The sequence below is a fragment of the Nocardia sp. NPDC024068 genome (assembly GCF_040638875.1).
Taxonomy (GTDB): domain Bacteria; phylum Actinomycetota; class Actinomycetes; order Mycobacteriales; family Mycobacteriaceae; genus Nocardia.
The window spans coordinates 1-55,807 of the sequence record NZ_JBEZYU010000001.1 but is presented as its reverse complement, the minus strand read 5'-3'; the positions used below and the strand labels follow the sequence as shown (position 1 = coordinate 55,807).

The following is a 55,807-nucleotide window of genomic DNA, read 5'->3' as shown; positions in this document are numbered from 1 at the left end:
GCGAGTATGGACCGCTTCAAGGCCCTCGGACCCGTGGTCGACACGAGACCGGATATGGCGCTGCTGCGGGAGGCCGAGACCGGGGTGGAGAAGGTCATCCGTGGTCAGCTCCAGCGCGCTCGTCCCCGCGATGCGGCTCTCAGTGAGGGCGAGGGACTGGAGGGCACCGGGCCGCGCTGCTGGGTGGTCGACGCGATCGACGGGCTCGAGAACTTTGCGCGCGGGGTGCCGGTGTGGGCCACACAGCTCTCCCTGCTGGAGGCATCGGAGGATGGTTACCGGCCGGTCCTCGGCATCGTCTCCGCTCCCGCGCTCGGCCGTCGCTGGTGGGCCGCGACGGGTCACGGCGCCTTCACCGGCCGAAGTCTGTCCTCGGCCTCCCGTCTGCGCGTATCAGGGGTCTCGAAGCTACCCGACGCTTCTCTGGCCTACTCGACCCTCATCGGCTGGGAGGAACAGGGACGCCTGAACGGTTTCCTGGCGCTGTCCCGTGCGGTGTGGCGCACGCGTGGGTACGGCGATTTCTGGCCCTACATGATGGTGGCCGAGGGTGTGGTCGACCTCTGCGCCGACCCGGCGGTCTCTCCGGGTGATATGGCCGCCAACGCCGTGATCGTCACGGAGGCCGGTGGCGCGTTCACCGGTCTCGACGGTAACCCGGGCCCTCTCAGCGGGAACGCGGCCGCCTCGAACGGCCTGCTGCACGATGAGATGCTCGCGTACTTGAACGAGCGTTACTGACCACGCCGCCGGACACGCTCACTGCGGGAAGAGCGTCAGCACCTGCGACATCACCTGCCGGGCGACGTCGTCGGTGGCCGAGGTGACCTCGGCAACCGGGACGCGAGCGGTGAAAGCGGTACTGCCGGGAGGTAATTCGGGTCCGACGATGGTGGAGTAGATCGGGATACTGCTGTCGTAGAGCGAAGTAGAGCGGTGCACGGTGCGGCCGTCGATATTCTCCTCGGTGCTGCGCGCCGGAACCTGATCGGGAACGCGGTACTCGTAGACCACCGTGACGGTCTCGTCCCGGTACCGGAACAGGCACTGGTTCAGCCGGCGCTCATCGGTATCGGCGGTACCGGTCAGTTTCGCGCGGACCGCGCACGGGTCGGCGCCGAGCAGCACCGTATCGACGGTATCGGGTGATGTGCCCTGTGGGGGCGACTGCCGCCAGCGGTCGATCATCCCGGGCAGCAAACCGTCGGCGACCGCGCAGGAATCGCGATTCGGGACCGAGAGTCCGAGGTAGAACGCGGCGCCCGCCGGGAACCGGGCGGTCGCGCCGCAGGCGCGCGGATCGCCCTCACGGCCGGGAACCAGCAGCACGTTCACATCACCCAGCTGTTTGCTGATGCCACGGCTCGGGGTGAGTCCGGGCAGCAGAGTCGCCTGCCAGGTCAGGGTGGTGGTGTCGCTCGCCCCCTCGTCGCCCAGCACGGCCCGGCACGAATTGAGTCCGACCGTCACACTGCGGATATCGCCGAGATCCAGGTCATCGAGAGTATCGCGGGGGAGCAGTGCGCAGATGTCGACCTCGCGGGTCGCCTGGGCGACGGCCGCCTGCTGCTCCGGGGTGTCCGCGGGAGCGGACCAGAACTCCGGTGGCGGGCCGGGGGCCGCCGATGACGGTGCACCGTCGGTCCGGGGGCCGGTATCGTCATCGCAGCCCACCACGGCGAGCAACGCGGCTGCGACGAGCGTGAGCGTGCGATACATCGTCACCCTGACCTCCCGGTGCGAGCTGGGCCGGACGTCGCCCGGTATCGAGTCTGCGCGATCCGGCAACGACTCCGCAATTATCCCGATGGGCTCGGCAGGTCGGCCGGTTCACGGATATGACGTCACGGCCGGGGTCCGCGCCGTTCGCGGGCGGCGTTGCGAGCGGTGCCGCGGTGGGCGGGCACGGTGGTGGGATCCTCCGGCCAGGCGTGTTTGGGGTAGCGGCCGCGCAGGTCGGCGCGGACCCGGGGCCAGCCGGTCTGCCAGAAGGATGTGAGATCCGACGTGACCGCCACCGGGCGCTGCGCGGGCGAGAGCAGGTGCAGTACGACCGGGACGCGGCCGTCGGCCAGCCGCGGGGTATCCGTCCAGCCGAAGATTTCCTGCACCTTGACCGCGAGCACGGGCGGATCGGCGGCGTAGTCGAGGCGGGCCCGGCTCCCGGACGGGACCTCCAGCCGCTCGGGTGCCAGTTCGTCCAACCGGGCGGCATCCGGCCAGGGCAGCAGCCGGAGCAATGCCTGGCCGGTGTCGATGCGTCCGAGATCGGCGCGGCGGCGGGCAGTGGCGAGTTCGGGGCCGAGCCAGGTGTCGGCGGTGGCGAGCAGTGACTCGTCGTCCACCGCGGGCCAGGGTGCGCCGAGCGTCCGGTGCAGGAAGCCGAGGCGCCGGCGTAAGGCGATCGCCCCGGAATCCCACGACAGCAGCCCGAGGCCGGTCGAGTCGAGCCCCCGGCGCACCGCCGCGGCGAGCAACCGGCGATCGGGTTCGGGAATCGGTTTCTCCGACAGGGTGATCGCACCCAGCCGCTCGATTCGCCGGGCGACCACCTCGCCGTCGATCCACTCGATTTCGTCGGCGGTGGTCAGCAGGTTCGCCGCGGCCCGGCGGGCCAACTGTTCGTCGGCGGCCGCGGCCAGCCGGATGTATCCCTCGGCGCGGCCCGGGTCGCGGGTCGCGACGCCGACTGCCAGCCACTCCGGATCACCGGTTCCGGAACCGGGAGGCAGGGTGACCGCCGTGCCGCCGGCCATGAGATAGCTGGCCGAACCCGGACCGCGACGGCGGGCCAGCCGCTCCGGATGGGCCAGTGCGACAACGAAAGCCGGATCGTCGCCGCCGTCGGATCCCCGGGCCGACCCGGCCAGCCGCTCGACCTCGCGCCGCCAGCGAGCCGGCTGCTCGCGCCGCAGCGCCCGCAGGCCGGCCGTGAGATCGATACCGGAGAAATGGGTGTCGTCGTCGAGGACGGTGACCACTTCCGCGGCCGCCCGTGCGCCGACCACGGCCGCCCCGTCCAGCAAGGCGCGCGCCAGCCGGGGATGCAGCCCGATCCGGGCGATGCGCCGCCCGCGATCGGTCACCGCGCCGTCCGCGGTCACGGCGCCCAGCGTGCGCAGTACCTCCCGGCCTGCCGCCAGGCCACCGGGCGGCGGGGCGTCCCACCAGGCGAGGCCGTGTCCATCAGGGGTGCCCCAGCACGCCAGTTCCACTGCCAGCCGGGTCAGGTCCGCGGTCCGGATCTCCGGCTCCGGATAGGCGGGCAGCGTGCTGTGCTCGTACTCCGGCCAGCACCGCCACACCCGGCCCGGAGCCTCACGCCCGGCCCGCCCGGCCCGCTGCTCGGCCACGGCCGCCGAGACCCGGACCGTCGCGAGCCCGGACAACCCCCGGGCACGGTCGATATGCGGCACCCGGGCCAGGCCGGAATCCACCACCGCCCGCACCCCCGGCACCGTCAGGCTCGATTCCGCCACGGCGGTGGACAGCACCACTCGCCGCCGGGGGCCGGGTTCCAGGGCCGTGTTCTGCCGCGCCGCGGAGAGCCTGCCGTGCAGCGGGACCAGATCCACGCCGTCCAGCTCGGCGAGCGCCGCCGCCGTCCGCCGGATTTCGGCCGCGCCGGGGAGGAAGACGAGTATGTCGCCGTCGGTACCGGCGAGGGCGGCGCGGGTGGCCCGAGCGACCTGCGCCTCGATCCGCTCCCTCGGCAGCGGCGGGAGATAGGTCGTCGCCACCGGATGGGTGCGCGCCCGGACCTGTATCACCGGCGCCGGGTGACCGCCTCCCAGCAGTGCCGACAGCCGGTCCGCCGCCACGGTCGCCGAGGTGGCCAGCACCCGCAGATCCGGCCGGATTCCGGCCCGGGCGTCGAGCAGCAACGCCAGCAGCAGGTCCGCGTCGAGATGCCGCTCGTGACATTCGTCGAGCAGGACCACCTCGGTCCCCGCCAGTTCGGGGTCGTCCTGGAGCCGTCGTACCAGCAATCCCGACGTTACGACCTCGATCCGGGTCTGCGGACCTACCCGCCGATCCCCGCGGACCGAGTAGCCGACGGTTCCGCCCACCGCCTCGCCCAGCAGCGCGGCCATCCGGGCGGCGGCGGCCCGGGCCGCCAGCCGGCGGGGCTCGGCCACCAGCACCCGGCCCGGGACAGCGGCCGCCAGCGCCAGCGGCACCAGGGTCGTCTTTCCGGTCCCCGGCGGTGCGACCAGCACAGCGGTTCCGTGTTCGGCCAGGGTCGCGGCAACATGGCCGAGAACGGGACGGATCGGCAGGTCGGGAAGTTCGGGCAGTTTCATCACCGGCCAGTCTGAGGCCTCGGCCGCGGCTGCCGGAGTACGGCCCTCCTTGCCGCCCTCGGGGCGGGAGACTTCCCGCCCGGACCGGGCCGTCGCCGCCGAGTAGGCTGGTCGCACTGTGCTCCGCGGACCGAAGGAGTGCGAAATATGGAGTGGCTACTGATCGCCGTGATCGTCGTCCTCGCCGCGGCCTACGTGGTGTGGCGGTCCCGTAAGAACAGGGAGCGTGCCGCGGTCGAACTCGCCGACGCGCTGGCGGACGCCCGCCGGACCAACGAACGCCTGGGCGGCCAGATCTACAACTTGACCGGCACCGACGATGCCTCGCGACAGGCGCTCGCCGACGCGGCGGAGCGGTATACGGCCGCCGGTTCCCAGCTCGATCTGGCCCGCAGCGCCCGTCAGGCCGCGCTGGCCGGGCAGACCGCGGTCGAGGGTCTCTATTACATCCGCGCCGCCCGCACCGCGATGGGTATGGACCCCGGACCGCCCGTCCCGGAACTCGACGGGCGGGAGACCGCCGGCGCGGTGAGCGAAGAACGCGTGGTCGATTTCGAGAACCGGCGGATCACCGCCGCCCCGGGGCCCTCCCCGGCGACACCGAACTACTATCCCGGCGGGCGGGTCGCCGGCCGCCCCGTGCCCGCGGGCTGGTACTCCGAACCCTGGTGGAAACCGGCACTGGTCAGCGGCGCCTGGGGTGTGGGTTCGGTGTTGCTGTTCACCTCGCTGTTCTCGGGTATGGCCGGTGTCGGCTACGGCGCGCAGGGTTTCGAAACGGGGTACGGCGAGGGCTATCAGGACGGCCTGTCGGGCGGTGACGGTGGATCCGGCTTCGACCCCGGAGGCCAGGGCGATTCGGGCGGCGACTGGGGTGGGTTCGACGGCGGCGGGTTCGACGGCGGGGGTTTCTGAACCCGCCCGGGCGGTGCATCCGGCCCGTCGGCCACTCGGTGCCGGATGCTTTCGGCCCGGGGTCTTCGCCCTGTTCTCAGCCCAGCGCTTTCGCCTTGAGGGCCTCGAATTCGGTCCGGTCGATGGTGCCCGCGTCGAGCAGGGCTTTCGCATCGGCGATCTGATCGGCGGAGGACTTCCCGGCCACCTGCCGGATGTAGTCGTCGGTCGCCCGCTGGGCGGCGGCGTGTGCGGCCAGTTGGCGTTCCGCCATTCCGCGTCCCCGCACGATGACGTAGATGAAAGCGGCGACGTAGGGCACCACGATCAAAAAGATGATCCACAGGATTTTGGTTATTCCGGACATGCTCCGGTCGCGGAACAGATCCGCGATGACATGGAAAAGCACGATCAGATACGCGATGAACGCGAATACGACCAGGGTGTACCACAGTAATTCCCACACGGTATCCAACACGGGTGACCAGCTTTCGAATGTGGCGGTCCGATCCGGATCCGGACCGCGGAGATGTCGAATAGATCTGAAATCCCACGCGCAACACACTTGCTTCCGCCCGAGTCTAGATTCCCGCGCCGCGCTTTCCGTGATTTCGCGCGGGTATTTCGACCGTGGCTCGCCGACCGCTCCGGAAGCCGACCGGGCCGGATTCGAAATCATCGCCACCGGGTTGCGGGAATGCCTCGACGAGGACGGCGAAGCCGACCGCGAGTCGCTGACCCAGGAGGACCTGGACCAGCTCTTCCTCGCTCCGGCCTGACTTCCCCGGACGGGATTCCGAAATCCACGGGATCGCCTGCGGCGGCAATCATCCGAATGAGAAGCGGCGATCCGGCCGCGATTGCGGTACGACGGTTGGTCGCTGCCCTCGACTCTCGCCGCGGGCTTCGGTGATCCGATCCGGGACTGCGGACAGCGCCACCCCGAGCTGCGCGGCGCCATTCGGTGCGCTAAGGTTACTTAGCGGAAGCAACTAATCTACCGGTGTAGATGTTGACCACCGACGACGGAACACGGGAAAGCTGGGCGCGATGGAGGGCATATCCGCAGCCGATGAGCCCGGGACTCCCGCCGAGGTCGCGAACCTGTATCACCTACTCACCCGGATAAACCGGACGCTGCGCACCCGTGGTCAGAGCCGGAATCTCAGCGCGGGGCTCGCCTCGGCGCTGTGGACCATCATCAGCCACGCCCCGATCCGGCTGTCCACGCTGGCCGAGCGGGAATCGGTCTCCGCGCCGACGATGTCGCGGATCGTCGCGGCCCTCGAGGACCGCGGGTTCGTCGAGCGAACCCCCGACCCCGCCGACGGCCGCGCTCGCCTGCTGAATCCGACACCGGCCGGGACCGGCCTGATCGCCGATTCGCGGACCAGGCGCGCGCAACTGCTCGCCGAGGCCCTCGACGGCCTGGACCCGGACGATCGCGTGACGGTCGGCCGGGGCGTCACGCTCCTGGCCGACGCACTCGGGATGACCTAGCCCGGCGCGACGCACCGCCGCGTCTCGCGCTGTGGCTTCTGCCCGGACCACCTGTTCAGAGGAACTATTCATGACCACGCTCACGACCGGAGAACACCCCGCGGATTCGGCGGATCTCGGACCGCATTACAAGTGGATCGCGCTGTCCAACACCACTCTCGGCATGCTCATCGCCACGATCAACTCGTCCATCGTGCTGATCGCACTGCCCGATATCTTCAAGGGCATCGGCCTCAACCCGCTGGAGTCCGGGAACACCAGCTATCTGCTGTGGATGATGATGGGATTCCTGGTCGTCACCGCCGTGCTGGTGGTCAGTTTCGGTCGTCTGGGAGATATGTTCGGCCGCGCCCGGATGTACAACATGGGCTTCGCGATCTTCACCGTTTCTTCCGTTTTCCTGGCGATAACCTGGTTCGACGGCGCCGAAGCGGCGATATGGCTGATCGCCTGGCGGGTCGTGCAGGGTGTGGGCGGCGCCTTCCTCATGGCCAACAGCTCCGCCATTCTCACCGACGCGTTTCCCTCCCACCAGCGCGGACTCGCCATGGGGATCAACGGTGTCGCGGCCATCGCCGGCTCGTTCCTGGGCCTGCTCGTGGGCGGTGTCCTGGCACCGATCCAGTGGCACTACATCTTCCTGGTATCCGTGCCGTTCGGGGTGGTCGGCACCGTGTGGGCCTACCTGAAACTCCGTGATACCGGGGTTCGCAAGCGGGCGAAGATGGACTGGTGGGGCAATGTGACGTTCGCTGTCGGCCTCGTCGCGATCCTGGTCGGCATCACCTATGGCATCCAGCCCTACGGCAGCTCCGATATGGGCTGGTCCAACCCCTGGGTGCTGACCGCGATGATCGGTGGTCTGGCCGTATTGGGTGCTTTCGTCTACATCGAAACAAAGGTCGAGAGTCCACTGTTCGAGTTGTCGTTGTTCCGGAACCGCTCGTTCGCGTTCGGCAACGCGGCCAACCTGATGGGGTCGATCGGCCGCGGTGGCCTGCAGTTCATCCTGATCATCTGGTTACAGGGCATCTGGCTGCCGCAGCACGGCTACGACTACTCCCGGACCCCGCTGTGGGCGGGAATCTACATGCTGCCCATGACGGTCGGCTTCCTGCTGAGCGCCCCACTCTCGGGGGCGCTGTCGGACAGGCTCGGCGCCAAGAGGTTCACGACCAGCGGATTGTTCATCACCGCGGCGACCTTCGCCGCCCTGATCGCCCTGCCGGTCGACTTCGACTACTGGGTATTCGCGCTCATCCTGCTGGTCAACGGTATCGGTATGGGCCTGTTCTCCTCACCGAACCGCGCGCTGGTGATGAACTCGCTGCCGATCACCTCCCGCGGATCGGGTGCGGGCATGATGACGACCTTCCAGAACGCCGCGCAGGTGCTTTCGATCGGCCTGTTCTTCTCGCTGATGATCGCCGGGCTGAGCGCGCATCTTCCGTCGGCGATGTTCGACGGCCTGACCACGGGCGGGATGGCGGAGGGCTCAGCCCAGACCATGTCTCAGCTGCCCACGGTCGCCATTCTGTTCGCGGCGTTCCTCGGCTACAACCCGATCCAGCAGGTCGGCGGCGACGCGCTGCAGGGACTTTCGCAATCCAGTATCGATCACCTGACCGGGCTGGAGTTCTTCCCGCATCTGATCAGTGATCCGTTCTCCGACGGTCTCACCGCCGCCTTCACCTTCGCGTTGATCTGCTGCGTACTGGGTGCGATCTTCTCGCTCTTCACCGACAGCGGCCGGCCGGAGAAGGCGGCCGGGGACAGTGACCGCGAATCGGTCGGCGAAGAGCTGGCCGCGGTGGCCGCGTCCGCCTCGGGGGAGGCTCCGTCCGAACTGATCGACGAACCCGTACGACGCTGAGGGGCCGGCGGCGGACTCAGCTGTGCAGGGCCGGCCGGTAGACGAGCTCTTGGATATTGCCGTCCAATGTCCGGTGCTCGAGTAGTTCGAGGTCGAAATCGGCCGCGCCCCCGAAAATGGGCTCGAGACCGGTACGGCCGGTGATCACCGGGAACAGCGTCACCTGGACCCGGTCGACCAGGCCGGCGGCCATCAGCGCCCGGTTCATCGACAGGCTGCCGTGCGAGCGCAACGGCACATCGGACTCCCTTTTGAGCCGCGCGACGATATCGACGGCGTCGCCCTTCGCCACGGTCGCGTCCGGCCAGTCGAGGGGGCCGGACAGGGTGGTCGACACCACTGTCGCCGGCAGATTCCGCATCCGGGTGACCCACGGGTCGCGCACCTCGGAATCCGCGGTGCTCTCGGCCAGCATCTGCGCGAACGCCCGATACGTCGTGGCCCCGAAAACCATCCGCTGCTCGCCTTCGTACAGGGCGAAGCGGTGGTCCAGCAGTTCGGGGCCCTGCTTACCCCAGTAACCGGTCCAGTCACCGCCGGCGGCGCCGAAGCCGTCGAGACTGGAAAACACGTCGAAGGTGTAGGTGGCCGTCATGATGTCTCCTCGGGTACCGGGTGGTCGCGTCTGCCCATAGGGACCGGATCTGGCAGTGAAACTCATCGTCGCCCGGGCCGGAACGGCAGGGATCCGGTGCGGCGACCGCCTCCGGGCGTCCGACGCCTCCGGCCGGAAATCCCACTGTTCGACCAGGTCGGACTACACAATATGGCGATGCGAACCTTTGCCCGTGTGCTGCTGGCGGCCATTGCCGGAGTAGCCGTCGTCTTCGCTCCCACCGCCGCGGCCGCCCCGGTCTCGGGCATCTCGGCTCAGCTCCCCTTCCCACTGACCCTCCAGCCGGACGGAGTGCGGGCGCCGGCGGCCGCGCTGGCCGAGGCCAACACCGGGCTGATCGTCTGGTCCCGGCAGCCGGATACCCGACTCCCCATCGCCAGTATCGCCAAGGTCATGACGGCGGTGGTGGTACTCGAATCGGGCGATCTCGAGCGCCCGGTCACGGTCTCGCGGGGCGCCATCGATTCGTCGGCGGCCTACGGCGGAAGTACCGCCGGGCTGGCTCCGGGTGAAGTGCTCACCGCTCGCCAGCTGTTGTACGCGATGATGCTTCCGTCCGGCTGCGATGCCGCCTACGCCCTGGCCGACGCCTTCGGACCCGGCCGGGAGGCTTTCGTCGCCAAGATGAATGCCACCGCGCAGCGGCTGGGGATGCCGAACACCCATTTCACCGACCCCAGCGGCCTCCCCGTCCCCGATGATTACTCCACGTACTCCACGCCCGCGGAACTGGTGCGGCTCGGTCGCCACGCGATGGCGAACCCGGTGTTCCGGGAGATCGTCAGGGCGCCGGTCCATCATCAGCCCGCCGGACCCGCGAATCATCATCACGTCTGGGAGAACACCAACGGACTGCTCCGGGATTACGCCGGCACCACCGGAATCAAAACCGGGTCGACGGACGCCGCCGGTACCTGCCTGCTCTTCGAAGCCGCCCGGGGCGGGCAGCGGCTGATCGGCGTGGTCCTCAACAGCTCACCCCACGATCTCGACGCCGCGGCAGCCGATGCCGCCCGCATCATGGATTGGGGGTTCCTCCCGATCCTCGGTGCCGGACCGGCCGGTTGAGCAGCCTGGCACCGATGTCAGGCGGCCTGCTGATCGACCCGCCGGTCATCGACCGGAAAGTCACCGCTCCCTCCCATAGCGGCGGTCGAGTTCCTGCTGACGCACGAGGGCGTCAGCAGCCTCGTTGGCGCGTTGCACTGCCGGTGGTTCATGCCAGCGGCCTTCGGCAGCAACCCGAGCGATCTCCGGTGCAATCCCGCGGGCCTTCAGCTGGGCCTCGGCCTGCTCGACCTCCCGTTGCTGGGCGGACCGGTGGTCTTTTCCCTGGGACGCCTGGCGCACCGTGACCACCCCCTGGGCCGTGTCAGCGGGAACACCTCTCTCCACGAGAGCAGCGATCTGCGCATTCATCGCCTGCTCCCGTGCCAGCGCGTTCTCCCGGGTTCGCTGCTCGATCTCACGGACGAGGGCCCGCGGATCTTTGCCACGATCAGAGTCCTCGAGCGCCGGCGCGGGGATGACAATTGTCTCCCACCTTGCCTTCTCCGGGTCCATACCGCCCGCGATGAGCCGTTCCCGGTTCACCTCGATGGCCAGGTCCGCGAGTTCCGCGCGCCGCCGCCGGCCGGTCTCATGTTCGACGACTGCGCCGATCGCCCCGAGTTGTCGTGACACCGGCTGGTCTTTCTCCAGGCGGATGGCTTCCCTTTCGTGCAATTGCTCAACGACTTTTTCGGCCGGCTCGAGCGAGCGGGCGGCGGCGTCGCGTTCGGTCCGGCGTTCCAATTCCTGGTTCCTCCCCATGGCGTAGGCCAACCCGAGGAACTGCTCCCGAGCCTGTTCGAGGTTGATGCGGTTGCTGTCGAGCTGCGCCTGGAGTTCGCGGGCCGCCTGCTCAGTTCCGCGGTCGATCAGCTCGCGCTCACGCTCGGTCAGTACGAACGTGATCCGATCGACCGCGCTCTGCCGGTGATCGTCGCGCTGCCGCAGCTGAGCATCATGCGCCTTCTCCAAGTCCTGGGCGGCATGGAATCTCAGCCCGAGCCCTTTGCGGTCCTCTATCGCCAGGTCCCGTTCGACAACAGCTTGGGTGCGCGCCATCTCCCGAAGCTCTCGATCCATGAACCTCAGCTGCTCGATCCCCGCGGTCGGTGCCTCCCGAAAATACTCACGTGCAATCTCGGAAACAGTCAGGGCCCGAGCGTCACGCTCCGGAAGCCGTTCGAGATCGGCCTCCACCGCTTGGCGCCGCTCACGCTCCAGGGACCGCGCGCCGGCCTCCATGATCCGCTGGTACACCCGCTCATTCATCGGGCGATGCTTGAAGGTCTGCGGGAACTGAGCTTTCATCGCCGTGAGCAGGGCGCGCTTCCTTCGACATTTCCTTGTCGCGTTCACCACGGGTGAACAACCGCACGGTCTCGCCTTGCTGCAGCAGTTCCCGATAGCCGCGCAGCTGTTCGACGTCACGATCCCGGTTCAGTGCACCGGACTTCGCTTCGGCGTTCTCCTTGGCCAATGCCGCCGAGGTGGACTGGCCCTTGTGGAAATCGACCCGGATCTCTTTACCCGACACGGGGTCGACCACCCGCGGCACTTCGCGCTGCCACCCCGACTTGCTCAGCCCGAAGACGACATCCAGGCCCTTCTCAAAGGTCTTGCCCTGCACATACCGAGTCCGCCATGCCGTGGAAGCTTCCCGCCAACCCAGTGGGGTCCTCGGGATTTCCCCCGCCTTTACCTTGTCCTCTACATACTTCGGATACCGCTCCTGCTCACTGGGTGTGAGCGCATCGGGTCTGTCCCCCGGTCCCATGGTTACCGCCTATAACTCGTTTCCATCGGATTCCGCTACCAGTTCCTCCAGGTAGCGGCGCTCGTACTCCTCGGGCGTCGGGCGCCCGTATCCGACCCACCGCGTGTACTCGGTGAGCATGTTGTTGAGGACCCACACCAGCTGCGTCGGCTGCTGCGGGTCCGTGATGAAGGCGCCCGCGATCTGTTCGCGCGGGTCGAGCGCCCAGGTAGAGAACGGGCGCAGGATCTGCGGCCACACAGGGCCGCCCTCGCGCATGTGAGCGGCGTTGACCCACCAGCCCTCCGTCGCCCGGCGGTGCACTTCACCAATGAAGCGGGTGAACCGATCCACCAGCTGCGCGTTGCCCGGATCGTCGATCGCGTGGACGCTGCCGAACCGGTCCCGGATCACGTCTTCGCACGCGGCGAGCCCGTCCGTGGTGTAGGGGTCGGCCAGTGCGCCCAGGTCGGGTGCGTCCTCGGCGAGGAAGCGGCCGAGTTCGTCGTCCATGGCCTCTATCCAGGCCAGGTAGGCCGGATCCTGCTGTGCACGCTCGAATTTCTGGTTCATGGTGGATGTTCCTTTCTCTGTTGCCGATGGCCTGACGATTCGATCACCTCCCGACGCCGGCCGTCTCTTGTCCCGGTCGGCGTGGCCTGCTCCGAGCCGATCGGGTGTTGGGATGGAAAGCGTCACGCCGACCCCAGTTGCGGGGCCGGCGTGGGCTATTCGTCGTCTTCGGTTGGGGCATGTAGCACTCGCAGGGGTGGCCGTTTGTATCCGACGCCGCCCAGCACGAGCCGCGCTCCGGGGGGCGGCTCCGACCACACGGGGCTGGCCGGCCACCAGTCCCACCAACCCGGTGCAAGCAGTTCCAGACCGTCGAAGTAGGTCCGCAACTGGCTGCGGGTGCGGTACCAGCCCGACCCCGAACCCATTTCGACGTGGGCTTGTTCTGCACGACGGGCAAGGTCATGCAGTTCGGGATCCTCCTCGGCGGGGTCCCAGAACGCGGTGATCGCCACATACGAGCCGCCGGGAAGCCGGTTGATCTACTCCCGCATAACCTTCGCCGGTTCGAGGTCGTCATCGACATGCTGGAGCAGCCCGCAGAGCAAAACGCGGGCGATGCCGGCCCGGGTGGTGTCCACACCGACCGGGGTGCGGACCCCCGTGGGTGGTGTCGGTTCATGCATAGTTCATGCCGCCTCACCGTTGTGGTCGAGAGACCGCAGCGCCGCGGCCACCTCCTCGAGGACTTCGACCTCCGGAATGTCGTCGAACATCGACAGCGTGGGGTCGATGTCGACCGGTTTCCGGGGAGCTATCGCAGCCGCGTGGGAGCGGGCCGGCCGGGCCGGTCATTGGTCTCTCCCCAGGTCCGGGGACAGCTGTCCCGCGGCGACCAATGCCGCGTGCGCTGCCGCCTTTCGGGGGCAGTGCTCCAGCGAGCACGCTTTGTGTCCTTGCATCGCCTGGTGGGCCTCGGACACGCTGAGGGGCCGCTCCGGCTTCTCGTGGGGCCAGCCTTTGGCCCACATGCTGGGCCGAATTTCGGAGGCGATATCGGCGGGGATCTCTGTCATCGGAGACCTCTGTGGTTGTAGTTGTCGTGACGCGCAAAGAGGCGGTCCGGGGAAATCGGTAGATAAGGCCCTGCGGGGAGTCACCGCTGGCGGCAGGTTGGGTAATTCGATGTGCAGCAGTGCGACAGCTCCTGCGATGGCACGACTACGCGGTGGGCGGCCGGGCGCACTCGGTCGCTCATGCATGGCGGGTCCTCTCCCCATTGAGGTCTTGGCGAGCACCCGGCGCCGGGGATGTCGGGCCGCGGTATGCGACAACAGCTGGCTGGTTTATCGGCTCGGCGCCGGGGCTGATTCCAGGATTTCGTAGCGGTCTGCAATGTTGGAGTGCCGCAAGGGATACAGAGGGAATACGCTTCGGATAGCGGATACCTCTAGGCGACCCAAGGGGCTGGGATGATCGTCAGTAGATGGACGAGCGTGGAAGTCAAGGCGCTTCGTATCGCCGCGCTCCGCGAAACCCAGGAGGAGTTCGCCGAGCGCGCGGGATACGGGCTTCCGACCATCAAGAAATGGCACCAGGCGACACGGGACAAGCCCGTACGGGGCCGTTCGGCGGAAGCGCTCGACACAATGCTGCGCGACCTGGACAGTGAACAATGTGCCCGGTATCAGGCAGAGATCGCCTCGAACGGTCCTGTGCCCAGTGGCGCGGAGGTAGTGAGGCAGCCGGGCATGGCGCTCGGAATGTATGCGTGGGAAGTCGATAGTGACGTGAGACGTCGAGAATTCGGAAAACTGGCCACCGCCGTCACCGTATCCGCGGTGGGTTGGCCGTTCGGAGACCGAATCAGGCCGGCGGACGCGCAGCGGCTGATGGCCGCCGTCGACGAACTGGGTGAGCAAGACCAGAGAATCGGCGGAGGCGCCCTGGTCCAAGTCGCGCTCCGGCAACTCGCCCACGCCAAGCACACGCTCGACACCGCGAGCTACGACACCCGGACGGGCAACACGTTCGCCGCAGCCACAGGCCATCTCGCCGTGCTCGCCGGTTGGCTCGCCTACGATTCCGACCTACACCCGGTGGCCCGACGCTGCTACGCCGATGCGCTCGCGCTGGCCAGCGAGGCCGGCGACGACGACCTGATCGCCCACACCTGTGTGTACGCGGCGAATCAGTCCATCGCCCTGGCCCGTGCTGGCCGTGGAAGTCCGCACCATGCTTTGAAGCTGATCGACCGCGCGCGCACCTTGATGCGCGGCCGGCCCCCGAGCCGGATCCATGCGCTCATCGCTGCGCGGGAAGCGCAGGCGCAGGGGCTGCTCGGCGACCGGGTGGGTTTCGGCCGGGCAATCGCTACCGCGTGGCGAGAGATGGAGCAGGCCATCAGCTACGAACCGATCGAGCAATGCCCCCAGAAGCTGCGGTTCGTCACACCTGCGGAGATCCGCGGACACGAGGCGATCGGCTACGGCGCGGTCGGTGAGCTGAGAAAAAGCATCGAACTCCTCGACGCTTCCGCAGCAGAGGAGAGAGGAACCCGCAACGCGGTCAACGATCGCGCCCACGCGGCGGTGGCCCATGCCCAACTGGGTGACCTCTCGATGGCCCTGGAGGTGGGCGCCGGCGTGCTCGCCGAGCTCGAGAATGTCACCTCGGGCCGGACCCTGCGCGTGCTGGAACCGCTCCGGGCCACCGTCCACCCCGGAGCCGACGACTTCAACGACCGGTTCGCGGCACTGGAAGGTGCCACACGAAAGGAAATCGTATGACCGCCCCGGAAATGCGGCACCACACCGCCGCCCAGGCCCGCGAGATCCGAGCCGCCGTCGAAGACATCTATCGGCGCTCCTATATCGAAGCGATCGCCTCCGGCGACCCGTTCGATTCCCCCGAGGCGTTCATGCGCAGGTTCGACGCCTACACCGCCCCCGATCGACTGCCAGGGTTCGACCTCGTCGTGGCGTACCTCGACGGCGCGCCGGCCGGACAGACCTGGGGTTGGCCGCTACGGCCCGGCGCGGCCGGTTGGGACGGCGTGCAGCTCGACGACGCCGATGCGGCGCAGTTCACCGCGGAGGACGGGCACCGGACGTTCGCGCTGTCGGAGATCATGGTGTGCAGCGGGCACTCCGGCCGCGGCATCGCCCGCGCCTTGCACGACGAGCTGTTACGCGGGCGCCCAGAGCAGCGGGCCACGCTGCTGGTCGAGCCGGACAACGAACGCGCCTACGCGCGCTATCGGAAGTGGGGCTGGTACCGCGTCGGCTGGCTACGCCCTGGATGGGATGATGCGCCCATCTTCGATGCGCTGATCCTCGATCTACCTCTCTAGGTCGGCGTCGACTTCGCAGAGTCACGCTCTCCAGGCTTCCGCGCAGTCCTGCGATATGGCCCGTTCTTCGCCTGGGGGGGGGCTTACAGGCAGGGCCGGGCTTCAGAACGCGAAGCGGTTCAGTACGTCGTATCGTTTCGCCGGTGTCGCGCAGACGAGCCGGTACAGGAGTCCCAATGGTGTGGCCGGGATCCGGGGGGAACCGGCGAACCCGGGGGCGTCCTCGAGGAAGCGCAGGCGCGGGTTCCACTGCTGTAGCTCCCGTGCATCGGCGATTCCCCAGGTGACGATTCCCTTGGTGAAAAGCTTCGAAAAGCGGGGGCCTATCGGAGCCAGGGTGTCGAAGAGCATTTCACCGGCGGGGAACCGGTCGGTGAGGCGTTGCAGCAGTGCCCGGACCTCGGGTTCACGCAGGTATATGAGCAGGCCTTCGGCGACGATCAGCGCGGGCCGGTCGGCCGGAATCTCTTCGAGCCAGGAGCTGTCGGTCACCGAGGCGCCGAGCATCCGATAGTTGTCCCGGTCGTCGTAGAGTTTGCGCCGCAGTTCGATGACCTGGGGCCGGTCGATATCGAACCAGCGGACCTCTCCGGGCGGGTGCAGCCGGAAGGCCCGGGTGTCCATTCCGCACCCGAGGTGGAGTACCGAGGCATCCGGATGGCGTCGCAGGAAGTCGGCGGACCAGGCGTCGAACCGGGAGGCCCGTACGGCGACCAGCCACTGGTTGATTCCGGGCCGCAGTGAGCGGCGCATCCGGGCCCAGTCGTAATCGATCCGGTCCACCGCGTCGACCGCGGCCGTGTCACCGAGGATCGGCCGTGGGGAACGGCCGTCGCAGGCCCGCAGGTAGAGCGTGCACAGGTTGGTCCACTCCACCGAACCCCACCGGACCGCGCTGAAATCGATGGTGTCGGCCTGGTTCACGGCTGCCTCCATCGTCGTCCGGACGCCACGGTAATACATCTCACAGGAAATGATCGGGCCGTTGTTTCCGGCAATCTAGCGGCAGGTTTGCCAAGGCAATTTGCCAGTCGATAACTATATTCGATCTTGGTCGGATGCCGACTGTTGTTTCGGTAACAAAGGCGTAACTATATTGGGTGAGTCTATTGGCGGGTGCTCCGAGTTCCCGCGTGCCGGATGGTGGTGACGCATCTACTGATGAAAGTGCTGAAGATATGAATTTCAAGAAGGTGGCCGCAGTATCTGCACTGGTCATTGCGGCTATGGGTATCGGCGCCGGTACGTCCTACGCGCAGCCCGCGACGGTCGAGAATCCTGATATCCACTACACCGCCGAGGTGGTTGATGAATCTGTGATCCTCCGTACCGACGCTGGATCGCTGACCACCGAAGACAACATGCTCCAAGTTCGCGACAATCTGGATAATGTGGTTGCTGGATTTCCGCTGAGCTATCTTCGGGACGGTTTGAAATACCCGATCGCGGTGGTGCCCGCCGGTGCGAACGAGGTTGCTCTGACGCCGAGTGTGGACCCGGCGTCGGCCGAACCCGCTCCGATGCTGCACGACGTCGCCTCCCAGGAGACCGTGGACGACGCGGTGTCGAATGCCAGCACCCAGTTCGGTCTCGCCACCAGCATCGGAACGCTGATCGGAACGCTGATCGGTCTGGGCGGCGGTTGCGTCCTGGGCGCGATCGTCGGCACGCCTTTCCTGGCGATTCCCGGCTGGATCGGTGGCTGCCTCACCGGCGCGGCCGTCGGCGCCCCGCTGGGTGCCGCGGCGGGTCTGGTGACCGTGGGTGGCGTCGCCGGTATCGCCGTCGCCGTCGAGTACTTCAACCGGATCAACGCCCCCGCGCCCGCCGCCTGAGAGTCCCGGCGGCCTGCCCGATGGGCGCAGCGCATGCAGTCGGCCCGGATCGCGAGATGTGCGGTCCGGGCCGATCTGTGTTCTCAGCGCCGCAGTGGAATGACCCGGCCCGGTTCGGGTGTCCGCGTCCGGCCGAGTCCGCCGAGGACGAGCTGCTCCTCCGGGGATCCGGCGCGGGTGGGTGGCCCGTGCGGCCACCACTCGTCGAGTGGGGTCAGTCCCGGATCCAGGACCTCGAGCGAGCCGAAGAGCTCGCGGATCTGCTCCGGACTGCGGTACCGGGCCGGACCCAAACCCGCTTCGGCGTGGGCGTATTCGAGATTCCGGGCCAGCGCGTGCAGCTCCGGGTTCGCGGGGCCGGGATCGCAGTAATGGCTGATCGCCACAAAGGACCCGGCGGGCAGGAGATCGATGTAGCGGGATACGACCCCGGCCGGATCGTCGCTCTCGTCGAGGTGATGCAGAACGGCGCCGAATACCACGGCGATCGGCCGGCGCATATCGAGGTAGCGCCCGGTGTTCGCCAGGGTGGCCTCGGGGTCGGTGAGATCACCGGGGAGGTAACGGGTGTTCTCGTTGCGCTCCAGCATCGCTCGGCCGTGGGCGACGCACAGTGGATCTACGTCCACGTAGACGACTTTCACCTCGCTGCGCCCGCATTCCTGCGCGACGATATGCAGGGGATCGCGAGTCGGCATACCGGCGCCGAGGTCCAGGAACTGGCCGACCTCCGCGCTCTCGGCCAGCAGCCGGACGGCGCGGGAGAGCCAGCGCCGGTTCATGCGGTGCACATCGCCCTGGCGCGGCGCCGTTCGCCGGATCCGGTCGAAGGCATACCGGTCGACCGCGTAGTTGTCCTTGCCGCCGAGGCTGTAATCGTAGGCGCGGGGCACGCTCGGCCGGCCGGTATCGGCGCCGACGGGCCGGGAGCGGACCAATTGAGCGCGGACCGGTTCCGCGGTGTCGGTCGTCATCAACGCCTCCGTCACATACCGGGCGGTTGCCTTCTCGCGAAGGCCTATCGACGGTAACACGGCAACATAATCCATGGCTATGTTGCGAATTCGGGACGGGTGGAGACACGGCATCCGGCGGCGCCGCCGGGGGATGACCGGAAGAGGTTGCGAGACATGACCGGCTTCAGCGCTGTGATCCGGCCTGATTTGCGGGTATGCGCAACACGGGAACTCGATGGCCTCACTCGGAGGTCACGGATTCCCGTGGAACTCCAGGAGGTTCTCATGCTCGCCACTGCCGCCGCCGTCGTATTCGGCCTCGCTCTCATCCTCGATCTCGCCGATGCCACGCTGGGCGACTCGATCAACGGCGGCACTCTGATCATCGTCGGACTCTTGCTGATCGCCCTGCATCTCGCCGGGTTCGGAAACCGCACAGGGGCCGGGGGCCGCTCCTGGAATTGGCGGCGTGCCCGCCGCTGATCCGGCACCCGGCCGGCACCGTGCGCAGGGCCGGGGCCTCGGAAGGCGCGTGTCCCAGCGATTTCCGAGGCCCCGCGCGGTCAGCGGGCAGCGGTCCGGCGGAGCCGGGTGTTGACGAATTCGCCCATACCCCAGCGTCCCAGTTCCCGGCCGTAGCCGGATTGTTTGACACCGCCGAAAGGCAGGCCGGGCAGCGTCGTTCCGTGTTCGTTGATATAGGTCATCCCGACCTCGAGGCGATCGGCGACCTCGGCGGCGTGCCGGGGGTCGGTGCTCCAGACCGAGCCGCTCAACCCGAAATCGACATCGTTGGCGAGTCGTACCGCTTCGTCGGCGGAGGAGACGCGGTAGACCATCGCCGCCGGACCGAAGATCTCCTCGGAGTAGGCGTCCATCTCCGGGGTGATACCGGTGAGAACGGCGGGCCGGAGGAACGCCCCGGCGCCGTCCAGGGGCGAGCCGCCCGTATGCAGTGTCGCTCCCTGCCGCACGGCGGTTTCGATCTGCCGGGCGACGGTGTCACGCGCGGAAACCGACGACAGCGGCCCGACTTCGGTGGCGGGATCGGACGGATCCCCGACGACCGCGCGATCGAATTCGTCCACCAGGCCGCGGACGAAATCGTCGTAGAGTTCGTCGAGCACGATGAATCGTTTCGGTGAGTTACAGGCCTGGCCCGCATTCGACAATCGGGCCCGTGCCGCGGTCCGTACCGTTTCCGCCATATCGTCGGTATCGAGCAGGATGAACGGATCGGAACCACCGAGTTCGAGGACGGATTTCTTCACGTTCTTGGCGGCCTCGGTCGCGACCGAGGCGCCTGCCCGTTCGCTGCCTGTCAGCGATACACCGCGGATGGCCGGATGTGCCAGGAATGCGGCGATCTGAGCGGAACTCGCATACACGTTGATATAGGCGTTCTCGGGAACCGACGCGTCGTGCAACGCCTCGGCCATGAGTTTCGACGAGGCCGCGCAGATCGAGGCGTGCTTGAGTATTATCGTATTTCCCAGCAACAGATTCGGCGCCGCGAAACGGGCCACCTGGTAGTAGGGGTAGTTCCACGGCATCACGCCGACCAGCGGGCCGATCGGTAATTTCTCGACCACCGATTCGTCGGCGCCCTGGGGATCGAGTTGTTCGGGTTTCAGTAATTCGGGGCCGTGCTCGGCGTACCAGCGATAGATATCCGCGGCGAGCTGTACCTCGCCGGCTGCCTGCTCGGCCGGTTTACCCATTTCCCGGGTGATGGCCGCGGCCAGTTCGGCCGAGCGTTCCTCGTACAGATCCGCGGTCCGCGCGAGCGCGGCGGCCCGTTCGGCCGCGGATACCTGTCGCCATGTCTGGAAACCCTCGGCGGCCCATTCGGCGATTTCGGAAATCTTGTCGTCGGTCAGCCCGGGGAATTCGTGTTCAGTAGTACCTGTGGTCGGGTTCGTCGTCACATAAGTACTCATGTCCCAATGCTACGGACCGGTGCCTCGTGATTCGATCATCCCGATGGCGGGTATTCGCGCCGCGGACCGCCGAATCACGAGACGAGTCCGGAATCCCGGATCGCCTCGGCCAGCGGTTCCAGGACGGCCGGGTCGTGCGGGGTCGGGAGATAGATGATCGCGAGGTCCAGGCCCTCGGCGCCCAGTGTGGCCGCCCAGTCGACGATCGCCCCGTAGCCGAGGGCAGGGTCCATCCGGGTCTGGGCGGAGAGCGTGATCTCCTTCGGGTCGCGGCCGATATCGGCGCAGTGCGCCGCCAGCACGTCCCGCTTGCGGACGAATTCCGCGGGGGTCCCGTTGACGAAATTCCAGTGCTGGGCGTAGCGGGCGGTGATCCGGAGGGTGCGCTTCTCGCCGTTGCCGCCGATGCAGATCGGGGGGTGCGGGCGCTGCGGACCCTTGGGTTCGTTACGGGCCCCCTTCAGCTGATAGAACTTGCCGTCGAAATCCGTGGTCTCCCGGCTCAGCAGGCCGATCAGCACCTGGCAGGCCTCCTCGAAGCGGTCCATACGTTCGGTGACCGTGCCCAGCTCGATCCCGTAGGCTCCGGATTCCTCTTCGTTCCAGCCGGCGCCGATTCCGAGTTCGAGCCGGCCGCCGGAGATGATGTCGAGGGCGGCCGCCATATTGGCCAGTACCGCGGGATGGCGGTAGTGCACGCCGGTCACCATCGTGCCGAGCCGCAGGCGTTCGGTGGCCTGTGCGAGGGCGGTGAGGGTCGTCCAGCCTTCGAGGCAGGGGCCGGTGGAGTCGGAGAAGATCGGATAGAAGTGGTCGAACGTCCAGCCGGACTCGTAGATATCGATCTCGTCGGCGGCCCGCCAGACGGCGAGCATATCGGCCCAGGTGGTTTCCTGTGGTGAGGTCTTGAACGCGAATCGCATGATGTCAGGCTATGAGTTGGAGTGGGCTCCAGGTCAAGCCGGACCGCGGTGTGTCGAGGTCCGGGCCGCACCCGCCGCGCACCGGATATACGCGGTAGCGGGCGCCCGTGGCTTCGGTCACCGTGGGGTCCGGCGCCGTGCCGCCGCGGCGGGTGCGGGATAGACTCGCGCCGCACGGTTACCGCCGCCGAGAGGCGTTGTTCAGCAAGGGGAGTCCGAGCGGATGGATCGCCGGAATACGGGGATCAGCCGGCGAACCGTGCTGTATGCCGCGGGAGCCGGGGTCGCACTCACCGCGCTCGCGCAACCGATGGCGGCGGCGCCGATCACGCGCACTGCCTCCGCCGGTCCGCTGCCGTGCGGGAAAAGAGCGGACCTGGCGGAACAGGCGATCGTATCCCGGCACGTCCGGGCCCTGTGGGGGCTGCCGCGGATGCGGCTGGGCGCGCTCACATGGCCCCGATCGTTACCGGAACAGTCGTTCGCGCAATGGCACTACTGGTGGCAGGCCCATCTGCTCGACTGCGCGGTGGACGCCGCGCACCGGGCCCGCACCCCGGACCGCGTCGACCGTGTCACCGCTCTCGCCCGCGGTATCCGCACCCGCAATCTCACCGGCTGGACCAACCGGTACTACGACGATATGGCGTGGCTGGCGCTGGCGCTGGAACGGGCCGACCGGCTGCTCGGTGTCCGGTTCGGCGATGCGGTCGGCGACCTGCGGACCGCGCTGATGGGTGGCTGGAATCCGGACGTCGGCGCGATGCCCTGGCGACTCGGGGACGACTACTACAACACGCCGGCGAACGGCCCGGCCGGGATCGCGCTGGCGCGGCTGGGTGAACTGTCCCGGGCCCGTGGGCTCGCCGATTTCCTGCACACCCGGTTACGCGATACGGGCAGCGGACTGATTCTCGACGGTGTTCACGAGCCCGGTGGCCGCGTGGATCGGACGGTCCACACCTACTGCCAGGGCGTCGCCATCGGCCTGGACACCGAACTCGCCGTACGCACCGGCGAATCCGGGTACCACCGCCGCGTGCGCGCGCTCGTCGCCGCGACCGAGGCCCGCCTCACGGACGCGGGCGTGATCCGCGCGGCGGCCGACGACGACGCCGGCCTGTTCATGGGCATCCTCGCGCGCTATCTCGCGGTGGCGGCGCTGGCACTGGGCGACACCACAGCGGCGGATATCGTGCACGCTTCGGCGCGGGCGGCCTGGGACCATCGCGCGGAAGTGGATGGGCTGCCGTTGTTCGGTGCGGATTGGACCCGTGCGGTCACGGTGCCGGAGCAGCCGGGAACCCTTCCCCAGCTCGCGGACTCGTCCGCCGTGGTATCGGCGAACCTCAGCCGCGATCTGTCGGTACAGCTGAGCGGGTGGATGGTGCTCGAAGCGGATTATCGGCTCACCGCCGCGGGCCGCTGATCGTCCGGCCCGGCCGGGTGGGCCCGGGCGAAGCGGCGTATCGGTCACCGGGACTCGTCCCAGCGCGGCGTCGGGACCGGAAAATAACCTGAGGCTAAACTAACCTGCGGCCCTGTCCGCTACTTCGCAGCCACCGGCCGGAGTCCGGCGAATCGAGGATGAACAGCAGTGTCCACAGCGACCACGACCCTGCCGCGGCCGGCGCTGTCGCGGACCGTCGTACTGCTGGTTCTGGTGGCTGTTCTGGTCCTGCTCCTGGCCGGTGGCCTCTTCGTGGGCAGTGGCGACTTCTCGATGAGCGACGCCTGGCATGCACTGTTCAACGAGGGTGGCCCCACAACCCTCGGGGTCATCCGGGAGCAGCGAATACCCCGCACACTGCTGGCGGCGCTGGTCGGCGCGGCGCTCGGCGTGGCCGGCGCGGTGATGCAGGGCCTGACCCGTAACCCGTTGGCCGACCCCGGCATCCTCGGTGTGAACTCCGGCGCGTACTTCGCGATGGTGCTCGGCTCGGTTGTAGCGGGGGCGACCGGCACCGGGCTGGTCTGGTGGTCGCTGGGCGGGGCGTTCGCCGCGTCGGTGCTGGTCTATTTCGTCGGTTCGCGCGGGGTCGGCGGAGCGAGCCCGGCCAAACTCGTGCTGACCGGTGTCGCGATCGCCTCGATGCTCAGCGGGCTCGCGTTCGGACTCACCATGATTCATCCGAAAACCTTCGACGCCATCCGCGGGCTGCTGGTCGGCACCCTGGACGGCCGCGGCTGGCCGCAACTGTCGGCGACCTGGACGCTGGTGTTGCTCGGGCTGATCGGCGCGCTGGCGCTGGCGGGATATCTCAACGCGCTCGCCCTCGGCGACGATCGTGCCAATGCGCTCGGCGTACCGGTGCCGGCGGTACGCGCTGTCGGCTTCGTGGTGGTCACGGTCCTGTGCGGGGCCGCGACCGCGGCGGTCGGGCCCATCAGTTTCGTGGGGTTGATGGTGCCGCACGCGGTGCGGATGGCGGTCGGCCCGGATCACCGCTGGATGATCCCGCTGTGCCTGCTGGTCGGGCCGATCGTGCTGGTGGGCTCCGATCTCGTCGCCCGCGTCGCGACGGCGAGCGAACTGCCGGTGGGGATGGTGACCGCGTTCCTCGGGGCGCCGGTGCTGATCTGGCTGGCGCGCCGCGAGGCGGGTGTGCAATGGTGACCCGTACCGCGCCCGTCGTCGCTGCCCGCTGGCCCCGCCGGGTGCGGTTCCTGCGGGCGCCCCGGCTCGGGCTGAGTCTGCGGGTCGATATGGTCTCGGTGGCGATCACTATCGCGTTCATACTGTTGACTGCGGTGGTCGGCATCCTGTCCCTGGGCGCCAGCACCACCAGCACCCCGGGTCTGGGATTCGTCGAGGTCCTCCGGGTGCTCACCGGACAGGTCGGTGGTAGACCCGCCGATCATGTCGCCGACTGGCTGCCGGTGGTGGTGACAGCGATACTCGGCGGCGCCTCGCTGGCGCTGTCGGGGGCCATCTTCCAGACCCTCACCCGCAACCCGCTCGGCAGTCCGGACATCATCGGCTTCACCACCGGTGCCAATACCGGCGCCCTGGTCGCGATGCTGGTCCTCGGGCTCGGCGCGGGCGGTGCGACGGCCGGCGCACTGCTCGGCTGCCTGCTCACCGCGCTGGTCGTCTATTTCCTCGGTATGCGCGGCGGGACCGGCAACTACCGGTTCATCATCGTCGGCATCGGCGTTTCCGCGATGCTGCTGTCGTTCAACGGGTACCTGGTCGCCACCGCCGATGTGCAGAACGCCGGCGCGGCGGCCGCCTGGGGTATGGGCAATCTGCGTGATCTGACGATGGCCGATACGGTGCCGGTGTTCGTGACGCTGGCCGTGCTGGTCCCGGCGCTGATCGTGGTCGCGCCCCGGATGCGCATGTTCGAGCTGGGCACGGACTCGGCGGCGAGCAAGGGAGTCGATACCGAACGCACCCAGGTGGTGTTACTGGTGATCGGCGTCGGGTTCGCGGCGGCGACCACCGCGATCGCCGGGCCGATCGCCTTCGTCGCGCTCGTCGCGCCCCAGGTCGCGGCCCGGATCACCCCGAGCGCGGGGATTCCGCTGGTCACCTCCGCGGCCGTGGGCGCCACGCTGCTGGTGTCCAGCGAGGTGGTGGCGCGCACCGTGCTCGCGCCGCAGACCCAGCTGCCGGTCGGCGTGGTCACCACCTCCCTGGGCGGCGTGTATCTGCTGTTCCTCCTGCTCGCCCGGTCCCGAAAGGCCCGCCCGTGACCAGCAATCCACTGCCGAACGACGCCCCGGGGCGGCTCACCGGTACCGACCTGCGGGTCGGTTACGGCGAGCGCACTGTGATCGCCGGTCTCGATGTCGTGGTACCCGACGGTTCGTTCACCGTGATCGTCGGACCGAACGCGTGCGGAAAATCGACGCTGTTGCGGACGCTGTCGCGGCTGCTGCGGCCACAGCGCGGCGCGGTGCTGCTCGACGGGCGCGAGGTGACCTCCTATGGGGGTAAGGAGTTCGCGAGGGAGGTGGGGCTGCTGCCGCAGCAGTCGATCGCGCCGGACGCCATCACGATCATCGACCTGGTCTCGCGCGGCCGGTTCCCGTACCAGAAGATGTTCCGCCAATGGACCGACGAGGACCAGCGCGCGGTGGACTTCGCACTTCAGGTCACCCGGCTCACCGAGCTGTCGACGCGGCCGGTCGAGGCGCTGTCCGGAGGTCAGCGGCAGCGGGTGTGGATCGCGATGGCGCTCGCCCAGCAGACGCCGATCCTGCTGCTGGACGAGCCGACGACCTATCTCGACCTCGGCCATCAGATCGAGGTGCTGGAGCTGTGCGTGGACCTCAACCAGCGGGGGACGACGCTGGTCGCGGTATTGCACGATCTCAATCAGGCCGCCCGCTACGCCTCGCACATCATCGCCATGGCCGGTGGTGAGATCGTCGCCGCCGGCCCGCCCGCCGACATCATCACCACCGAATTGGTCGAGCAGGTGTTCGGCGTGTACTCGCAGGTCATCGACGATCCGCAGACCGGGACGCCGCTGGTGGTCCCGCTCGCGCAGGGAGCGGTGCGGATCGACAGTGCGTGAACCGTGCCCGCCGGGCACCCAACCGAGAAGGAGAACCATGTCGCGACGGCGGATCAGCGTGGCGGTGGCGGTACTGGCGAGTGTGGTCCTGGCGGCGACGGCCTGCGTCCGGTCCGACGACACCACCTACGAGGTGTTCGACGATCCCGGGGCGACACCCGGCTATTCGCTGCCGGAGGCACCGCGGGTGGTGGCGCTCGGCTGGTCCGACGGCGCGGTCGCACTGGAGCTGGGAGTGAAACCCGTGGCCATCTACGACTGGATGGGCTTCGGCGAGGCCACCAAGGGTGTCGGGGAGTGGGATGCGGCGGCGTTCGGGGACAGCACGCCCGAACTGCTGTCCGCGCAGAGCGCCGGGGAGTTCAATATGCAGCAGATCGAGGAACTCGACCCCGACCTGATACTGAACGTGCGCGCGAAAGCCGACAGTGCCGTCACCGACAATCTGCGCGAGATCGCGCCGGTGGTGACAGCGCCCGAGGGTACCGGTGATTTCGCGGTCAACTGGCAGACCCAGGCCGAGATCATCGGCGCGGCCCTCGGAAAACGCGACGCGGCGGACACGATCATCGCCGAGACCACCACCGCGCAGCGGACCGCCGCCGGTGAGCATCCGGAATTCGCGGGCAAGACGTTCGTCTACGCCGCGAAATACGGCACCGCCTACGGCGCCTACCTGGCCGGGGATGCCCGGTTCGATTTCTTCGCCGACCTCGGTTTCGTACCGAACCCGCCGATCACCCGGCTGCAGAGCTCGGGATTCTTCGCGCAGGTCCCGGTGGAGCGGGTGGGTGATCTCGACGCGCAGACCGGTGTGTTCACCACCATCGGGCTGCCGTTCGCCGACCTCGAGAACGACTCCCTGATCAATTCCCTGGCCGTGGTGCGCGACGGTCACGCGGTGCGGTTGCCGGAGAACGATCCGGCCGTCCAGGCGTTGTCCGCGGGCACCCCGGAGTCGCTGCGGTTCGCGCTGGATCGCATCACCCCGCAGCTGGCGGCCGCGGCGGGGTGATTCACCGCGGCGCGGGCGCGCGGTCGTCGAGGGTGCGCAAGGTGGTGAGCAGCCACCACAGCGTGACGGTCGCCAGGCAGCCGCCCACGCCGTAGACGAGGAAGGCCGCCCGGGCCGGAACCGCGCTCGCGATACCGCCCGCGACGACCGCGCCCAGTGAAAGCGCGATGGTGAGCTGCGCGGTCCACAGGCCCGAGACCCGGCCCCGGAACTCGTCGGGGGTGTTCGCCTGCACCACCGCGAACCGCGCGATATCACTCACCACCCGGCCGGCGCCGTGCGCGGCCAGTCCGGTGAAGACCACCACCGTGGACGCGACGAGCCCGGCGCCGGCGAGCCCGGTGGCCGAGACGAAGGTGGCCACGAAGATCACCTGGCCGCCGCGCCGGATCGAGCCGGTCCAGCCCGAGGTGAGCGAGCCGAGTACCGCGCCGGCCGCCGGAGCCGCGAACAGCAGGCCCGCGGTGGTTTCCCCGCCGTGCAGGACCTCGCTCACGTATTCCGGGATGAGTACGTTCCAGCCGGACAGGAGCATGGTCACGCAGCCGATCAGCAATGTCGCGCCGACGATCCGATGCCCGGCCACGAAGCGCACCCCCGACAGCGCCGCCCGGAACGGCGTTTCGGCAGGATCCCGTTCGGCCTTCATCCGGCCGAGCCGCGCGAGGAGCAGGGTGGTCACCAGGCCCGCCCCGGCCGCCAGCCAGTAGTTGGCCGCGACGTCGAGCCAGGCGATGAGCAGACCGGCGAGCGCGGGCGCCGCCATATGACCGAGGTCGGCCGTCAGCGCCATCAGGGCGGCCCCGGCGGCCAGCCGGTCGGGCGGGATCAATCCCGGCACGGCCGCGACCAGCGCCGTTTCGGAGACTCCGCCGGTCACGCCGTCGACGACCGCGCAGAGCAGGATCACCCAGAGCCGTGGTTCGGGCAGCATCGCGTTCACCGCGAGCACGGCGAAGCCGAGGGTCGCCGCCGCCCGGGAGGACACGATCACCGCCCGCCGGTCGTAGTGGTCGGCCGCCGGACCGCCGATCAGGGTGCCGGCGAATGCGGAGATCCCGATCACTGTGGCGACGGTCGCGACCATGGCGGTCGATCCGGTCAGCCGGTAGACCTGGATCGGCAGTGCGACCACGAGGAACCCGATTCCGAATACCGAGATCGAACGGGCCAGGAAGAGAGTGCGGAACGCACGGCTGGTCCGCAGCGGTGTCAGGTCGACCGCGATCCGGCGTTGTTCCCCGGCCATGGGCGGCTCCCTTCGATCGCACCGCCCGGCCGGTGCACGCGACGACTGCCGGTCGAGGCTACCGGTCGCCGGGCGACCGGATCGATGCGGTGCGGGGCAGGTGGCGAACGGTCCGGCGCCGGAACGCAATAGGGTGGGACGCGTGTTTGGCGACAGTATGCGGCTCGAACGCAAGATCGACCGGCTCGAGCGCAAACTCGATCTGATCCTGGCGCAGCTGGGGATCGAGGACCCCGAGGCGATCGATTTCACCGATATCGACGATCTGCTGCGGCGGGAGCAGAAGATCAAAGCGGTCAAGCGGTTCCGGGAACTGGATCCCGGCGCGAGCCTGAAAGAGGCGGCGGACGCCGTGGAAGCGCGCCGGCGGTTGCTGTGAGCGCCTTTCGGACACCATGTCCGGACGTCGTGTATCGCACGGGAAAGATACCCGCGCGATCTGGGTATGATCCCGGTCACCGGGACGAACGCATCGGGATTCCTGCCGATAAGTGGCTCTGAACTGGTCTTTTTCGGAAACAGGTATATACCGGGCCATTCGACCGGCGTGCCCCGGCGGCGGGTGCCGAATGCTGGAACCCGAACGGGTCGGCACCAGCGCATCGAGGCTTGTATGGACGAGTGGAACACCGGAAACCCAGGGAACTGCAGTGACCTCTCCGCGGAATGCACCGAGACCGGGATGATGATCCGGCGCTGCGGCAGCTGCCGCACGTTGTTCGCTCCGCCGGTCATCCGCTGCTCGGCATGCCGGTGTGACGATTACGAGCGGGTGCCCGCGGCGGGCGGCGGATCCGTGGTGTGCTGGCGAACGGTGAGCTGTTCCCCGGCCGACGGAGCAGACGCGGTGGAATCGACGCTGGCGATCGTGGAGCTGGACGAGGGGCCCTGGGTGTATACGGCGATCGACGGCGAACTCCCGCGCACCGCGCGCCACCCGGTCCGGGTGCGCTACCAGGCCCCGCCACGCGGTGACCGATTCCCCATCTTCGGCGTCAGCGCAGCGCCGAGCGTATTGCCGGGCTGAGATACGGCGTCGTCGCCGTCCTGTGATCGCCGGTCGCGCTGCCGGAGATGTCCCGGCGATACAGTTGAGGAGGCGAGAGGGGCCGCGTATGGCAGCCGGTGCCCACCTACATACCCGAGGGATCGTCTTCGCGAGATGAACGCCGAGGATCCCGTACGCACACGCCGCGAGTCGACGGGGACCGTCGCGACGGAACTCGACGCTGCCGGTTTCGAGAACGCGGCCGAGGTCGGGCGTGGCGGTTTCGGGGTGGTCTACCGATGTACCCAGGAACCGCTGGACCGGACCGTCGCGGTGAAGGTACTCACCACCGAATCGGACGAGGACAACCGCGCGCGGTTCGCGCGGGAACAGCGCGCCATGGGGCGGCTGACCGGACATCCGAATATCGTCACCGTGCTGGAAGAAGGTATGACCGCCCGCGGGCGGCCGTACCTGGTGACTCCGTTCTATCCGCGGGGTTCGCTCGACGCCTGGATCCGCCGGCACGGCCCGCTCGCCGCGGAGGACGTCCTGCAGATCGGGGTGAAGATCGCGGGAGCACTGGAGAGCGCCCATCGGCTCGGTATCGTGCATCGGGACGTGAAGCCGGGAAATATCCTGCTCACCGACTACGGAGAACCCGCGCTGACCGATTTCGGTATCGCCCATATCGCGGGTGGCTTCCGGACCGCCGCCGGGACGGTGACCGGATCGCCCGCGTTCACCGCGCCCGAGGTGCTGGAGGGTGAGCCGCCCACTCCCGCCGCCGATGTGTACGGGCTCGGCGCCACCATGTTCTGCGCACTCACCGGGCACGCGGCGTTCGAGCGGCGCAGCGGTGAGAAAATGGTGACGCAGTTCCTGCGGATCACCAATGCGACCCTGCCGGATCTGCGTGGGCACGGCGTGGCGGGCGATATCAGCGACCTGGTGGAAGCCGCGATGAACCGGGACGCCCGCGAGCGGCCGTCCGCGACCGCTCTCGGTGAAACCATTCGGCAGCTGCAGCAGAAGCACGGATATTCCGTCGACGAGATGGCACTGCAGGATCGCCCGGCCCGGGAGGAGGCGGCCGAAAAGCCCCGGATCCCGGCGCAGCGGCGGCCGATCGGCGCGGATACCACCGGGAATCTTCCGCTCGAGCTGACCAGTCTGGTCAACCGGCGGACCGAGGTGGTGGAGGTGAAGAACCTGCTGTCGACCTCGCGGCTGGTGACACTGGCCGGGCCCGGTGGGGTGGGCAAGACCCGGCTGGCCCTGCGGGCCGCCGCGCAGGTGCGCCGGGATTTCGCCGACGGGGTGTGGCTGGTCGATCTGACCGATGTCGCCGAACCCGCGATCCTGGTCGATGTGGTGGCCGCCGCCGTCGGGGTGCGCGGCGAGGCGGCCCGCCCGACGATCGATGTCCTGGTCGAACATCTGTGTCCACGCGAAACGCTGCTGGTGCTGGACAACTGCGAACAACTGGTCGATCCGGTCGCGGAACTGGACGAGGCGCTGCTGCAGGGCTGCCCGGGGCTGCGCATCCTCGCCACCAGCCGTGAGCCGCTGAACATCGCGGGGGAGGCGGTGCTGCGGGTGGCCCCGCTGACCGCGCCGGATCCGGACCGGGAGCCCAGTCTGCTCGGGATGCCCCGCTTCGACGCGGTGACCCTGTTCGCCGAGCGTGCCACCACCGTGGTGCCGGGGTTCGAACTGGACGAGGACAACAAGGCCGCGGTCGCGCAGATCTGCGCGCGGCTGGACGGTCTGCCGCTGGCCATCGAACTGGCGGCGGCACGGCTGGCCACGATGACACCGGAGCAGATCCTGCAGCGCATGGATATCCGCAGACCCGTGCTCACCCGCGGTGGGCGCACCGCCCCGCCGCGCCAGCAGACCTTGCGACAGTGCATGGATTGGAGCTATGACCTGTGCAGCCCGGCCGAACAGCAGCTGTGGGCGCAGCTGTCGGTGTTCGCCGGTGTCTGCGAACTGGATGCCGTGGAGGGTATCTGCACTCTCGATCCGGCGCCCGACAGTGTCCTCGACGTGCTGTCGTCACTGGTGGACAAGTCCATTCTGGTCCGCGAGGAATCCGGCGCCGTGGTGCGCTTCCGCATGCTCGAGACGCTGCGCGACTACGGGCGCCGGACCCTGCGGGATTCCGGCCGCGATCAGGAGCTGCGCGCCCGGCACCAGGCGTGGTATGAGCGGTTGTGCGCGGATGCGGCGGCCGGCTGGATCAGCCGGGAACAACCCGGGTGGATCGCGCGGCTCGACCGGGAGCAACCCAACCTGCGCGAAGCGCTGGAATATTGTCTGGGTGAGGACACCGAAGCGGCGGTCGCCGCCGGTCTGCGGCTCGCGGCCGGACTCTACGAGTTCTGGAATTTCCGGGGCATGTACGGGGAGGGACGGTCGTGGCTGGAGCGGGCGCTGGCCCGGACCGGTGCGGGGGCGACGCGGGAACGGATCGATGCCCTGTGCGCGGCGGCCAAACTGGCCGCGACCCACGGTGAATTCCAGGTTTCGGCCGGTGCGCTGGCGCGGGCCGAGGAACTGGCCGGGCCGGACCCCGAGCCGATGATCCGCGCCCAGATCTCCTATGGCGAGGGTCTTCTGGTGATGTCCCGCGGTGAACCCGAAGCCGCACCGTCCTGTTTCGAGCGCACTGCCGAGCTGACTCGCGCGGACCCGGCGGGCCAGCTACGGATGAGCGCGCTCACCCTGACCGGCTGGGCGCACGAACTGAGCGGCGATACCCCCGGTGCGAGCGAGTACTACCGGGAGGTGCTGGCGATCACCGAGCCGCGCGGCGAGGTACTGCACCGGGCCGCCGCGCTGCGCGGAGTGGGCGTCGCGGTCTGGCGGGACGGTGATCCGTCCCGGGCCCGGGAACTGCTGGAAGAGGCGCTGCGGGTCAACAGCGGGCTGAAAAGCACCGTCATCAATATGTTCTGCCTCGAGGCGCTGGCCTGGATCCTCGATATGCGCACCGGCGCCGAACGCGCCGCGGTTCTGATGGGCGCCGCGGAAGGGTCGTGGCCCGGGGGTGCCCGGGTGACGACCGTTTTCCACAATATGGCCGGCTTCCACGAGGACTGTGAGCGCGCCGCCCGCGCGGCCCTCGGCGACCGCCGATACGACGCGGTACACCGGCAGGGGCGGACCATGGGTATGGAGGCGGCTGTCGCCTACGCCCTCGGCGAACCGGCCGCCGAGCCGCGCGGCGGGACCGAGCGGGCACCGAAACTGACCAAACGGGAGCGTCAGGTGGCCGATCTGGTGGCGCAAGGTCTCAGCAACAGGCAGATCGCGACCAGATTGGTCATCTCTCAGCGCACCGCCCAGGGGCACGTCGAGAACATTCTCAACAAGCTGGGGTTCACCTCGCGCACCCAGATCGCGGCCTGGACGGTGGAGAACACCCAGCGCTGACGGGATTGCCCGGACCCTCCCGGACGGCCATGACCGTCTGGTCCGCCCCAGGGTTCGAGGGCGAGAATAAGCGGTTCCCTACATTCGGATCGTCGAGATCGCAAAGGCCCGTCCGCTCCGGGTGACTCAGAAAAAGTGACCTTCAGCTGGCCGGATGGCAGACGGGTGAGGTGTGGTGCCCGTGGCCGGGCTCGCAGCGGCAGCGCCGGAACCGGTTCCGAATACTTGACGGTTGTTAACCTTTTCGCGTCGGTTCGGTTCGAGCGTCCGGCACCCGCGAGTGGAAGGACCCTGCACGATGACGAGAATGTGTCGGGTCACCCCACCTGTTATGCCGCCGCGCAAAGGAATTGCCGATGACCCCGTCCGACCCGCCGGCCACCAGCGAGGAGTTCGTGGTGGCGGTGGAGCGGATGCAGGTCGCGCTCATCCAGGCGGCGCGGCAGTTCCGGATGATGGACCGCGCGGGTGCCAATCAGTCCGCGCGCAGCACGCTGGCGGCGATCGTCAAATTCGGGCCGCTGTCGATGTCGGAGCTTGCGGCGCACGAGGGCGTGGACCCGGCGAGCGTATCGCGAACGGTCCGCAGGCTGGAGGCATCCGGCGCGGTCGTACGCCGCACGTCGGATACGGACGCACGCGTCAGTTTGATCGAAGTGACCGAATCCGGCCGGGAGTTGTTCCTGCGCAGCCGCCGGCAGCTGACCGAGATCATCCTGGAACGGATCTCGGAGTTCTCGCCCGAACAGATGGCCACGATCGCCGCCCTCGGCGACGGACTGGAACTCCTGGTGTCGGCGACGGGTCCGCGGGCGTCGTGATCACGTTGCACTGTTGCCGGTCCTCGCCGGCGCCGGGGCGGCCGCACCCCCGGCCCGCCTGACCCGGGCCCGGCGCCGGGCCCCACTCTTTCACACGCTGCTCCGCCGGCGACGCTTCCGCGTCGCGGGCCGATCGAACGGATTCCCATGACACTGCTGAGTGCAGAGCCCACGACCGGACGGGCCGGTAGAACGCCTCCGGTCCGGCGTCCGGCCGGGGCCTCGCGTGCCGCCGGGGCGGCGGGGGTGATCCTCCCGCCGCTGGCGTTGATCATCCTGCTGGCGGTGGGCTGGAACGTGATGGCCGCGCGGATGGACAGCCCCCTGGTCCCGTCACTCGGCGCTGTCGCCGACGAACTGGTGACGCTGGCGGGCACCGGTTCCCTCTGGATGAACCTGCAGGTGACGTTGACCCGGGTGCTGCTGGGATTCGCGGTCGCGTTCGTGGTCGCGGTGGTGCTCGGAATCGCGATGGGACGCAATCGGTATATCCAGCGGTTCCTCGAGCCCGCCGTGCTGCTGGGTCTGGTGACACCCGGTCTGGTGAAGGCCCTGCTGTGCGTCATCTGGTTCGGCATCAGCATGGTCAACCCGATCCTGGCCGTGGCCCTCGCCGCCGCGCCCGCGCTCATCGTCAACATCACCCAGGGCGTCCGGGACGTCGATCCGCAACTGCACGAGATGGCCCATGTGTACCGCTTCGGCGCGTGGACGAGGTTGCGGCGAATCTGGCTGCCCGCCTTGGCGCCGTCACTGTTCACCGGCGCTCGTCTCGGTATCGCCATGGCGTGGAAGGTGATCGTGCTGGTCGAGATATTCGGGATGGCCAGCGGTGTCGGATACCAGCTGAACCTGGAGTTCTCCAATCACAACGTGGCCGGTGTGCTCGCCTGGACGATCGCCTTCGCCCTGGTGATGACCGCCATCGAGTACGGCGTCCTGCAAACCCTGGAACGGCGGGTCTCCCGCTGGCGTAAGGAGTCCGCGGTATGAGCGCCGGTATCGAATTGCGCGATATCTCCAAATCTTTTGTGAGCAAGAAGGACGGCACCGTCCAGACCGTTTTCGAGGATTTCTCGCTGGCGGTCGCGCCGGGTGAGCTCGTATCGCTGGTGGGCGCGTCGGGCACCGGGAAGACGACCCTGCTGCATCTCGTGGCCGGACTCGAGACTCCGGATGCCGGTGTGATCCGGGTGGGTGCGGGCGCGACACCGGTCCGAACGGGCATGGTCTTTCAGCAACCGCGACTCCTGGACTGGATCAGCGTCGCGGAGAACGTAGAAATCGCCGCGAAATCCGCCGGGCAGAGTCTCTCGGCCGTTCCGGAACTCCTCGCCGCGGTCGGTTTGAGCGAATACGCCGACGCCTACCCCTCGGTCCTCTCCGGCGGTCAACGCCAGCGCGTGGCAGTGGCACGGGCCTTCGCGGTGGATCCGGGCATCGTCCTGTTCGACGAACCGTTCAGCGCGCTCGACGAACTGACCGGGCGCAAGCTCCGGATGCTGTTGCAGACCCTGCTCGTCGAACGCGCGGTCACCGGATTGCTGGTCACCCACAACGCGCTCGAGGCGGCATTCCTGTCCGATCGAGTGGTGGTGCTGGCCGACCGCCCGGCCCGGATCGTGCGGGACATCCGCGTCACCGTGGCGCGACCGCGCTCCACCGAGGACGCGACCCTGTTCGACCTGCATCGCGACATCATCGCCCATATCGCCTGACAGCGAACCGATCCAGAAACGGAGACCTCGTGTCCGCACCACGTGGCAACATATTCACCCGCGAATCCGCGCTCGGGCCGGCCGTCACCCGGCGGCAGGCTCTCCGGGCGGGCGTCGCGCTGGCCGGGGGACTGGGGCTGGGATCGCTGCTCGTCGCGTGCGGGGCGGCCACCACCACGGCGGTGGACGCGAACGGGAACCCGCTGCCACCGATCAAGATCGGTGCGGTGCAACCCGGTACGGCGGGATCGGTGATCGATCCGATCACCGACGAGTTCGGGCTCGCGGCCAAACACGGGCTGGACCTGGTCCGCGACGGTGGCGGCGGGGTCGGTACCGGGCAGGAGAATCTCCTGACCGGTCTGCTCGACACCTTCGCCTTCGGGCCGCTCGGCGCCACCGAAGCCAATATCTCCGGCCACGATGTGGTGATCGTGGGACCCCAGCTCTGGAACCACGGACGATGGCTCGTACCCGCCGACAGTGATATCGGCTCGGTCGAGGATCTGCGGGGCAAGCGTATCGGTGTGCAACCGGCGAGTTCCGATACCTACAAGGCGGCCGCGCTGGGCCTGGCGGTCAACGGAATCGACTTCGAACGCGAATTCCAGATCTTCCCTGGGCAGCCGATCGCCAACCTGGCGCTGTACGAGCGCGGCGACCTGGACGCCGTCATCGCCATCGAACCCAATGCCACCCGGCTGGTCGCCCAGGGCAGCCGGCAGATCGCCACCGTCTCGCAGCTGTGGCAGCAGGGCACCGGCGACGCGAATCCGCTGTTCCTCAACGGCGCGGCGTTCAACCGGCCGTGGCTGGAGCGCAACCGTGATACCGCGGCGCGATTCGTCGCGCTGCGTTCGGAGGCCAACGCGCTGATCACCTCCGATCCCGGACTGCTCGCCCGGCATTACGAGGCGTTCGGGATACCGGCCGACGAGGAGGCCGCAATCGACCTACTGCCGGAGCGGCTCCGTGATATCTACCCGTCCACCTGGGATCAGAGCGTATTCACCAACCTGGACAAGCAGATCCGGGTCGCCCTCGATATCGGGCTGCTGTCGCGCGCCGCGGACCGGCCGGTCTACGAGAGCCTGAGTTGAACGACCGGGAGACTCCGCGGGCCGTCCGCTATCCCCGGGCGGCCCTGCCGGCCTGCTGTGCGAGCCTGTTCCTCTCCTCGCTCGACACCTCGGCGCTGGTGGTGGCCCTGCCGGCCCTCCAGGAGGATCTCGGCCTGGGTGTGGCGCAACTGCAGTGGGTCGTCGTGGCCAACGCGCTGGCCCGCGGCAGCACGCTGTTCCTCGCGGGTTCGCTGGCCGACCGGCACGGTCCGCGGCGGATCTTCCGGCTGGGGGTCGTCCTGTTCGGCATCTCCTCCCTGCTGTGCTACTTCTCCTCGGGCTTCGCCGAACTGATCGTCTGGCGGGTGCTGCAGGGCGTCGGCGGGTCGCTGATGACTCCGGCGTCGATCTCGCTGCTCATCGGGGTCTTCCAGGATCCGGTCGCGCGCAGCCGCGCACTGGGTACCTGGAGCGCGACCGCCGGTGTGTCGACCGCGCTCGGTCCGGTCATCGGCGGTGTACTCGTCACGGTGGTCGGATGGCGCAGTGTCTTCCTGATCTGCTTGCCGTTCGCGGCCCTCGTCGTGATCGGCCTGCGATGGGTGCCGGAATCCCCGGTTCCGCGGCTGCGGCGGCGGATCGATCCCGCCGGGCATCTGTCCATCGCCGCCACCCTGTTCTTCGTCACCTTCGCGCTCTCCGGCGGTGCCCGCGACGGCTGGCTGTCCGCACCGACGATCGGCGCACTGGGCGCGTCCGTGTTATCGATGATCATCGTGGTGCGGGTGGAACGGCGGGCCACCGAACCGGTGCTCGACCTGGCGGTATTCCGACGTCCACAGTTGCGCGGCGCGGTGCTCACGGCCGGGTTCTCCTACTTCTGTCTCACCGGCATGAATTTCCTCAACACCCTCTACCTGCAGCAGGTCCGCGGATACAGCGCGTGGGAGGCGGGCCTGATGGCTCTGCCGCTCACCGCCGGAACTCTGGTCGCCGCGCAGATCTCGGGGCGGCTGCTGGGCCGATACGGTCCGCGGCGGCCCATCCTCGTCGCCTATCTGTTCCTGATCACCGCCATGGTGTCGCTCGCGCTCGCGGCGTCGACGACCTCGTCGATCGGCTGGGTGCTGGGGGCCTTCGCCCTCCTGGGCATCGGAATGGGTATGGCGAATCCGCCGTCGACCTCCTCGGCCGTGGCCGCGCTCCCGCCGGACCGTGCCGGCTCGGCGAGCGCGATCACCAGTACCTCCCGGCAGGTCGGCATGAACCTGGGGACAGCGACACTCGGCGCGCTGGCGGTTTCCGTGGCCGGTTTCCTCGCTCGTCCCGAACCCGTCTCCGCAGCAGATTTCACCGCCGGAATGCGCCTCGCCTACGCGGCCACCGCAGTCGTGGCCGTCCTCGCACTCGTCGCCGCCAACCGCTGTTTCCCGGCGGCTCCGGCGACTCCGAACACGGCCGCACCCACGGCCGGCACCATTTCACGAAAGGAACGATCCGATGACCGGCAACGATACGAACACCCCGTTACCCAAGATCACGAGCGTCCGGACCGGGGCGATCTTCACGCTCCCGTACCTGGTGGGCCTCGAGAAGGGCTACTTTCTCGACGAGGGCGTTGATCTGGAGCTCGTCGCGCCCGGCGCCTACAACGTGAGTGTGAAGCCGATCGAAGACCACCATCTGGTGAGTTCGTTCGGCGGAATCTCCCGTGGCTTCGAGGACGGCGACGTCTCGCTGTACCGCGCCTGCGAATGGGGACAGGTCCGGCGCGCCCAGGATTCGGGTCGCGGCGGCCGGATCGTCACCCAGCGCGCGGCGATCGCCAGCCAGGCGATCTTCGTGCGCCCCGACTCCGAGGTCTTCCACCCGCAGAGCCTGCGCGATAAACAGGTCGCGGTGAACTTCCACCACGGCTCCCACTATCTCGCCATCCAGACGCTGGAGGGGTTCGTCGAACCCGACCAGCTCAAGGTTGTGCACGTGGGCGGTCCGGCCGACCGGTTCAAGGCACTGCGCGACGGCACCGTGGAGGCGGTGGCCCTGATGGAGCCCTACATCAGCCTCGCGCTGAAACAGGGCTACCGGCTGATCGCCGAGGCGTTCTACACCGGGGCCGAGATCGCCGACGAGAAGGTCGATCCGGAGGTCTACGCCGCCATCGACCGCGGCGTCCGCCGGGCGGTCGCCGATATCAACACCGATGTGACGCCGTACCTGCACTACTTCACCGAGGAGATCCCCGGCGAGCTCGGCACGCTGGACGAATCGGATATCAGCACGTGGCGGCTGCGGTTCGCCGATCCGCGGCCGTACGCGCCCGAACAGTTCGACCAGACCTATCGCTGGCTGCTCAAATGGGGGCTGATCGAATCCGGCTCCGATTTCAAGAGGCTGGTGGACAATCGGGCGCTGTCTTCCTGACCCGATGACGCCGGGGTGGGTGTTTCGCGCGGAAGCGCCCACTCCCGCCGCATCGCCGGTCGGGCAACCCTCACGACCGCGCGAAAAATCGCGGGCGCCGCGCCACCGGATAGGCCATGATCCACGGTATGACCGACGCCCGCGAAGAACACGAACGCCCGGACCTCACCGGGTGGCGGCGGCGGCAACAGCTGCGCCGCTCGAGTGCCGCACAGCCGATCGCCTCGGGTAAGACCTATCGCCGCCGGCCCAAAAATACCCGGGCCCAGGAGATCCGCGACGCCCACCGGTAGGGCTGTGGTGCGCGCGCTATTTCTCGATGAGCCTGCCGTCCACCATCTGCCAGCGGCGGGTGGTGCGTACCGAATCCAGCATCCGGCGGTCGTGCGTCACCAGGATGAGCGTGCCGGTGAAGGAATCGACGGCCTGTTCGAGCTGTTCGATGGCCGGTAGATCCAGGTGGTTGGTCGGCTCGTCGAGGACCAGCAGGTTCACTCCGCGCGCCTGTAGCAGCGCCAGCGCGGCGCGGGTGCGCTCGCCGGGCGAGAGGGTGTCGCAGGCGCGGATCACATGTGGTCCGCGCAGCCCGAATTTCGCCAGCAGGGTGCGGACCTCGGCATCGGGCCAATCGGGCATTGCGGCGCCGAAGGTCTCGGCGAGGGCGGTATCCCCGCGGAACAGGCCACGCGCCTGATCGACCTCGCCGATCCGCACCCCCGAACCCAATGCGGCAGTGCCGGTATCAGGGGTCAGTTTGCCGAGGAGCAGGGCGAGCAGGGTGGACTTTCCGGCACCGTTCGCGCCGGAGAGCACGATCCGATCGGCCCAATCGATCTGGGTGGTCACCGGCCCGAGCACGAAATCGCCGCGCGCGACAGTGGCCTCGTGGGCAGTGGCGACGATGGCACCGCTGCGCGGAGCAGTGGCGATCTCCATCCGCAGTTCCCACTCCTTGCGCGGTTCCTCGACCACCTCGAGCCGTTCGATACGCCGCTGCGTCTGACGTGCTTTGGCGGCCTGTTTCTCGGTGGACTCGGCGCGGGTCTTGCGGCCCAGCTTGTCGGAGTCGTTCTTGCTCTTGCGGCGCGCGTTGCGCACCCCGTGTTCCAGCCAGTTGCGTTGCATCCGCGCCCGGGATTCCAGACCGGCACGCGTATCGGCGTACTCGTCGTAGGCCGCGCGGGCGTGCCGCCGGGCGATCTCGCGTTCGGCCAGATAGGCGTCGTAGCCGCCGTCGTAGAAGCCGACCTCCTGCTGGGCGAGATCGAGTTCGAGGACACTGTTCACCGTCCGGGTCAGGAACTCCCGGTCGTGGCTGATCACCATCAGCGGCGCCCGGATTCCGGTGACAAAGCGTTCGAGGCGGTCGAGACCGTCGAGGTCGAGGTCGTTGGTGGGTTCGTCGAGCAGCAGGATGTCGAAGCGCGACAGCAGGACCGAGGCGAGGCCCGCCCGGGCGGCCTGGCCGCCGGACAGGCCGGTCATCGGCGTGCCGAGACCGCCACGGAGTCCTGCGGTGAGCCCGAGATCATGGGCGACCTCCTCGGCACGCTGATCGAAATCGGCGCCGCCGAGGGCGAGCCAGCGCTCGAGCGCGGGGGAGTAGTCGTCGGGGCCGTCGCCGCCGAGGCGTTCGGCGGCCGCGTCCATCACCTGCTGGGCTTCGGCGACACCGGTCCGGCGGGCGAGGAATTCGAGCACGGTCTCGCCGGCGATACGCTCGGGCTCCTGGGCGAGATAGCCGACGGTGGCGTCGGGTGGGCTCAGCGTGATCGTGCCCGTATCCGGTGTGCCGTGGGCGAGCATCCGCAACAGGGTCGATTTGCCCGCGCCGTTGACACCGACCAGGCCGATCACATCGCCGGGGGCGAGGGTGAGATCGAGGTCGGAAAACAGGGTGCGTTCGGCGTGCCCGGCCGCGAGACCGTCGGCATGCAGTGTTGCGTTCACCGGGGGTATTCTGCCCGTACCGGCGGCGGGGCGGCCTCGTGGGCCGCGGAACCGGCTATTGCTGTGAGGTCGTGGGTGGTTTGTCGATCGGCCGGGAGCGACGGACGCCGTCGTCCTGTTTGCCATGGGTCGCCACCAGGACCACCAGAATCAGGAACGCCATCACCGCCGCGACGGCGAGCGCGACTTTGGGCTGTCCGAGTTGCTCGGCTTCAGTGGTGGTGGATATTTCGCCGCCCTCGGGCGGCTGACCTCTTGACACAGCCTGCAATAGTAACCGCGCCGTCGCCGTTCTCGCCGCGACTGTTCCCAGCGATGGGAGAATCGAGTACCCGATGCGTCGGTCGGCGAAACCTTTCATGGAAGCTCGGCGGAGGGGCCGGGAATACCCTTCCCGGCCCCTCCTGGTCAACGAGTGGGATTCGAACCCACTACCGTCGGAATGAGGTCCGATGCTCTACCAGATGAGCTACCGTCTGCCCCACCTGTGATCGCCGAGTACTGCGGATGGGTGTCATGGTGAGTAACCCCGCGCGTTGCCTTTACGCCACAGCGGCAGGAAGAGCCGCCACCGGGAATTGAACCCGGATCTCGGGGGTGCGTCGCACCGTATCCGCACGTCGAGCGATCGATGGAGTGATGAGCTTGGAGCGAGAAGCTGAATTTATCGGCAGGCCCTGGCAGTGCCCGCCCTGGTGATCAGATTGAACTTCAGTTTCAGTTTGTGCTCCATCCCCCCGTGCGGGGAGTTCGTGGTCCCGGCTACCCGAACAGGTAGCCGAGAATGGCCCGGCCGGGCTCGACATCGGTCACCGGCGTCGCATTCGCCGTTTCGCGCGCGATCCGGACCGCGTCGAGTAGCGTGCCGAGCCGATCGGCCAGATCGCCGACCTCCTTCGCCGGCAGCGCGCCGGAGAACTTCGTGGTGGTCCACCGGCCCACCACCACATCCTCGTGGTACACCTCCACCTGCGCCGGGTGCTTCTCGGTCGCCGGCGCCAGCACGTGATTGCGCGGCACCTTCTTGGTCCGGACGGTCTGCGACGGCTGGGTGGCGTAGCAGTCGGTGACCTCGTCGAACGACCACGACTCGGCCGGGTCCAGCGTCGGCAGCTTGGCGACGAACTTCTTGAGTTCGGTCAGCTGCTTCTCCAGGAACAGCAGGTAGGTGACCGGCAGTTCGCGGGCGATGGTGACGCCGTCGACCGTCAGATCGGCCTTCGCCGAGCAGTTGGCGGTATCCTTCGTCGCGGTCACATCGAACAGCCGGGTCAGGGCGTTCTGCACATCGGCGATCACCTCGCGCGCCCGCACCTGGACCCGCTTCGACTCCGACGGCAACTCCTCGCCCATATCGTCCAGCGGCCGGTAGGTGCGGGAAATACCCGCCAGCAGATCCACCTTGCCCACCCGCTGGTACGCGGCGGTGACATCCGCGCTCGCCTGGGACTTGGCGCCCTTCTCGATGGCGATGAGCTGATTCAGCTTGGTGGACACGGCTTTTCCTCCTTCGGTCACCTTGTCGCGACCAGGAGTTACCGTAACCGGGCGCCGCCGGGCCACGCCACCGATTATCTGTCCTCGAACCCGTTCGGGCAGAGTGGATCCGCCTGCGTCATGCGCTGCCGAGCGTCGGCCCGTGGGTGATGTGGACCGGTACCGCGTCGTCCCAGGGCTGGGCGGTGACCAGATCGGCTACCTCGACGTACCCACGCTCGAATTCGCCGGTCGCGGCATCCACCAGGCGGTACTGCTGTGTCTGCCGGTGGATGGGCTGGCCGTCGATCAGGACGACGCGCACCTCGCCCGGTTCGAAACGGCAGCGCCGCTGTATGGCCGCGATCAGTTGTTCGTTGTGCATATGGCCGTCGCCGAAGTTCCAGCCGACGGCGGTGGAACATATTCGCTCACCGTCGGTGAGCACGTAGTCCTCTTCGCGCTGGTCCGCCATGGCGCGGTGAGCGAGGGTGAACATCGCCCGGCCGTGGGTGTTGAACGCACGGAACGCGTATCCGAGGTAGATCGGTATCTGCGCGGCCTCGGGGCTGCCGTAGACCTTCTCGAGTTGTGCGGTGGGCATACTCGCGATCGAGACCAGGCCGTCGGCGATCTTCGCCATGGCGGAGGGTTTGATGCACCAGAGGCCGGTATCCCAGTTTCCGGCGTAGTAGCGCATGCCCGGCAGGAACGACACCTTGCGGGGGAAGAAGGCCCCGAGGATCACCGTGCCGGCGCTGACCAGGAACAGTGCCGCCACCGGGACCGGATTCGTAACGTCCGACAGGCCGATATCGGCGTGCCCGATGAACAGGGCGAGTACGCCGAACATCATGAACACATTCCATTCCAGCGGCACTCCCATCGGGATCGAGACCAGGATGGCGGCGTGGAAGCAGATCATGAGTGCGGCCGCGATCGCGACGGGCCAGCCGCCGTGGGTGAAGAACAGGACCAGCGGGACGAGGCCCTCCACCGCGGTGCTGATATGGGCTATGAGGCGGGACGGGCGGCCGGGCCGCAGGTCGTCGGGGTACTTCTCGAAGAAGCGGCGTTTGATCGAGCGTGGGCGGACGAGGGGACCGTTGGCCATCATGGTGGATATGACGAACGGGAAGTGCCGGTTCAGTTTCGACAGTGCCGCGCCGATCCAGATGGTCAGGAAGACCAGTTTCGCCGCGACGATCGTATCGGCGCCGCCGAACAGGAAGGTCAGGGTCAGCGCCGCATACACCTCGCCGCGGGCGGCCAGGAAGATCACCTTGTCGCGCAGGCCCGCGACCGCGAGGACAGCCAGGATCGCCCAGATCTGCCAGGTGGGCAGCAGGCCGATCGTGGTGTCGAGGGCGGAGTCCGGGCCGGTGCCGTCCGACAGCAGTGCCACCACGAGGAGCACCAGCAATGCGGCATACAGGGCGATGTCCAGCGGACCGCGCCGGTCGCCACCGGTCAGCGGTACCCGGGCCGGCCACGGTGGCAGCCGGATGGTTCCGGGGCGCAGCCAGTACAGGATCGAACCCATGGGCGGCAGGTAGCGGTTGTTGAGCGGGCCGAATCCGCAGCCGAGGCCGATGACCTCGAACAGCATCGTGTAGAGCACTACCTTCTGCAGCACGATGGGCTCGGCGTACCAGGAGCCTATGTCCGCTATACCGCCGATACCCGTGGTGGCCTGGGCGAACAGCACCCCGCCGAGGATGTACAACGCGATTTTGACGACGTAGAAGAGATGCAGCACGGCCGGAGTGCCGAAGCCCACTTCCGCCCAGTGCCGCGCCATCGGCCGGATGCGCTCCGCGCGAGACCGGGTGTACCACTCGGCATCGACGACGGGCAGCTCCGGTTTGAGGAATGCCACAATTGCTCCCGGACACGTGCTCGGACTTGCTTCCGGGACATGATGGCACAGGCATCTGGTCGTGCGGACCGGAATACCCTCCGGTGGCCTCGGCGGGCCTGCCTCAGCAGGCCGCGGCCGGATCGCCGGGTGGGCTGTCCGGCCCGGTGGTTCCGCCGGTCCGGACCGTGACCGTGGTACCGGGCGGCAACACGGCACCGGGTTGCGGATCCTGTTCGATCACCACACACTGCGATCCGTTGGGCGCCTGCCCGGCGCGGCCGTGCACGACGATCCGGAACCCGGCTTCCTGTATCAGTTGCTGCGCCTTGGCCGGGCGCTGCCCGAGTACATCCGGTACCGGAGCGTCGGCCCGGCTCGTCGGGGAGACGGGCGTGGTCTCGGTGGGGGAGTCGGAACCGCAGCCCGTCAGCCACGGCACCGCCAGGAGGGCGCCCGTGATCAGGACTACCGGGACTCTTCGCATCGAGCTCTCCTCGTCGTGCTCCGAGAGACTTCGGAGCCGGTGGACTCCGAAGGCGGGCGCGGTGGGAACGGCGTTCGCCCGGCCCCGACAGGATGTCTCGAAGCCCTGGTCCTGTGCAAATCCACGAGCACGAGCGGCGCGCCCGCCTGCGCGGCCCGGCTGGGGGCGCGCCGCTACCTTCCGCGCGGAACGGTGAAGTCTCCGGTGCGGCGGGCGACTCGGGCGACGCGCTCCGGAAAGCCCTGCCCCGGCCGCGTTCTCGGCGAGCTGCCGGAAATCGCCGGTATCCGCCGGCCTCGGCGGGTCGGCGCGCGACTCGCCGGATCCGCGTCGTAAGCGGTGCATTCGGCCTCGCCGGTGGCGGAACCGGCTGGTCCCGCGTTGCTTTGGTGCCTAGGCGAAAAGCGCGAAAATAATTACACTCGGCGTCAGGATCCGGTGACGAGCACCGGGATCCGGGTGGGTAACCGAAGGGTAGGAACTGTCGGGTTTCGCGGGGGCAGGGGAACTCCTCGCGAGCGTGGATCGGCCAGAACGGGAAACGCTCATGGGCAACGAAGCTCCGGACCGGCCCGCCGCCGAGTCGGCGGACGATCTCGCCGGTGACCACACCACGAAGACGGTCTCGGCGTTCGTCATGGACTGCCGCCGGCGTGATCTCGACCCGGCGGTACTACTGGATGCCGGCTTCCTTCTCCGCGGCGCCGAGTAGATCGCTCGGACGGATATCGAACGCCCGGCAGATCTTGTACATCTGCGCGATCGTCATGGCCCGTTCGCCCCGCTCGAGCCGGGCGATGGTTTTCTTGTTGTAGCCGGTCTTCTCGGCCAGTACCTCCTGGCTCCAGCCGCGCCGTGCCCGTATCGCGCGTACCTCCGCGCCCAGGGCTGTGTCCAGCCGCGCCTCCTCGCCGGTCGCTCTCTCCGGCTCCGCGGGCGTCGCATCCATGTCGACCATTCTGGGGACCGCGCAGACTCTGATCAAGTGCCCGATAGTTTCGGCGTGGTGACTCGTTTGCCCACGAAATAAGGACCGAAGTAGGATTGAAAGAGACCAAACTAGGTTGAAAAGAGACCGAAACAGGTCTAATCTGAGGTAGAGCTGTTGACTATCACCGCAGCTCACGCCTCGAAGCATCGCGTCATCCTCATCCGGCGACGGAGTTCGAGGGATACCGGCGGCCGGTGGAAAGGAGACTCCGATGAGCTGGACCGGGGACCCGGTATGGCTGGCCGACGTCCTGCGCGACGCCGGACTGCGCGTCCTGGAACACGACGGCTGGCGGCAACGCGGACACGGCGACTTCCTCGATATCCGGGGTGTGCTGTGCCATCACACGGCCGGCGGTGGCCCGAACGACTGGCGGGTCGTCCAGGACGGACGCCCCGGACTGCCGGGACCGCTGGCGCAGCTCGTCCTCGAGAAGGACGGCAGCTACCGGGTGATCGCGGTCGGGGTCTGCTGGCACGCGGGCCGCGGCCGATGGCCCGGCTGGCCCACGGACAACGCCAACTACCACACCATCGGTATCGAAGCAGTCTCGCGCGGAACACCACCGTGGGATTGGACCCCGGCCCAGCTCGACGCCTACGAGCGCGGCTGCGCCGCCATCCTGCGCCGGATAGATCGCGGCTCGGGGGATTGTGTCGGGCACCGCGAATACTCCAGTGAAGGAAAGATCGACCCGGCGGGCATCGATATGAACGCCCTCCGCCGGGCGGTACAGGCACTCCTCGACGGAAGGGGCGACGAGATGGCGTTCCTGGAAGAAAAGATCACCAACTACCACGGTCAGCAGGTGACGGTCGGCACCCTCCTGCACTACCTCGACAAACATGTGGGGCAGAGCCTGGACCAGCTCTCCGGATCGGGTACCTCCCGCGGGGCCGATTTCCCGGGCTGGGATTTCCTGGGAAACCGGACGACCGCCGAGGCGCTCGGCGTTATCGGTGCCGCTCTGCAGATTCCGGGATTCCGGGATCCCACTGCCGATCGGCGCGACTGAGACGAATGCGGCGGTCGCACCACCGAGAACGGGAGGACGGGATGATCAGCGAACTGGCATCCGTCCTCGGCGGCCTGGTCACCGGCGTCGGGGGAGTATTCGCGGCCGGAGTCTTCAGCAGGCGTAAACGCCGCGCCGACGCGGTTCAGGTGCTGACCGCCGCGGCGGCCCAGATGGTGGAGCCGCTGTCGCGGCAGGTCGCCGCGATGGCGGCCGAACTGGAAGCCCACCGTCGTGTGGTGTCCGCCGCCGAACGACGCTGCCGGCTGGCCTCGACACAGCATTCCAGCTGGGACATCGTGGTCCGGTCGTCGCTGCTGGATCTCGGGGTGGATGTGCCCCCGCCGCCGCCCCTGACCCGGGACCCATCCGGCGATCAGGGGCGGGAAGGCGTCACGGGATGCAGTTCGTGACCCGCGGTGTCCGGATACTCCGGGTGGAGCGCGCCCTCATCGTGCGCTCCACCCGCCGTCCATGGTGTACGCCGCGCCGGTGACCATGCCCGCCTCGGAGGACGCGAGCCAGCCCACCAGTGCGGCGACCTCGTCCGGCTCGACAAGGCGTTTGATCGCGCTCTCGGTGAGCAGGATCCGGGCCGGCACGTCCCGTTCGGGCACGCCGTGTGCCGCCGCCTGATCGGCGATCTGCTTGTCCACCAGCGGGGTCCGCACATATCCGGGATTGACGCAGTTGCTCGTCACACCGTGCGGGCCGCCTTCGAGTGCGGTCACCTTCGAGAGACCTTCCAGCCCGTGCTTGGCCGTCACATAGGCGACCTTGTACGCGGAGGCGCGCAGGCCGTGCACGGAGGAGACGTTGACGACACGACCCCAGCCCTGCCGGTACATATGCGGGAGCGCCGCGCGCACCAGCAGGAACGGTGCTTCGACCATCAGCGTGATCAGATCGCGGAAACGCTGCGGCGCGAAGTGCTCGATCGGATCGATGTGTTGCACTCCGGCGTTGTTGACCAGGATGTCGGCGCCGAGTTGCAGTCCTTCGAGCGCTCCGACGTCGAGCAGGTCCACCGCCCATGCTCTGCCGCCGATTTCCGCGGCCACCGATTCCGCGCCGGCGGCGTCGATATCGGCGACCGTCACCGTCGCGCCGCGTGCCGCGAGGGCACGGGCGCAGGCCGCACCGATACCACTCGCGGCACCGGTGACCAGGGCGCTGCGACCCGCCAGATCGCTCATCGCACGGCCATTTCCGGGGTACCCGGGCGCAGGCTCTCGGCATCGGCGCGATCGATACTCTCCAGATCCAGCCCCTTCGTTTCGCGGGCGGCGAGTACCGCGATCGCGCTGACCGCCGCCGCGCCCGCCAGATACCAGGCGATCGGCACCGCGGAGCCGTAGGTGTCGAGCAGCCGGACGGCGATGATCGGCGCCAGCGATCCGGCCACGATCGACGTCACCTGATAGCCCAGCGACACCCCGGAATACCGCATCCGGGTCGGGAACATCTCGGCCATGATCGCAGGCTGCCCGGCATACATGAAGGCATGGAAGATCAGGCCGATGACGATGGCGGACAGGATGATCGCGTGGTGACCGCTGTCCATCATCGGAAAGGCGAAGAAGCCCCAGGTGCCCGCGCTCAGCGCGCCGATCAGGTAGATCGGCCGCCGGCCGAAACGGTCGGACAGCCGGCCCACCAGTGGGATCACCAGGAAGTGCACCGCATGGGCCGCGAGCAGCCACCACAGGATCACGGTGGTATCGGCCTGCACTTCGACCTTGAGATAGGTGATGGTGAAAGTGACCACCAGGTAGTACATGATGTTCTCTCCGAAACGCAGGCCCATCGCGGTGAATACACCGCGCGGGTACCGCCGCAGCACTTCCACCACGCTCAGCGAGGTGGCCGCGATCTCCTCGGCTTCCTGCCGCGCCGCGACGAAGATGGGGGCGTCGGTGATCTTCGTGCGGATGTAGTAGCCGACCAGGACCACCACGGCCGACAACCAGAACGCGACCCGCCAGCCCCAGCTCAGGAATGCCGCGTCGGACAGGGTCGAGGTCAGGACCAGCAGGACCACCGTGGCCAGCAGATTGCCCGCGGGGACGCCCGCCTGTGGCCAGCTCGCCCAGAAACCGCGGCTCCGGCTCGGGCTGTGCTCGGCGACCAGGAGCACCGCGCCGCCCCATTCGCCGCCCACGGCGAAGCCCTGGATGAAGCGCAGGGCCACCAGCAGCGCGGGAGCCCAGTAGCCGATCTGCCCGAACGTCGGCAGGCAGCCCATCAGGAAGGTCGCGGTGCCGACCAGGACGAGGCTGAACTGCAGCAGCTTCTTGCGACCGTACTTGTCGCCGTAGTGCCCGAAGACGATACCGCCCAGCGGGCGGGCCGCGAATCCGACGGCATAGGTCACGAACGCGGCGAGGATGGCGTCCAGATCACTGGTGCCCTCGGCGAAGAACACTTTGCTGAACACCAGGGTGGCAGCGGTGCCGTAGAGGAAGAATTCGTACCACTCCACGACCGTGCCCGCCATCGACGCGGCCACCACGCGCCGCAGACCGCGTGCCGTCCCGCCGGAGTCGGGGTCGGCGGGCCCGACCGGGCCGGTTGGGGCGCTCTGCTCCCTCATCGCTCTGCTCCTTCGTGCTCGGGGCCACATATTTCTATGAATGTGATGGCCCCCACATTTCTCGCTCTATCGAGTATTGATGCAGAGGAAGTGCCCGGCAATGACCATTGATGCAGCGCCATCGTGCAAAAATGCAGATATGTGCGCCGCCGTCTCGGGTCGCCCCAGTGCGGACGACCTTCTCGTACTTCTGGCGGTCGGGCGGTCCGGCCGATTCGTGACCGCGGCCGACGAACTCGGTATCAACCACACCACCATCTCCCGCCGTATCGCCGCACTGGAACAGACGCTCGGCGGCCGGGTGCTCACGCGGGTCACCGGCGGCTGGGAGCTGACCGATCTCGGCCGGGAAGCGCTGGCCGCGGCCGAAACCGTGGAGTCGGCGGTGCAATCGCTCGCCGCGGACGCGGCCGGGAACCGGATGCTCGGAGGCGTGGTCCGGATATCGGCGACCGACGGTTTCAGCGCCTATATCGCCGCGCCCGCGGCGGCGCGGGTCCGGCGGCGGTATCCGGATATCCAGGTCGAACTGGTCGCGACCACCCGGCGGGCATCGCAGCAACGTTCCGGCCTCGACCTCGAGATCGTGGTCGGCGAGCCACGGGTTCGCCGCGCCACCGCCACCTATCTGGCCGACTACCGGCTGGGTCTCTACGGATCACGCGACTACCTCGCCGAACACGGCGCCCCGGCGGCGGTCGCCGAGCTGGCGCGGTATCCGCTGGTGTACTTCATCGATTCCATGCTCCAGGTCGACGATCTCGACCTGGCCTCCGGCTTCGTGCCCGCGATGCGCGAGTCCGTGACTTCCACGAACGTTTTCGTCCACGTCGAGGCGACCCGCGCCGCCGCCGGACTGGGGCTGCTGCCCTGCTTCATGGCCGATCGGCACCCGGATCTGGTCCGGGTCCTGCGGGATTCGATCTCGGTCACGCTCGGCTACTGGCTGGTCGCCCGGGCGGAAACCCTGCGACGCCCGGAGGTGGCCGCCGTGGTCGCCGCCATCCGGGCAGTCCTGGACGACCGCCGCGATACCCTGCTCGGCCGTGGGTGAGCCGTCGTACGGGCGGGCGCACCGGCGCGCAGCGGTATAGCCTCCCCATATGTCACCCGATCCCCTCGCGGACCTCGAACGCGCGTCCCGGGCGGTGGTGGACCTCATCACGGCCGTCCGCCCCGACCAGTGGGCCGCGCCGACGCCGTGCACCGAATGGTCGGTGCGGGACCTGGTCGACCATCTCGTCGGCTCCAATCTGATGTTCCTGGCCATCTTCGGCGAGCGGCCGATGCCGGAACGCGGGACCGATATCCTCGGCGACGATCCGCTCGCGGCCTATACCGCCTCCGCGAGCGCGTTGGAGGCGGCATTCGCCCGGCCGGGAATCCTCGAGGAGACCTATCAGGGCCCGCTGGGTGAGGCCACCGGCGTCGACCGGTTGCAATTCCGGGTCACCGATCTGCTCGCCCACGGATGGGACCTGTCCCGGGCGCTCGGTGTGCCGGACCGGCTCCCCGAAGATCTCGCCGAAGCGGCCCTGGCCTTCTCGCGCACACAACTGCCGGACGGCAGTTCACGTCCCGGACGATTCGCCGCCGCCCAGCCGGTTCCGGCGGGCGCCACCGCCGTCGAACGGCTGGTCGCGTTCCTCGGCCGCCCGGTGAGCCCGCCGTGGACCGCACCGCAGGGAGTACGCAACGGGCGCTGACGGACGGCGGATTCCCACCGGGCGGCGTCGCCGTCCCGGCGGTCAGGAGTGACCACAGGTCCTCCGCAGCACCCAGGTCTGCAGCGCCAGATGCAGCCGCGCCGCCTCCGCGGGTACCGCCAACTCCGAGCCCGTGAGCCGCTCGATGCGCTTGAGCCGCTGCAGGACTGTGTTGCGGTGCAGGTGGAGACGTTGGCCCACCGCGGATGTGGAGCCGCCGAGCTCGTACCAGGCCATCGCGGTGTGGACGAGCAGGTCTGCCTCGGAGGCGGGCAGCCGGTCCAGTGCGGCGAGTTCCTCCGCGCACACATCCGCGGCGAGCGCGGGGTTCGCGGCGATCAGCGCGCGTTCCGGCGCGGAACCGTAGCGGTGGATCCCGGTATCCGCCGGAATCGCACACCGGAACGCCAGGCGCGCCTGATCGAGTGCCGCGGGTACCGCGACGAGGTCGGCGAACGGCCGGCTCGCACCGGCTCGCACCGGCACGTCCAGCGCGGTATCGAGGATGGCGAATGATGCCGCGCCGGCCAGTGTGACCGTGTCCTCGGCGAGGAGGGTGTGCACGGTCGTCACTCCGGTTGCGGCGAGGCGGATATCGCCGACCAGGACGACGAAGATGGCAGGCGTGGGCAGGCCCAGCTTCCGGCCCGCCTCCGCGCGCCGAGCCGCCGGGAAGCCCGGATCGAGCAACGCCCGCAGCAACGCTCGACCGGATCGTTCGGTTCCGGTCACGACCACGCGCCGGTAGGCCTCCGCGGCCGCGACGGAATACTCGTCGACGACGCGCCACATCCGCGTGGCCAACCGGGTGAGCTCGGCGCGTTCGTCCCCGTCGGCGCGTTGGTCGACGATCTCCCAGAACGCCATACCCGCGAGGCGGAAGGCATGCAGCAGGCTTTCCAGCGGGATACCGCGCTCGGCTTTGACGCGTCCGGCCCGCCGGGCGGGCTCGAGTGAATACGGCGCGTCGGCCATGGCATCCAGCAGCGCCGTGAAACTGTCGGCCACCAGGGTGACCAGTTCGGGATGCCCGAGGGCGGCGTCGTCGTAATCGGTGTCGTCGTGCTCGATGCGGGTTGCCACCAGTTCGGCGATCGCCGCCGTATCGGCGCGCAGTTCGGCCAGCAGGCGCGAATGCCCGGAGGATGTGTTGGGGGCCACCGCCGTCAACCTAGCGTGGATTGTGCGTGTGCACTCCGAAGTCGGCCGAAGTGGGGGCGCGGGCCCATCGCCGCGCACGGGGCACCGCTCGATACTGGGATTCCGAGATCGATGCGGACCCGGATGCCGCGGAAGCGTTCCCGCGGAACACCTTCCACGCCCCATCGAACAGAATCACCTTCCGGCGATCGGAGTACGACCGTGACCACGACCACCCGCGACCTGTTCGAGCGTTATCACGCCTGCTGGGCCGACCGCGATCCCGACCGGATCATCGAACTGCACACCCCCGACTCGGTGTTCCATCTGCATTCGGGTCAGGAACCCGCCCGCGGCCGTGCGGCCATCCGCGCGGCCGCGGCGGGGACTTTCGCCCTGGTACCGGATCTGACGTTTCGTCAGGTTTCGCTGCGGGTCGGGCCGGACTTCTGGGTCGTGCAGTGGCAGCTGACCGGGACGTCGGCGACCGGCAGACCGGTATGCGTCGACCTCGCCGATTTCGTCCTGGTCGAAGCGGGCGCGGTGCGGGAGAAGCATTCCTACGTCGACGGGGTCGCCATGCAGGCGGCCCTGACGTGAGCCGCGTCAGTCCAGGCAGAACTCGTTTCCCTCGGGGTCGGCCATCACGATGAACCCGGCGCTCAACGGGGGCTGCGGTTCGTCGCGGCGGATCCGCGTCGCCCCCAGGGCGATGAGCCGGGCGCACTCGGATTCCAGCGCCGCCATCCGGTCCTCGCCCTGCAATCCGGGCGCGGCACGGACGTCGAGATGAACGCGGTTCTTTGCCACTTTGTCCTCCGGAACCTGCTGGAAGAACAGGCGTGGTCCCCGTCCGTCCGGATCCTCGACGGCCGATCGGGTATTGCGCTGGCCCACCGGCACCCCCATTCCTGCCAGGAAGTCCTCCCAGGCTGCCAGCGGGTCGGCGCCCGCCGGCAGGTCGACTCCGGGCGGGCCGGGATGCACATAGCCCAGGACGTCGCGCCAGAAGGTGGACAACGCGCGCGGATCGTGGGCATCGAAGGTGATCTGGATATCGCGGCTCATCGGGATTCTCCGTTCGGCAGGGATGTCATATGCAGGTAGAGGTCGCGCAGCAGACACACTTCGGATAGATGATGGATCAGTTCCCGCTGGATATGCAGTATCAGATCGGCCATCGGTGCTTCGGGATACGGTTCCGACACGCCGATGGGCGCCCGTAGCGCGGTCTCGTCGAGACCGCGGACGCCGGACGACCAGATCTCCAGCTGATCTTCGAACTGGTTCAGCGCGGTCACCGCGTCACCGGCGTATTCCCAGGTTTGGTACGACGCCTCGGGCGCGCCGAAGTGCGCGGCATTGCGGGTGGCGAGTACGCCGACGATCACATGACCGAGTCGCCAGGAGATCGTGGTGAACGGGGTGGGGTCCGGTTCGGGAAAGGCGAAGTCGATCGTGAAATCTCCCGTACCGCCCTGCACCGGGGCCGTCGAGGTGCCGCGCGGGCGCACGCTCCACGCGCCGGGAACCGGCGACCAGTTGTACTCGTCGTCGGTGAGACCCTCGAGCCGGGGCCGGAGTTGATGGTTCCAGTGGAACTCCCACTGCTCGCGCAGTATGCGGTTCCAATCGAGTGCGTCGTCGTCCATGGGGCTCAGCCTGCCACCGAACGAGGACAGGATCGGTCCGCTATCTCTGGCAGAGTGGACGCGGTGGACGGCGGAACCGAGGCGGAACGGGACGAGCGGGGTACGACGGAGCGGGTGCTCACCGTGCTGGGGCTGCTGCAGCAGCGCCGGGTGTGGACCGGCCCGGAACTCGCGGACCGGCTCGGGGTCACCTCGCGTACGGTGCGCCGCGATATCGGGCGGTTGCGCGCCCTGGGCTATCCGGTGCACGCCGGGCAGGGTGTGGGCGGCGGCTACCAGCTGGGCCCGGGACAGGAGCTGCCGCCGCTGCTCCTGGATGACGAAGAGGCGATCGCCACCGCGGTGTCGCTACTCGTGGGACCCGGCGGCGCGGTCGCCGGGGGCGATGCGGCCGCACTCCGGGCGCTGACGAAGCTCGACCAGGTGCTGCCCACCAGATTGCGGCATCAGGTACGCGCCCTGGCCAATTCGGTGGAAACCTTCGGGGGCGGCCGCACGCCGGTCGACCCCGATGTGCTCATCACCCTGGCGCGGGCCTGCCGTGACGAGGTGGAGGCAGGTTTCGGGTATCCGACGGGGGACGGCGGGCGGCGGCGGGTGGAGCCGTACCGCCTGGTGGCCTCCGATCGCCGCTGGTACCTGTTCGCCTATGACCTGGATCGTGCGGACTGGCGCACCTTCCGCGTGGATCGGATGACCGAGGTATCCACGCGCACCTGGCGTTTCCGGCCCCGTGCGGCGCCCGACGCGGCGGCCTACGTGCAGGAGGGAGTCGCGAGCCGGGTCTACCCGCGGCGGGCGCGTTTTCTGGTGCGGGCATCGGCCGAGACGGTGCGGGCCCAGATTCCGGCGCAGGCGGCGGTCGTCCGGCCGAACGCCGACGGGAGCTGCGAAGTGCGCAGCGGCGCGGCGGATCTCGACGTCGTTCTGATGCATGTCCTGCTGCTCGGCCACGACTTCGAGGTACTCGATCCGCCGGAACTCGGCACGCGGTGTGGCGAATTGGCGCGGCGGTTGCTGTCGGCCGGCGGTACCGGCGGTCCACCCGGTACCGGCGGCGGTTGAACCCTCGGGCACCCCGCGCGGTGCCCGAGGAATTATCTCCCGGATCCTGTTGGGCGACTTCGTGGAATGCGGTATACCTGCGGGATACCGCTCTCGACATAACAAGGAGATCCCGCAGTGTCCGACGGTTCTCTCGATCTCCGTACCGATGTGGCGCACCCGGCACGGATGTACGACTACTTTCTCGGCGGCAAGGATTCCTACGATGCCGACCGGGCTGCCGCGGAACAGGCGCTCAGAGATTTTCCGGCGGTCCGGCTGACCGCACGCACCAACCGCGAATTCATGCGCCACGCCACGCGCTACCTCGCCGAACAGGGGATCCGGCAGTTCCTGGACATCGGCACCGGTATCCCGACCGAGCCGAACCTGCACCAGGTGGCCCAGGAGCTGGCACCGGAATCGCGGGTGGTGTACGTGGACAACGATCCGATCGTGCTCGCCCACGCGCGAGCGTTGCTGGTGAGCGCGGGCCCGGGCCGCACCGCCTATATCCAGGCCGACGCCGCGGAGCCGGAGGCGATCCTCGCCGCGCCCGAACTACGTTCGACACTGGATCTGTCGCAGCCGGTGGCGGTATCTCTTATGGCTCTGCTGCACTTCGTACCCGGTGACACCTACGCGATCGTGAAGACGCTGATGGATGCATTGGCGCCGGGTTCGTTCCTGGCGATGTCGCATGTCACCACGGAATTCGACGACGGCCCCGACGACCCCGACGGCATGGCGCGGCTGCTGCAGGTCTACCAGGACCGCGGGATCCCCGTGCGCCCGCGTACCCGGGCCGAGGTCGCGCGGTTCTTCGATGATCTGGAACTGGTGGATCCGGGCGTGGAGGTGATCCATCGGTGGCGTAATGCCGGAATCGAGCATCCGCCGAGCCACGACAAGAAGGTGTCGCTCTACGGTGCGGTAGGCCGGAAGGCCTGATCCCGCCGGGAGAGGCACGCCTGCGAACGATCGGTGCCGGTGCCGGCGATATGTCACGGCATCGTCGAGACGCTCACCCGGCATTCAGAACCAAGCGGGCCTCGTGGTCGGGCAGGTCCTCGTCGACGGGGCCGGGCGCGACCGGCCTGGTGCTCACCAATGTCAGCGCCGAGAACACGTCCGGATAATCGA

General features: G+C 68.4%; 56 protein-coding genes, 1 tRNA gene and 1 pseudogene (1 of these 58 cut by a window edge). 32 read left to right on the top strand and 26 right to left on the bottom strand.

The features are described 5' to 3' along the window. Window positions 1-741, top strand: the 3' portion of a protein-coding gene (locus tag AB0F41_RS00290) for an inositol monophosphatase family protein (protein WP_357420398.1). It extends 60 nt beyond the left edge of the window; only the last 741 of its 801 coding nucleotides appear in the window; its start codon lies beyond the left edge, outside the window; it ends in the stop codon at window positions 739-741. An 18-nt stretch (window positions 742-759) separates the two neighbouring features. Here the strand turns inward: AB0F41_RS00290 and AB0F41_RS00285 are convergent, their stop codons facing one another. After that, window positions 760-1,719, bottom strand: coding sequence for a peptidase (locus AB0F41_RS00285; RefSeq protein WP_357420967.1), 960 nt, complete (start codon window positions 1,717-1,719; stop codon window positions 760-762). A 125-nt stretch (window positions 1,720-1,844) separates the two neighbouring features. Beyond that, on the bottom strand, window positions 1,845-4,304 hold the full coding sequence (hrpB, locus tag AB0F41_RS00280) for an ATP-dependent helicase HrpB (RefSeq protein WP_357420397.1): 2,460 nt from the start codon (window positions 4,302-4,304) through the stop codon (window positions 1,845-1,847). A gap of 147 nt (window positions 4,305-4,451) precedes the next feature. Here hrpB and AB0F41_RS00275 point away from each other — a divergent pair, with 147 nt between their 5' ends. Then, window positions 4,452-5,219, top strand: a complete 768-nt coding sequence (locus AB0F41_RS00275; protein ID WP_357420395.1) for a DUF1542 domain-containing protein — start codon at window positions 4,452-4,454, stop codon at window positions 5,217-5,219. A gap of 76 nt (window positions 5,220-5,295) precedes the next feature. Here the strand turns inward: AB0F41_RS00275 and AB0F41_RS00270 are convergent, their stop codons facing one another. Beyond that, complete coding sequence (locus tag AB0F41_RS00270; protein ID WP_357420393.1) at window positions 5,296-5,676, bottom strand: SHOCT domain-containing protein; 381 nt, start codon at window positions 5,674-5,676, stop codon at window positions 5,296-5,298. Between the two features lie 127 nt (window positions 5,677-5,803). Between AB0F41_RS00270 and AB0F41_RS00265 the strand changes: the two genes are divergently transcribed. The 3 genes from AB0F41_RS00265 to AB0F41_RS00255 all read left to right on the top strand — a co-directional run bounded on the left by AB0F41_RS00265 (window position 5,804) and on the right by AB0F41_RS00255 (window position 8,571). After that, window positions 5,804-5,977 (top strand): hypothetical protein, encoded by a 174-nt coding sequence (locus AB0F41_RS00265; protein WP_357420391.1) that lies wholly within the window; start codon window positions 5,804-5,806, stop codon window positions 5,975-5,977. A gap of 271 nt (window positions 5,978-6,248) precedes the next feature. Then, complete coding sequence (locus AB0F41_RS00260) at window positions 6,249-6,698, top strand: MarR family transcriptional regulator (protein ID WP_357420390.1); 450 nt, start codon at window positions 6,249-6,251, stop codon at window positions 6,696-6,698. A gap of 70 nt (window positions 6,699-6,768) precedes the next feature. After that, the gene (locus AB0F41_RS00255) at window positions 6,769-8,571 is read left to right on the top strand and encodes an MFS transporter (protein ID WP_357420388.1); all 1,803 of its coding nucleotides are present in this window, start codon (window positions 6,769-6,771) and stop codon (window positions 8,569-8,571) included. Window positions 8,572-8,587: 16 nt separating this feature from the next. On the opposite strand, the gene AB0F41_RS00250 is transcribed toward AB0F41_RS00255, so the two are convergent. Then, entirely contained in the window at window positions 8,588-9,166 is a 579-nt protein-coding gene (locus AB0F41_RS00250; RefSeq protein ID WP_357420386.1) for a dihydrofolate reductase family protein, read from the bottom strand. Window positions 9,167-9,343: 177 nt separating this feature from the next. Between AB0F41_RS00250 and AB0F41_RS00245 the strand changes: the two genes are divergently transcribed. After that, complete coding sequence (locus AB0F41_RS00245) at window positions 9,344-10,255, top strand: serine hydrolase (protein WP_357420384.1); 912 nt, start codon at window positions 9,344-9,346, stop codon at window positions 10,253-10,255. 60 nt (window positions 10,256-10,315) lie between these two features. Here AB0F41_RS00245 and AB0F41_RS00240 read toward each other — a convergent pair whose 3' ends face one another. From AB0F41_RS00240 to AB0F41_RS00225, 4 genes are all read right to left on the bottom strand, one after another. Next, window positions 10,316-11,506, bottom strand: coding sequence for a hypothetical protein (locus tag AB0F41_RS00240; RefSeq protein ID WP_357420382.1), 1,191 nt, complete (start codon window positions 11,504-11,506; stop codon window positions 10,316-10,318). Continuing rightward, window positions 11,499-11,864, bottom strand: coding sequence for a hypothetical protein (locus AB0F41_RS00235; RefSeq protein ID WP_357420380.1), 366 nt, complete (start codon window positions 11,862-11,864; stop codon window positions 11,499-11,501). The genes AB0F41_RS00240 and AB0F41_RS00235 overlap by 8 nt, the downstream gene beginning before the upstream one ends. 156 nt (window positions 11,865-12,020) lie before the next feature. Continuing rightward, entirely contained in the window at window positions 12,021-12,563 is a 543-nt protein-coding gene (locus tag AB0F41_RS00230) for a hypothetical protein (protein ID WP_357420378.1), read from the bottom strand. Between the two features lie 482 nt (window positions 12,564-13,045). After that, window positions 13,046-13,189 (bottom strand): hypothetical protein, encoded by a 144-nt coding sequence (locus AB0F41_RS00225; RefSeq protein WP_357420376.1) that lies wholly within the window; start codon window positions 13,187-13,189, stop codon window positions 13,046-13,048. Window positions 13,190-13,975: 786 nt separating this feature from the next. Here AB0F41_RS00225 and AB0F41_RS00220 point away from each other — a divergent pair. After that, window positions 13,976-15,292 carry a hypothetical protein gene (locus tag AB0F41_RS00220; protein ID WP_357420375.1) on the top strand — a complete coding sequence of 439 codons (1,317 nt, stop codon included), beginning with the start codon at window positions 13,976-13,978 and terminating at the stop codon, window positions 15,290-15,292. After that, window positions 15,289-15,855, top strand: coding sequence for a GNAT family N-acetyltransferase (locus AB0F41_RS00215; protein WP_357420373.1), 567 nt, complete (start codon window positions 15,289-15,291; stop codon window positions 15,853-15,855). Before AB0F41_RS00220 ends, AB0F41_RS00215 begins: the two co-directional genes overlap by 4 nt. A gap of 102 nt (window positions 15,856-15,957) precedes the next feature. Here the strand turns inward: AB0F41_RS00215 and AB0F41_RS00210 are convergent, their stop codons facing one another. Continuing rightward, on the bottom strand, window positions 15,958-16,791 hold the full coding sequence (locus AB0F41_RS00210; protein WP_357420372.1) for a class I SAM-dependent methyltransferase: 834 nt from the start codon (window positions 16,789-16,791) through the stop codon (window positions 15,958-15,960). A 164-nt stretch (window positions 16,792-16,955) separates the two neighbouring features. On the opposite strand from AB0F41_RS00210, the gene AB0F41_RS00205 reads away from it, so the two are divergent. Continuing rightward, entirely contained in the window at window positions 16,956-17,690 is a 735-nt protein-coding gene (locus AB0F41_RS00205) for a hypothetical protein (RefSeq protein ID WP_357420371.1), read from the top strand. Window positions 17,691-17,773: 83 nt separating this feature from the next. Here AB0F41_RS00205 and AB0F41_RS00200 read toward each other — a convergent pair whose 3' ends face one another. Further along, window positions 17,774-18,664 (bottom strand): SAM-dependent methyltransferase, encoded by an 891-nt coding sequence (locus tag AB0F41_RS00200; RefSeq protein WP_357420370.1) that lies wholly within the window; start codon window positions 18,662-18,664, stop codon window positions 17,774-17,776. A gap of 267 nt (window positions 18,665-18,931) precedes the next feature. Between AB0F41_RS00200 and AB0F41_RS00195 the strand changes: the two genes are divergently transcribed. Next, window positions 18,932-19,129, top strand: a complete 198-nt coding sequence (locus tag AB0F41_RS00195; RefSeq protein WP_357420369.1) for a hypothetical protein — start codon at window positions 18,932-18,934, stop codon at window positions 19,127-19,129. 80 nt (window positions 19,130-19,209) lie between these two features. Here AB0F41_RS00195 and AB0F41_RS00190 read toward each other — a convergent pair whose 3' ends face one another. Both AB0F41_RS00190 and AB0F41_RS00185 read right to left on the bottom strand, forming a co-directional pair. Continuing rightward, window positions 19,210-20,586, bottom strand: coding sequence for an NAD-dependent succinate-semialdehyde dehydrogenase (locus AB0F41_RS00190; protein ID WP_357420368.1), 1,377 nt, complete (start codon window positions 20,584-20,586; stop codon window positions 19,210-19,212). 74 nt (window positions 20,587-20,660) lie between these two features. Then, entirely contained in the window at window positions 20,661-21,509 is an 849-nt protein-coding gene (locus tag AB0F41_RS00185; RefSeq protein WP_357420367.1) for an LLM class F420-dependent oxidoreductase, read from the bottom strand. Window positions 21,510-21,732: 223 nt separating this feature from the next. Here AB0F41_RS00185 and AB0F41_RS00180 point away from each other — a divergent pair, with 223 nt between their 5' ends. The 5 genes from AB0F41_RS00180 to AB0F41_RS00160 all read left to right on the top strand — a co-directional run bounded on the left by AB0F41_RS00180 (window position 21,733) and on the right by AB0F41_RS00160 (window position 27,050). Beyond that, on the top strand, window positions 21,733-22,938 hold the full coding sequence (locus AB0F41_RS00180) for a glycoside hydrolase family 76 protein (RefSeq protein ID WP_357420366.1): 1,206 nt from the start codon (window positions 21,733-21,735) through the stop codon (window positions 22,936-22,938). A gap of 168 nt (window positions 22,939-23,106) precedes the next feature. Then, entirely contained in the window at window positions 23,107-24,126 is a 1,020-nt protein-coding gene (locus AB0F41_RS00175; RefSeq protein ID WP_357420365.1) for an iron chelate uptake ABC transporter family permease subunit, read from the top strand. Then, window positions 24,120-25,208 (top strand): iron chelate uptake ABC transporter family permease subunit, encoded by a 1,089-nt coding sequence (locus tag AB0F41_RS00170; RefSeq protein WP_357420364.1) that lies wholly within the window; start codon window positions 24,120-24,122, stop codon window positions 25,206-25,208. The genes AB0F41_RS00175 and AB0F41_RS00170 overlap by 7 nt, the downstream gene beginning before the upstream one ends. Further along, the gene (locus AB0F41_RS00165; RefSeq protein ID WP_357420363.1) at window positions 25,205-26,035 is read left to right on the top strand and encodes an ABC transporter ATP-binding protein; all 831 of its coding nucleotides are present in this window, start codon (window positions 25,205-25,207) and stop codon (window positions 26,033-26,035) included. Before AB0F41_RS00170 ends, AB0F41_RS00165 begins: the two co-directional genes overlap by 4 nt. A gap of 37 nt (window positions 26,036-26,072) precedes the next feature. Next, complete coding sequence (locus AB0F41_RS00160; protein ID WP_357420362.1) at window positions 26,073-27,050, top strand: ABC transporter substrate-binding protein; 978 nt, start codon at window positions 26,073-26,075, stop codon at window positions 27,048-27,050. Window position 27,051: 1 nt separating this feature from the next. Here the strand turns inward: AB0F41_RS00160 and entS are convergent, their stop codons facing one another. Beyond that, window positions 27,052-28,299, bottom strand: coding sequence for an enterobactin transporter EntS (entS, locus tag AB0F41_RS00155; protein ID WP_357420361.1), 1,248 nt, complete (start codon window positions 28,297-28,299; stop codon window positions 27,052-27,054). 142 nt (window positions 28,300-28,441) lie between these two features. Here entS and AB0F41_RS00150 point away from each other — a divergent pair, with 142 nt between their 5' ends. The 9 genes from AB0F41_RS00150 (at window position 28,442) to AB0F41_RS00110 (ending at window position 39,045) form a co-directional block, all read left to right on the top strand. Then, on the top strand, window positions 28,442-28,678 hold the full coding sequence (locus AB0F41_RS00150) for a hypothetical protein (protein ID WP_357420359.1): 237 nt from the start codon (window positions 28,442-28,444) through the stop codon (window positions 28,676-28,678). A gap of 468 nt (window positions 28,679-29,146) precedes the next feature. After that, on the top strand, window positions 29,147-29,326 hold the full coding sequence (locus AB0F41_RS00145; protein ID WP_357420358.1) for a hypothetical protein: 180 nt from the start codon (window positions 29,147-29,149) through the stop codon (window positions 29,324-29,326). A 135-nt stretch (window positions 29,327-29,461) separates the two neighbouring features. After that, window positions 29,462-32,728: a protein kinase gene (locus tag AB0F41_RS00140; protein WP_357420356.1), complete on the top strand. Its 3,267-nt coding sequence runs from the start codon at window positions 29,462-29,464 to the stop codon at window positions 32,726-32,728. A gap of 356 nt (window positions 32,729-33,084) precedes the next feature. After that, window positions 33,085-33,549, top strand: a complete 465-nt coding sequence (locus AB0F41_RS00135) for a MarR family transcriptional regulator (RefSeq protein WP_357420354.1) — start codon at window positions 33,085-33,087, stop codon at window positions 33,547-33,549. Window positions 33,550-33,696: 147 nt separating this feature from the next. Continuing rightward, window positions 33,697-34,542 (top strand): ABC transporter permease subunit, encoded by an 846-nt coding sequence (locus AB0F41_RS00130; protein ID WP_357420352.1) that lies wholly within the window; start codon window positions 33,697-33,699, stop codon window positions 34,540-34,542. After that, window positions 34,539-35,267 (top strand): ABC transporter ATP-binding protein, encoded by a 729-nt coding sequence (locus tag AB0F41_RS00125; protein ID WP_357420350.1) that lies wholly within the window; start codon window positions 34,539-34,541, stop codon window positions 35,265-35,267. Before AB0F41_RS00130 ends, AB0F41_RS00125 begins: the two co-directional genes overlap by 4 nt. 29 nt (window positions 35,268-35,296) lie before the next feature. Then, the gene (locus AB0F41_RS00120; RefSeq protein WP_357420349.1) at window positions 35,297-36,367 is read left to right on the top strand and encodes a PhnD/SsuA/transferrin family substrate-binding protein; all 1,071 of its coding nucleotides are present in this window, start codon (window positions 35,297-35,299) and stop codon (window positions 36,365-36,367) included. Next, entirely contained in the window at window positions 36,364-37,950 is a 1,587-nt protein-coding gene (locus tag AB0F41_RS00115; RefSeq protein ID WP_357420347.1) for an MFS transporter, read from the top strand. The genes AB0F41_RS00120 and AB0F41_RS00115 overlap by 4 nt, the downstream gene beginning before the upstream one ends. Before the next feature lie 930 nt (window positions 37,951-38,880). After that, window positions 38,881-39,045 carry a hypothetical protein gene (locus AB0F41_RS00110; RefSeq protein ID WP_357420345.1) on the top strand — a complete coding sequence of 55 codons (165 nt, stop codon included), beginning with the start codon at window positions 38,881-38,883 and terminating at the stop codon, window positions 39,043-39,045. A gap of 16 nt (window positions 39,046-39,061) precedes the next feature. On the opposite strand, the gene AB0F41_RS00105 is transcribed toward AB0F41_RS00110, so the two are convergent. The 6 genes from AB0F41_RS00105 to AB0F41_RS00080 form a co-directional block, all read right to left on the bottom strand. Next, on the bottom strand, window positions 39,062-40,702 hold the full coding sequence (locus AB0F41_RS00105; protein WP_357420343.1) for an ABC-F family ATP-binding cassette domain-containing protein: 1,641 nt from the start codon (window positions 40,700-40,702) through the stop codon (window positions 39,062-39,064). 55 nt (window positions 40,703-40,757) lie between these two features. Further along, on the bottom strand, window positions 40,758-40,964 hold the full coding sequence (locus AB0F41_RS00100; RefSeq protein WP_357420342.1) for a hypothetical protein: 207 nt from the start codon (window positions 40,962-40,964) through the stop codon (window positions 40,758-40,760). A 143-nt stretch (window positions 40,965-41,107) separates the two neighbouring features. Further along, window positions 41,108-41,181: transfer RNA gene (locus AB0F41_RS00095), tRNA-OTHER, on the bottom strand. Between the two features lie 283 nt (window positions 41,182-41,464). Then, complete coding sequence (locus AB0F41_RS00090; RefSeq protein ID WP_357420340.1) at window positions 41,465-42,199, bottom strand: hypothetical protein; 735 nt, start codon at window positions 42,197-42,199, stop codon at window positions 41,465-41,467. 118 nt (window positions 42,200-42,317) lie between these two features. Then, window positions 42,318-44,057 (bottom strand): DUF3556 domain-containing protein, encoded by a 1,740-nt coding sequence (locus AB0F41_RS00085; protein WP_357420338.1) that lies wholly within the window; start codon window positions 44,055-44,057, stop codon window positions 42,318-42,320. A gap of 103 nt (window positions 44,058-44,160) precedes the next feature. Further along, window positions 44,161-44,523 carry a PASTA domain-containing protein gene (locus tag AB0F41_RS00080; protein WP_357420337.1) on the bottom strand — a complete coding sequence of 121 codons (363 nt, stop codon included), beginning with the start codon at window positions 44,521-44,523 and terminating at the stop codon, window positions 44,161-44,163. A 547-nt stretch (window positions 44,524-45,070) separates the two neighbouring features. Here AB0F41_RS00080 and AB0F41_RS00075 point away from each other — a divergent pair. Beyond that, window positions 45,071-45,235: a hypothetical protein gene (locus AB0F41_RS00075; protein ID WP_357420335.1), complete on the top strand. Its 165-nt coding sequence runs from the start codon at window positions 45,071-45,073 to the stop codon at window positions 45,233-45,235. Here the strand turns inward: AB0F41_RS00075 and AB0F41_RS00070 are convergent. After that, window positions 45,197-45,472, bottom strand: a complete 276-nt coding sequence (locus tag AB0F41_RS00070) for a helix-turn-helix transcriptional regulator (RefSeq protein WP_357420334.1) — start codon at window positions 45,470-45,472, stop codon at window positions 45,197-45,199. The two genes, AB0F41_RS00075 and AB0F41_RS00070, sit on opposite strands and share 39 nt — an antisense overlap. A gap of 253 nt (window positions 45,473-45,725) precedes the next feature. Between AB0F41_RS00070 and AB0F41_RS00065 the strand changes: the two genes are divergently transcribed. Together AB0F41_RS00065 and AB0F41_RS00060 are read left to right on the top strand one after the other, a co-directional pair. After that, window positions 45,726-46,529 carry an N-acetylmuramoyl-L-alanine amidase gene (locus tag AB0F41_RS00065; RefSeq protein ID WP_357420332.1) on the top strand — a complete coding sequence of 268 codons (804 nt, stop codon included), beginning with the start codon at window positions 45,726-45,728 and terminating at the stop codon, window positions 46,527-46,529. 41 nt (window positions 46,530-46,570) lie between these two features. Beyond that, complete coding sequence (locus tag AB0F41_RS00060; protein ID WP_357420330.1) at window positions 46,571-46,942, top strand: hypothetical protein; 372 nt, start codon at window positions 46,571-46,573, stop codon at window positions 46,940-46,942. A gap of 36 nt (window positions 46,943-46,978) precedes the next feature. Here AB0F41_RS00060 and AB0F41_RS00055 read toward each other — a convergent pair whose 3' ends face one another. Together AB0F41_RS00055 and AB0F41_RS00050 are read right to left on the bottom strand one after the other, a co-directional pair. Beyond that, on the bottom strand, window positions 46,979-47,725 hold the full coding sequence (locus tag AB0F41_RS00055; RefSeq protein ID WP_357420328.1) for a 3-hydroxybutyrate dehydrogenase: 747 nt from the start codon (window positions 47,723-47,725) through the stop codon (window positions 46,979-46,981). Then, on the bottom strand, window positions 47,722-49,122 hold the full coding sequence (locus tag AB0F41_RS00050; RefSeq protein WP_357420327.1) for an MFS transporter: 1,401 nt from the start codon (window positions 49,120-49,122) through the stop codon (window positions 47,722-47,724). The genes AB0F41_RS00055 and AB0F41_RS00050 overlap by 4 nt, the downstream gene beginning before the upstream one ends. A gap of 139 nt (window positions 49,123-49,261) precedes the next feature. On the opposite strand from AB0F41_RS00050, the gene AB0F41_RS00045 reads away from it, so the two are divergent. Beyond that, window positions 49,262-50,176 carry a LysR family transcriptional regulator gene (locus AB0F41_RS00045; RefSeq protein ID WP_357420326.1) on the top strand — a complete coding sequence of 305 codons (915 nt, stop codon included), beginning with the start codon at window positions 49,262-49,264 and terminating at the stop codon, window positions 50,174-50,176. A 49-nt stretch (window positions 50,177-50,225) separates the two neighbouring features. Further along, window positions 50,226-50,828, top strand: a complete 603-nt coding sequence (locus AB0F41_RS00040) for a TIGR03086 family metal-binding protein (RefSeq protein ID WP_357420324.1) — start codon at window positions 50,226-50,228, stop codon at window positions 50,826-50,828. Window positions 50,829-50,870: 42 nt separating this feature from the next. On the opposite strand, the gene AB0F41_RS00035 is transcribed toward AB0F41_RS00040, so the two are convergent. After that, window positions 50,871-51,989, bottom strand: a complete 1,119-nt coding sequence (locus AB0F41_RS00035) for a helix-turn-helix domain-containing protein (RefSeq protein ID WP_357420323.1) — start codon at window positions 51,987-51,989, stop codon at window positions 50,871-50,873. Between the two features lie 201 nt (window positions 51,990-52,190). Here AB0F41_RS00035 and AB0F41_RS00030 point away from each other — a divergent pair, with 201 nt between their 5' ends. Next, entirely contained in the window at window positions 52,191-52,568 is a 378-nt protein-coding gene (locus AB0F41_RS00030; RefSeq protein ID WP_357420321.1) for a nuclear transport factor 2 family protein, read from the top strand. A 6-nt stretch (window positions 52,569-52,574) separates the two neighbouring features. On the opposite strand, the gene AB0F41_RS00025 is transcribed toward AB0F41_RS00030, so the two are convergent. Both AB0F41_RS00025 and AB0F41_RS00020 read right to left on the bottom strand, forming a co-directional pair. Further along, the gene (locus AB0F41_RS00025) at window positions 52,575-53,036 is read right to left on the bottom strand and encodes a VOC family protein (protein ID WP_357420319.1); all 462 of its coding nucleotides are present in this window, start codon (window positions 53,034-53,036) and stop codon (window positions 52,575-52,577) included. Further along, complete coding sequence (locus AB0F41_RS00020) at window positions 53,033-53,620, bottom strand: DinB family protein (protein WP_357420318.1); 588 nt, start codon at window positions 53,618-53,620, stop codon at window positions 53,033-53,035. The genes AB0F41_RS00025 and AB0F41_RS00020 overlap by 4 nt, the downstream gene beginning before the upstream one ends. 63 nt (window positions 53,621-53,683) lie before the next feature. Between AB0F41_RS00020 and AB0F41_RS00015 the strand changes: the two genes are divergently transcribed. After that, window positions 53,684-54,685, top strand: a complete 1,002-nt coding sequence (locus AB0F41_RS00015) for a YafY family protein (RefSeq protein ID WP_357420316.1) — start codon at window positions 53,684-53,686, stop codon at window positions 54,683-54,685. Window positions 54,686-54,802: 117 nt separating this feature from the next. After that, the gene (locus AB0F41_RS00010; protein WP_357420315.1) at window positions 54,803-55,615 is read left to right on the top strand and encodes an SAM-dependent methyltransferase; all 813 of its coding nucleotides are present in this window, start codon (window positions 54,803-54,805) and stop codon (window positions 55,613-55,615) included. 100 nt (window positions 55,616-55,715) lie between these two features. Here the strand turns inward: AB0F41_RS00010 and AB0F41_RS00005 are convergent. Further along, window positions 55,716-55,807: pseudogene (locus tag AB0F41_RS00005) on the bottom strand (alpha/beta hydrolase); the annotation flags it as partial.

Bases quoted from the DNA above. Each gene is read 5' to 3' on its own strand.
- AB0F41_RS00285 (WP_357420967.1), bottom strand. From the start codon at position 1,719: ATGTATCGCACGCTCACGCTCGTCGCAGCCGCGTTGCTCGCCGTGGTG.
- hrpB (WP_357420397.1), bottom strand. From the start codon at position 4,304: ATGAAACTGCCCGAACTTCCCGACCTGCCGATCCGTCCCGTTCTCGGC.
- AB0F41_RS00275 (WP_357420395.1), top strand. From the start codon at position 4,452: ATGGAGTGGCTACTGATCGCCGTGATCGTCGTCCTCGCCGCGGCCTAC.
- AB0F41_RS00260 (WP_357420390.1), top strand. From the start codon at position 6,249: ATGGAGGGCATATCCGCAGCCGATGAGCCCGGGACTCCCGCCGAGGTC.
- AB0F41_RS00255 (WP_357420388.1), top strand. From the start codon at position 6,769: ATGACCACGCTCACGACCGGAGAACACCCCGCGGATTCGGCGGATCTC.
- AB0F41_RS00250 (WP_357420386.1), bottom strand. From the start codon at position 9,166: ATGACGGCCACCTACACCTTCGACGTGTTTTCCAGTCTCGACGGCTTC.
- AB0F41_RS00245 (WP_357420384.1), top strand. From the start codon at position 9,344: ATGCGAACCTTTGCCCGTGTGCTGCTGGCGGCCATTGCCGGAGTAGCC.
- AB0F41_RS00240 (WP_357420382.1), bottom strand. From the start codon at position 11,506: ATGAATGAGCGGGTGTACCAGCGGATCATGGAGGCCGGCGCGCGGTCC.
- AB0F41_RS00230 (WP_357420378.1), bottom strand. From the start codon at position 12,563: ATGAACCAGAAATTCGAGCGTGCACAGCAGGATCCGGCCTACCTGGCC.
- AB0F41_RS00225 (WP_357420376.1), bottom strand. From the start codon at position 13,189: ATGCATGAACCGACACCACCCACGGGGGTCCGCACCCCGGTCGGTGTG.
- AB0F41_RS00220 (WP_357420375.1), top strand. From the start codon at position 13,976: ATGATCGTCAGTAGATGGACGAGCGTGGAAGTCAAGGCGCTTCGTATC.
- AB0F41_RS00215 (WP_357420373.1), top strand. From the start codon at position 15,289: ATGACCGCCCCGGAAATGCGGCACCACACCGCCGCCCAGGCCCGCGAG.
- AB0F41_RS00210 (WP_357420372.1), bottom strand. From the start codon at position 16,791: ATGGAGGCAGCCGTGAACCAGGCCGACACCATCGATTTCAGCGCGGTC.
- AB0F41_RS00200 (WP_357420370.1), bottom strand. From the start codon at position 18,664: ATGACGACCGACACCGCGGAACCGGTCCGCGCTCAATTGGTCCGCTCC.
- AB0F41_RS00195 (WP_357420369.1), top strand. From the start codon at position 18,932: ATGCTCGCCACTGCCGCCGCCGTCGTATTCGGCCTCGCTCTCATCCTC.
- AB0F41_RS00190 (WP_357420368.1), bottom strand. From the start codon at position 20,586: ATGAGTACTTATGTGACGACGAACCCGACCACAGGTACTACTGAACAC.
- AB0F41_RS00185 (WP_357420367.1), bottom strand. From the start codon at position 21,509: ATGCGATTCGCGTTCAAGACCTCACCACAGGAAACCACCTGGGCCGAT.
- AB0F41_RS00180 (WP_357420366.1), top strand. From the start codon at position 21,733: ATGGATCGCCGGAATACGGGGATCAGCCGGCGAACCGTGCTGTATGCC.
- AB0F41_RS00170 (WP_357420364.1), top strand. From the start codon at position 24,120: ATGGTGACCCGTACCGCGCCCGTCGTCGCTGCCCGCTGGCCCCGCCGG.
- AB0F41_RS00160 (WP_357420362.1), top strand. From the start codon at position 26,073: ATGTCGCGACGGCGGATCAGCGTGGCGGTGGCGGTACTGGCGAGTGTG.
- entS (WP_357420361.1), bottom strand. From the start codon at position 28,299: ATGGCCGGGGAACAACGCCGGATCGCGGTCGACCTGACACCGCTGCGG.
- AB0F41_RS00140 (WP_357420356.1), top strand. From the start codon at position 29,462: ATGAACGCCGAGGATCCCGTACGCACACGCCGCGAGTCGACGGGGACC.
- AB0F41_RS00135 (WP_357420354.1), top strand. From the start codon at position 33,085: ATGACCCCGTCCGACCCGCCGGCCACCAGCGAGGAGTTCGTGGTGGCG.
- AB0F41_RS00130 (WP_357420352.1), top strand. From the start codon at position 33,697: ATGACACTGCTGAGTGCAGAGCCCACGACCGGACGGGCCGGTAGAACG.
- AB0F41_RS00125 (WP_357420350.1), top strand. From the start codon at position 34,539: ATGAGCGCCGGTATCGAATTGCGCGATATCTCCAAATCTTTTGTGAGC.
- AB0F41_RS00110 (WP_357420345.1), top strand. From the start codon at position 38,881: ATGACCGACGCCCGCGAAGAACACGAACGCCCGGACCTCACCGGGTGG.
- AB0F41_RS00080 (WP_357420337.1), bottom strand. From the start codon at position 44,523: ATGCGAAGAGTCCCGGTAGTCCTGATCACGGGCGCCCTCCTGGCGGTG.
- AB0F41_RS00075 (WP_357420335.1), top strand. From the start codon at position 45,071: ATGGGCAACGAAGCTCCGGACCGGCCCGCCGCCGAGTCGGCGGACGAT.
- AB0F41_RS00070 (WP_357420334.1), bottom strand. From the start codon at position 45,472: ATGGATGCGACGCCCGCGGAGCCGGAGAGAGCGACCGGCGAGGAGGCG.
- AB0F41_RS00065 (WP_357420332.1), top strand. From the start codon at position 45,726: ATGAGCTGGACCGGGGACCCGGTATGGCTGGCCGACGTCCTGCGCGAC.
- AB0F41_RS00060 (WP_357420330.1), top strand. From the start codon at position 46,571: ATGATCAGCGAACTGGCATCCGTCCTCGGCGGCCTGGTCACCGGCGTC.
- AB0F41_RS00055 (WP_357420328.1), bottom strand. From the start codon at position 47,725: ATGAGCGATCTGGCGGGTCGCAGCGCCCTGGTCACCGGTGCCGCGAGT.
- AB0F41_RS00050 (WP_357420327.1), bottom strand. From the start codon at position 49,122: ATGAGGGAGCAGAGCGCCCCAACCGGCCCGGTCGGGCCCGCCGACCCC.
- AB0F41_RS00045 (WP_357420326.1), top strand. From the start codon at position 49,262: ATGTGCGCCGCCGTCTCGGGTCGCCCCAGTGCGGACGACCTTCTCGTA.
- AB0F41_RS00040 (WP_357420324.1), top strand. From the start codon at position 50,226: ATGTCACCCGATCCCCTCGCGGACCTCGAACGCGCGTCCCGGGCGGTG.
- AB0F41_RS00025 (WP_357420319.1), bottom strand. From the start codon at position 53,036: ATGAGCCGCGATATCCAGATCACCTTCGATGCCCACGATCCGCGCGCG.
- AB0F41_RS00020 (WP_357420318.1), bottom strand. From the start codon at position 53,620: ATGGACGACGACGCACTCGATTGGAACCGCATACTGCGCGAGCAGTGG.